This is a genomic window from Psychroflexus curvus (genome assembly GCF_020164585.1).
Taxonomy (GTDB): domain Bacteria; phylum Bacteroidota; class Bacteroidia; order Flavobacteriales; family Flavobacteriaceae; genus Psychroflexus; species Psychroflexus curvus.
Window position 1 is genome coordinate 346,030 of the sequence record NZ_JAIQZF010000003.1, and the last position, 57,671, is coordinate 403,700.

Consider the following 57,671-nt stretch of genomic DNA (forward strand, 5'->3'; position numbering starts at 1 on the left):
TTACCATAAACACAATAACACATTGAGGTGTCATTACTGCGGGTACCATATCGCTATGCAAACCAAATGTATGGCCTGCAGCTCCACCGATGTAACGACCAAAGGTTTTGGGACAGAACAAATCGAAACTGAATTGAATTCGCTGTTTGAAGATAAAGTGATTAAACGTATGGATCTGGACACCACTAGGGGAAAGTATGCTTATGAAAAAATAATCTCTTCTTTTGAAAATAGAGAAATAGACATTTTGGTTGGAACTCAGATGCTGACCAAAGGTTTGGACTTTAGACATGTCAAGCTTGTAGGAGTCATGAATGCGGATAGTTTACTGAACTTTCCAGATTTTAGAGCACATGAAAGGAGTTTTCAATTGTTGGTCCAGGTAGCAGGGAGGGCTGGGAGAACAGCGGAACAAGGACAAGTTCTAATTCAAACTTATAATCCCTACCATAGAATTTTACAGCAGGTAACAACCAACAGCTATAATGAAATGTTTAAGGAACAATTGGATGAACGAAGGCATTTCAAATATCCCCCTTTGTTTAGAATGATAAAAATCAGCTTCAAATCCAGAGACTTGAATAAACTTAATGAAGCATCAGACTGGCTTGCCCTGTATTACAGACAAATTTTTACAACCAATGTGTTAGGACCAGAATTTCCAGGGATATCACGGATTAGAAATGAATATCACAAGAACATTCTGATCAAAATACCACAAGAGCAATCTTTAGCTAAAACCAAATCTTACGTAAAAAAAGGTGTAGATAAGTTTAAATCTATAGCTCAATTCAGGTCTATTAAAGTGGTAACAAATGTTGATCCCTATTAATATTCTCTTCATTAAATCATAATAACAGCTTATAGAGTTATATGCTTCTCTAATAGTTTGTATTTTTGAGACAAATCATGAAAAATGACTATCACGCAACTTACGTATGTGCTTGCAGTAGCTGAGTATAAGAATTTCACCAAAGCCTCAGAAAAGGTTTTTGTCACACAGCCTACTTTAAGCATGCAGGTTCAAAAGCTTGAAGAAGAATTGAACGTAAAGATTTTTGATAGAAGCAAAAAACCAATCAAATTAACTCCGGTAGGTGAGAAAATAATTGAACAGGCAAAAAATATTGTCAACGAAAGCGTACGAATTCAAGATATAGTCGATCAGCAAAAAGGCTTTGTGGGTGGCGAGTTTAAGTTGGGAATAATTCCAACAGTTATGCCGACTTTGCTCCCTATGTTTCTAAGAAATTTTGTCAAGAAGTATCCTAAAATCAATTTAAAGATCGAAGAACTTCATACAGAAGCTATCATAGAGAAACTTATCGATGGACATTTAGACGCAGGTATTGCTGCCACTCCACTGGAAAATGAAAAAATAAAGGAAAAACCTCTTTATTACGAGCCATTTATGGCCTATATTCCGGAACAACATAGATTATCAACTACCAGGGACATAACAGCCGAAGATTTAGATGTGGACGAAGTGCTCTTGCTGGAAGACGGACATTGTTTTAAAGACAATATCCTTAATCTGTGCAAGAGTGTACAAAATCTGCCTGATCAGCGTAAATTTTATCTGGAAAGCGGGAGCTTTGAAACCCTTATCAAATTATCTGATGAAGGCCTGGGAATGACTTTATTGCCTTATTTACATACTCTAGACTTAAAAGAAGGCAAGCTTAAAAATGTCAAATTTTTTAAAAAACCGTATCCTTCACGAGAGATAAGTTTGGTTCATCATAAGAATGAATTGAAATCCCATATCATCAAAGCTTTACAGGAGTCAATCAACTCCATCGTTAAAGCCGCAATTCAATTTCAGGATATTGAGATCATCAGCCCTTTAAATAAAATCAAAGGCAAATAAACAACTGAATACTAGCTGTTTGTGATTTTGTCTGTTTAGATTAAAAAAAAGTAATTATTACTCTGTTTGTTATAGTTTATCCTCTACATTTGCAAACTTTAACAAAACATATTACCGTTAGTTTATAGCAGGATTTAGTATTCTTCTTTTCTCACTGTAATTCAACACAGAGATTATTAAATTTTAAACAAACAGATGAAAAAGTTAATTAATTTATTCGATTTTAAACAAAAAGTAGATTACAAGAATGAAGTTTTGTCAGGCTTGACTGTTGCTTTAGCCTTAATTCCAGAAGCTGTGGCTTTTGCTCTTATTGCAGGTTTATCTCCGCTCACTGGATTATATGCTGCATTTGTTGTCGGACTTGTCACCTCTATATTTGGTGGTCGACCAGGTATGATTTCTGGTGCTACTGGTGCCATAGCTGTTGTGATAATCGCATTAGCTGTAAGTCATGGACCTGAATATATTTTTGCAACGGTTATTTTGGCCGGAATTATTCAGTTTTTGGCTGGTGTCTTAAAACTTGGTAAACTTATGCGACTGGTTCCACACCCCGTGATTTTTGGCTTTGTGAATGGTTTGGCTATTATTATTTTTATGTCCCAACTCGATCAATTTAAAGACGGTGATGGTAATTGGTTAACTGGCGATTCTCTATACATAATTTTAGGTTTGGTTCTACTAACCATGCTTATCATTTGGGGTTTACCCAAATTGACCAAAGTTATCCCTGCATCTTTAGTCGCCATTCTTGTGGTGTTTGGTGTGGTTATAGGTTTTGGTATCGACACTAAAACCGTTGGAGATATAGCTTCTATAAAAGGAGGTTTCCCACCATTTAATATTCCTGATATTGCTTACACTTGGGAAACTTTTATGTTGATTTTACCTTATGCAGCTATTGTTGCTGGTGTTGGTCTCATCGAAAGTTTATTGACTTTAAATATCGTAGATGAAATCACAGAAACACGTGGAAAAAGTAATAAAGAAGCCGTAGCTCAAGGTGCTGCAAATATCTTCTCTGGTTTCTTTTCTGGTATGGGTGGTTGTGCGATGTTAGGTCAGAGTTTGATCAACGTTTCAAATGGTGCTAGAGCAAGATTGTCTGGTATTGTGGCTGCTGTTTCGCTTTTGGCCTTTGTGTTATTTGGATCAGGTATAATAGAACAACTTCCGATGGCTGCTTTAACAGGACTTATGATTATGGTAGCTGTTGGAACCTTCGAATGGGCAAGTTTGAGAACATTCAATAAATTTCCAAAAGCAGACATTGTAGTGATGGTTCTGGTTGCAATTGTTACTGTGTTCTTACATAATCTAGCGCTTGCTGTTTTAGTTGGTGTTATTATTGCTGCACTGGTATTTGCGTGGGAAAACTCAAAACGAATTAGAGCCAGAAAATACGTCGATGATAAAGGTATCAAACACTATGAAATCTTTGGCCCTTTATTTTTTGGTTCAACTGAAGTATTTGATTCAAAATTTGATGTGGCAAATGATCCTGATGAAGTCATGATAGATTTTACTGAAAGTCGAGTTACTGATATGTCGGCAATAGAAGCTCTAAATAAACTGACCGAACGCTATCATAGGTATGGCAAAAAAGTCTACATCAGGAATTTGTCCAGTAGTAGCCATAAAAAACTTATCAAAGCTGATAAAGTGATCAATGTTAATATTGTTGGAGAGCCAAGAAAACCTAAGGTTGTTGAAAGTTAGATTTATTTAACCTTGCGAATCAAAAATATTTTTCAATAAATTTGTGGTTATTGAATTTTAATCACTACGAATTTTGGCTTCTTCTTAGGCTATATTGTGAATATATCCTTTAGAGCTTATTGAGTAACATATATTGTAAGATTGGATATTAACCTCTTTCCACCTAGCGCTGGCCTGACTTTGTCTGCAGACAGGCGTCACGCTCCTGCTTTGTGGCTATAAAGAATATATTCAGAAACAGAGAACTTTAAATAAAATAAGATTAAGCCGAATATTTAAATACCATAATTCAAACTAAGTTTGATAGGAGGGAATTTACAGAGTTTTAAACATTAAAAATCCCCATTAGAATTTCTCTAATGGGGATTTTTTTGTTGAAGAAAAAATCTTATCCATTCATGGACATTAAAAACTCTTCGTTAGATTTAGTGTCTTTTATTCTTTGATTTAGAAATTCAATAGCTTCTATAGGATTCATATCTGCTAAGTATTTTCTCATGATCCACATCTTCTGAATTTGATCATCACCGAGTAAAAGATCGTCTCGTCTTGTACTGGATGAAGTTAAATCGATAGCAGGGAAAATTCTTCTGTTGGCAATTTTTCTATCCAGTTGAAGCTCCATATTCCCCGTTCCTTTAAATTCCTCAAAGATAACTTCGTCCATTTTAGAACCTGTATCTGTCAATGCTGTTGCTATTATAGACAGTGAGCCACCGTGTTCGATATTACGGGCAGCACCAAAGAATCGTTTTGGCTTATGTAGTGCATTAGCATCTACACCACCACTTAACACTTTACCACTGGAAGGCTGAACTGTGTTGTAAGCTCTAGCCAGACGCGTGATAGAGTCTAATAAGATGACAACATCATGACCGCACTCTACCAGACGCTTGGCCTTTTCTATAACTAGGTTGGCAACGCGCACATGTTCATGAGCTTCTTTGTCGAATGTAGAAGCAACCACTTCACCTCTTACATTCCTTTGCATGTCTGTAACTTCTTCCGGACGCTCATCAATCAATAAAACGATTTGATAAACCTCAGGGTGGTTAGCCGCTATTGCATTGGCAATATCTTTTAACAACATGGTTTTCCCAGTTTTTGGCTGAGAAACAATCATACCTCTTTGTCCTTTTCCAATAGGTGAAAACAAATCGATGATTCTTGTAGAAAGTGTGCTTTGCTTTTCAGCTAATTTGAACTTTTCCTGAGGGAAAAGTGGGGTCAAATGCTCAAAAGAAACACGATCTCTAACGATTTTAGGATCTAATCCGTTTATTTTTTTTATTTTAATCAAAGGAAAATACTTCTCTCCTTCTTTTGGGGGTCTTACTTCACCAAGAACTGTATCACCAGTTTTCAAACCAAAAAGACGAATTTGTGACTGAGACAAATAAATATCATCCGGAGACGATAAATAATTATAATCTGAAGATCTTAAAAATCCATAGCCATCCTGCATTAAATCTAAAACGCCTTCACTTTCGATGATGGAATCAAACTCGAAGTCTGGATCTTTGTACTTATTACGGCTGTCTCTGTTTCCATTTTTGTCGCTAGACTTATTCTCATTCCTGGATTTAGGATGTTGTTGTTTTGGATTTTGAGATTTCTGAGCAGGAGGGTTTTTGGTGTTATCCTTAGTAGGATGGTTATGTTGAGGAACCTTCTTTTCTTTAGGTTCTTTATTCTGTTGTGTTTGCTTGGCTGCTGGCTTCTTTTCCTGAGCAGGCTTTTTATTCTGAGCAGACTTTGGAGAAGGTTTCGCTTGAGAATTATCTGTTTCATCAGGTTTTGGTTTAGCTTCTTCTTTTAAATTATCGCTAGACTCGAACGGGTTCTTAGGCGCTTTTTTAGGCTCTCCTTTTTGAACTCTTTTTCGAGGCTTTTTTGAAGCTTGATTTTCTTTACCAGAGTTCTTTTCTTTAGATGGTTCTGCCGATTTTTGTTTTTGAGGAGAATCAGTATCCGAAGAGTTTTCTTTAGGAGTAGAAGCTTGTCCTTCATTTTCTTTGCTAAGAATTTCTTTCATCTTTTCAGGATTAGCAGCTTGATAGTCCAAAATCTGGTAGATGAGGTCTAATTTTTTAAGACTTCTAAATTTTGGAACTTTCAATTCTTTTGCAATTTCTTGTAAGTCTGAAAGTTTTCTAGACTTTAGTTCAATAATTTCTAACATTGATATTTTTTGAAATTAAATAGTTTCGAGGGAGATTCGAATTTAAATTGATGATTTTTAAACGCTTAGGAAAGCGCAAGTCCGAAGACATTGCAATAATACAACTTTATTTTATTTATGAATATCAATTCTTAAATATTCTATTATTTTTGCTTTTCAATACTTAAGAAATGATACAAAGAATCCAAAGCTTTTACCTGGTTGTTGCTATTTTGCTCAATGGAGTGCTTAGTTTTTATTTTCCCTTGTGGCTAACTTCAGAAAATGTGGAAATTTATGCTTTATCTCAACCTGTAGCTATATCTTTGTTTTTATTATCTGTTCTTATTTCAATCATAAGTTTATTTTCATTTAAAAAAAGAAAACGTCAATTCGTTCTTGGACGAATTAATATCATATTGAACTTTGTTTTAGTAGGTGTTTTCGCGTATTGGACGCTAAATTTACCTGGAGAGATGGATATCTCGGAGAAGGGTATTGGGATGCTTCTTCCTATACTATCTATCGTTTTTATTGCTCTGGCCAACAAGGCTATCAAGAAGGACGAAGATCTTGTAAAATCTGTGGACCGATTGCGATAAACCTGAAATCTTAGTAATGTTAGTGCATGAAAACCCCGAGGAGCCACTCGGGGTTTTTTGCGTTTAAACTTTGAAGTTATTCACTGATATAAGTAGGACAGATGTACTTTATTTCAAAAGCGATGGTCTACTGCGCCGGATTTTCTTGAGAATGTTACGAACTAATATCTTCTGTATTGTTTTTTGTTAAATGAAGAAGACCTTAAATTTGAAAAATGGATACGATTAATCTTATACTTCTCGGAATCGTTATTGCCTCAAACAATCTCTCTTTTGCCTTTGGTTTGGGAGCTTTGGACATTAGTAAATATCACTTAAGAATAGTTCTGATTTTTACACTTGTGGAATTTACCATACCCCTCGTAGGCTTGTTTATGGGGCAATATGTAAGTTTATTTATAGAAAATTATGCCGATTTTATAGGAAGTTTGATTTTGGTTGGCCTTGGTGTATATGTCATTTTTTCTTTTTCAAAAACTAAAAAAGAAATAGAAAACACTCTGGAATATATCATTTCTATAAAAGGTTTAATATTGATTGCCTTAGGTCTTAGTTTAGATAACTTGTTGGTGGGTTTTAGTCTCGGCCTTGGGGAGGTGAATCCTCTGAAACTTGCAGGTTTTATTGGTTTTTTTTCTGGCTTGTTTTCCTTTATTGGACTTAAGACAGGTAAGTTTATCAAAAATAAAAGCGGAAATTATATCCAAGTATTTGCGGGTATAGTCCTGATTTTACTTGGAGTCATCAATTATTTTGGGATGCCGCTTTAATCACTTAAGGTTCAACTACAGGATGGGTTTTACTGCTGCCCTCTTTTTCCAAAATCAATTACCTCCAATTCTTTAATCTTGCCTTTATCCAAAACAAACTTCAGCATAGTTCTTTTTAGATGAAAACCATGAATTCCCACAGCTCCAGGATTCATGTGAAGCAAACCTAATCCTTTATCATTCATCACTTTTAAAATATGGGAATGCCCACTGATGAATAATTTCGGAGGATTTAATTTGATTTCATCTTTAACTTCTCTGCTGTACCTGTTGGGATAACCGCCAATATGCGTCATCCATACGTCTACACCTTCTAAAGTGAAACGCTGATTTAAGGGAAACTCGCTTCTCAACTCATGACCATCTATATTGCCATATACAGCTCTAAGGGGGGTGATAGCCTTTAAGGCGTCAGATACACTTTGGTCACCGATATCACCAGCATGCCAAATCTCATCTGCTTTGGAGGCCCAGTCCAAAATTCTGTCATCTATATAACTGTGGGTATCGCTTAAAAGCAAAATAGATTTTGCCATCTTTTTTTTTGAAGCAAGATAAATAAAGCTTTAGGTTTTGGTCTATTCTCTATCCTTATATTTGTGTTTTAAAACTTTTCTGTCTGTGAGATATTACCTTCAACTTTCTTATTTAGGAACCCATTACCATGGCTGGCAAAAACAACTGGATAAAGTGAGCGTCCAGTCTCAGATTAATCATGCCTTACAAACCGCTTTACAGGAAAGTGTGGATGTGGTGGGTGCAGGAAGAACAGATACTGGTGTGCATGCTTCGGGATATGTGGCTCATTTTGATTGTCATCAACGTATTACGGATTACAAAAAATGTATTTTCAAATTGAACAGCATACTGCCTCCAGATATTGCTGTTCATGACCTTAAAAAAGTAGCAGATGATTTTCACGCTCGTTTTGATGCGACTTCAAGAACCTATGAATATTCCATAGTCCAGTTTAAAGATCCATTTTCTTTGGGACGAAGTTATTTTGTGAAAAATGAATTGGATGTAGAAGCTATGCAAAAGGCTTCCAATCTCTTATTTAATCATAAAAATTTCAAATCTTTTTCTAAAGTTAAAACCGATGTTTATACATTTGACTGTGAAATAAAAAAAGCGATTTGGCACCAAAATGAACACCATCTTCTTTTTGAAATTTCAGCCAATCGATTTTTAAGAAATATGGTAAGAGCAATTGTTGGAACTTTGGTTGAAGTAGGATTGCATAAAATTTCAGTAGAGGCTTTCAACGAAATTATTATTGCTCAAGAAAGGTCCAAAGCTGGCAAATCTGTTCCTGCTCATGCTTTGGTTTTGAAAAAAATAGAGTATCCTGAACAAGGACTCGGGAATTAAAAACATGGAAAATAAAAGCGGTAACGCCTTCGATACGAAACTCTTTAAGAGACTCTTAAAGTATACCAATCCTTATAAAACGACTTTTTATTTTGTAGGTTTTGCAGCTATTGCCTTATCTGGTTTGGGTGTGCTTAGACCTTATTTACTGAAGTTAACTATAGACAAAGGGATTACTCAAAATGATGCAGATAGTCTTGTATTCTATGTAAGTTCAATGCTAGTTGTCCTCATTTTTGAAGTTATTTTCCAATTCAGTTTTATTTTTTATGCCAACTGGCTTGGTCAGGAAGTGATTCGGGACATTCGTGTGAAATTGTACAAACACATGATGAATTTCAAAAAGCAATATTTTGATAATTCTTCTGTCGGCAGACTTGTAACCAGAGCGGTAAGCGATATAGAAACCATAGCAAGTATTTTTAGTCAGGGCTTATTTATGATCATCAGCGACTTGCTAAAAATGCTTGTGGTTCTTGGATTTATGTTTTGGCAAAGCTGGCAACTGTCCTTACTTGTATTGGCCGTATTACCTTTCATTCTTTATGCAACACGTGTTTTTCAAAAGAAAATGAAAATTGCTTTTGAGGAGGTAAGGACTCAGGTCTCCAACCTGAATTCTTATGTTCAGGAGCATATCACTGGCATGAAAATCGTTCAAATATTCAATAGAGAAGAGGAGGAATATAAACGATTTAAGGACATCAACAAAAAACACAGAAAAGGCTGGATTAAAACCGTTTGGTATAACGCTATTTTCTTTCCAATTTCAGAAATGTCCACTTCTATTACCATTGGTTTAATTGTATGGTTTGGGGGATTACGTGTGGTGGAATCAGACACCTTGTCTTTGGGTATTATCGTAATGTTTATTGAGTTAGCACAAATGCTTTTCCGTCCCCTAAGGCAAATTGCAGACAAATTCAACTCATTACAAATGGGCATGGTTGCTGCCAATCGGGTCTTTAAAATTCTAGACACCGATTCTCAAATTGAAAATTCTGGAGCCATAGTTCCTGAGAAATTGAAAGGACACATCACTTTTGAAAATGTGAGATTCAGTTATATACCCGATGAAGAGATCCTAAAAGGAATTTCTTTTGAAGTTCAACCAGGAGAAACCGTTGCCATAGTTGGCGCTACTGGTGCAGGGAAAAGTACGGTCATCAATCTGCTGAGCCGCTTTTATGAAATTAATAGCGGTATTATTACTGTGGATGGAGAAGACCTCAGAGAGTATGAGCTTACGGCATTGCGGAGTCAAATTGCCGTTGTTCTGCAAGATGTTTTCCTGTTTGCGGATAGTATTCTGAATAATATCACACTTAATAAAGAAGGGATTACTGAGGAACAGGTTATCGCTGCTGCCAAAGAAATAGGAGTACATGATTTTATATCTACTTTACCAAATTCTTATCACTACAATGTAAAAGAAAGAGGAGTGATGTTATCTTCTGGTCAACGTCAATTAATTGCTTTTTTAAGAGCTTATGTTTCTAAGCCAAGTGTTTTGGTTTTGGATGAAGCGACTTCTTCGGTAGATAGTTATAGCGAACAACTAATACAGGATGCAACTGATAAATTGACCAAAGACAGAACTTCAATAGTGATCGCCCACAGATTGGCAACCATAAAAAATGCTGATAAAATTATAGTTATGGATCTGGGTAAAATTGTGGAAACGGGAACACATTCAGAATTGCTGAAAAGGGAAAGTGGCTATTACAAAAATCTCTACGAAGCTCAGTTTCAACATGAAGAAGTGGACTAGCTTAAGTCTTCTTTTATTTGTTCAGTCAGTTTTTCCAGGTCATCAAAAAAATTGAATTCACCATTTTTGAGATAAGAAAGTTGCCCTGTTTCTTCACTTACAACCAAAGCAACGGCATCTGTTTTTTCACTTATTCCAACAGCAGCACGGTGTCTTAGACCAAATCTTAAGGGGATATCTCTATCATTGCTCACTGGCAAAATTACCCGAGTAGCTGTTATTCTTCCATCTTCAATGACTATTGCTCCATCGTGAAGCGTACTGTTTTTGAAAAAGATGGACTCGATGATTGGTCTATTCACTTTGATGTCCATATCATCACCGGTATTTTTTATAAACTCTAGTTTAGTGTTTCTTTTGATGACAATTAAAGCACCAGTTTTGGTTGTTCCCAATTTTCTGCAGGCTTCAACGATGATGTCAACATAATTTTGAGTCTGATTTTCTCTTTTGGAAAAATTTAGCTGTAACCAGTTGTTTTTACTGCTAAAGTTGGTTGAGCCTATCATCAGTAAGAATTTCCTGATTTCTTGTTGGAAAACGACGATGAGCGCAAACATCCCAACGCCTATAAACTCCCCCAGAACACTACTCAGCATCTCCATCTGAAGTAACTGAGTAAGTTTCCAAATCAAGTACACAATGACGATACCTATGAAAATATTGATGGCAGCAGACCCTTTTACAAGTTTGTAGACATAATATAAAAGCACAGAAACCAGAAGAATATCAAGGATATCTAAAAATCTAAACTCTAAAAAATCTAAACCTATCATGTTTTAATGTTCTGTCAATTTTTGGTGTAAGGTAACGCATTGTTTGGCTTCAAGCACATCGTGGACTCTCAAGATAGAACTGCCGTTCATTAAAGCTGCCATATTCAGTGCTGTTGTTCCATTCAGGGCGTTTTGGGCGTCTATAGACAAACTTTTATAAATCATGGATTTGCGAGAAACGCCAGTGAGTATTGGCAAAGCGAGGTTTTTTAAAGCTTTCAAATGATTTAATAATTCAAAATTTTGTGGGGTATTTTTAGCAAAACCAAATCCCGGATCAATTATTAAGTCATTAATACCTTTTTTTCTTGCTTCTGAAATTCTTTCAGAAAAATAAAAAACAACCTCTTTTACGAGGTTATCGTAATCCGTCAACTCTTTCATAGTTTGCGGAGTTCCCCTCATGTGCATCATGATGTAAGGTACCTGATAGGACGCAACTAAATCCAACATCTTATCATCTAGTTTTCCAGCAGAAATATCGTTGATGATATGTGCCCCCTGGTCTAAACTTTCTTTAGCAACCTGACTTCTGAAGGTGTCTATAGATATAATAAGCTCAGGAAATTCTTTTGTGACTTGTTGCAATACTGAAGCTTGTCTGCGCACTTCTTCCTCTTCACTGATGTCATCGGCGCCAGGTCTTGAGCTGTAAGCTCCGATGTCCAGAATATCCATTCCGTCCTGAATATTTTTCTCCACCTGCTCAAGGGCCTCTTTATTTGTTTTGAATTTGCCTCCGTCATAAAAAGAGTCTGGTGTCAAATTGAGCACCCCCATAACTTTAGGTGCTGATAAATCGAGTAAGTATCCTTTGCAGTTAATGGTCATATCGACAAATTTATAATTTTAAAAGGTTCGTCAACTTATTTTCTTAACTCCTTTTGGTTTTCTTTTAGATTTTATATTAAATTATAGTCCTAAACTCTTAAATTATGAACGATTAAACCCCAGACCTTCAAACTTTACTCGAAGATTATTCTACACTAATAGGTATACTGCTCTTTCTACTTGTCGTGGATGCTGTTTTGAAACTCATAACCTTATGGCAATCTGCAAGACGTAAGCAACTGGCTTGGTTTATCTTTTTGGCACTGATTAATTCTTTGGGTATTCTTCCTGTGATTTATTTAATTATCAATATAAATAAAGATAAGTTTAAGCGTTAGTTACTACTGTATTTTTTTCGTCTCCAGTAATAGAAAACACCCCCAAAAATCAAAATGGATACAACGGGTACTGCTAAATTAAAAATCTGCCAGGTCAATTTTTCATGTTCCAGGGCCTCCAAATTCATTTCATCTAGATCGATGGATTTGTTTCTGATGTTTACTAAGTCTTCGTCACCCAAAAGATAGTTTACTGTATTCAGTAAAAAAGTTTTATTTCCATAGGTCAATCCTGTATATCTGTCAAAACCTAGTTCCAGGGGTTTTCCAGATTGCAGCTGATTTTTAATCACATCCCCGTCAGAAATAAAAACCTGTTGCGTTCTCGGGCTTTTCTCTAAAGAATTCGAAAGCTGAAAAGGTTTTAATTTTGCCCGGTAAGCAGATGTGAACTCACCTTCTACGAGGACTGCTAACGGAAATTGGCCATTTTTATAAAGCCTGGGATCTGGTTCCTGGGTAATGTCATTCAGATTTATTTCTGAAGGAACCCCAACTACTCTTGAAAGTTCTGAGCTTTCCAGCAGGATAGTTTGATTCAAACTGGACGATAAAGTATCAATAGGGTTTGCAAATTCAAATTTAACAGGATTAAGATTTGAAGTAATTGGGTGCTTTTGTCCAACGCCCCCAAGAGGATCATAAAACCACGGAAAACGTGTAAGTTGCGTAGAATTACCACTTCCCGACGCTAACACAATAGGAGCAGAGTACAAATCATTTACCAGTTGCGGATTGATTCGAATGCCATATCTAAAAAATAAAGTATGTAAATTTAAATCTCTAGGCAAAGCTATTGCTGATTTAGAAGCTTTGTATAGGCTATCTTTTTCTACATTCACATGTTCTGTAAGCCAAAGTGCTTTACCGCCGTTCATGATATATTGATCCAGGGCATAGACTTTCTCCTCGCTAAAAACTTCAGACGGTTTAGCGTCGATTATCAGATCATAAGTTTTTAGCAGATCCAAAGTCCGCTCTGGAGATTTTTTGACAGAGTCAAGTGTAAATGGAGCTATCAGATAATACGCTTTCAGCGTGGTCAGAAAATCTGAAATGTATCTGTCTTCCAATTCGCCCTGACCTTTTATGATGGCGATTTTTTTATGGCGCTTTCTTGTTAACTTAGTAGTGGCATTCGCAAAAGCATATTCCAGATTTTCAATGGATTTCTGAATTAACTCAGAGTTGCTTTGTGTAAGAGTCTTCTGAATGAGTTGAATGGAGGATTGTTGGTTTTTGAAATTAGCTAAAGCCCAGGGGAATATAAGGCGCTCGGTCATTTTTCCATTTTCTCGAATATTTAGAGTCTCTGGGGGCATGCCTTGTTCATAAAAACGATTGGCTACTTCCAAGGCTTCCAGATCACTATCCAAAGGGTTTACAAACTCAAATTTGATATTTGAATTATAAGCCTGTAGTTCTTCCAGCATGTAGCGAGTCTCCGTCTGAAGTCTTTTGAACTCTGAAGGCAAATCACCTGTAAGATAAACTTGAATGACTAATGGATTTTCGATAGAGTCGATCAGTTCCAAAGTTGAATCTGATAAGGTATACCTCTCGTCTGAAGTAAAATCCAAACGAAAAAAATAAAGAGAAGCCAACAAATTGACAAGCACCAATGCAACTACAATACCTGAGATTTTTTTCATTTTGAAGCAGACTTTAGGTGATAATGCGTAAGTGCTAAAAATAAAAAGGTGATACTTAGGAAATAAATCAGGTTTCTGCTGTCCAGAATCCCTCTGGATATGCTTTTATAGTGATAACTTATTCCGAAGTAATCCAAAGCATAAAGTTGTGAGTCACCAATAGGTATTGAACTTAAACCATTAAATCCAAAGTATAAAAACAGACTGATCACCGTTCCCAAAATAAAAGCAACAATTTGATTATTACTCAGGGAAGAAGCGAAAATTCCAATAGAGGTGAAACACGAAATAAATAAAATAACTCCTAAGTAAGAACTGAATATCACCCCGTAATCCACAACTACATTTTCTGCAGCTAGTTCAGTTAAGCTTATTAAATAAAATAAAGTAGGTGCAAGGGCAATCATACTCAAGCAAAGACAGCCAAAAAATTTACCAAGAATCAATTGATTAAGACTGATAGGCTTAGTTAATAAAAGCTCCATTGTACCTTGTTTTTTCTCTTCTGAAAAGCTCCGCATACAGATGGCAGGAATCAAAAACGCAAATACCCAGGGCAATGCTTCAAAAAAAGGAATGAGATTGACGTAACCTGAATCAAAAATATTGAAAGTCCCAGGAATGATCCAGATTAAACTTCCAATAGAAATCAAAAAGAGGCCTACCACGATAAAACCAATGGAAGTTGAAAAAAAACTATTGAATTCTTTACTGAAAATCGCTAGCATATCAATTTAATTCTACAAGTTTATCTAGGCTCCAGGCTTCAGCTTTTTGAGAAAATCCAATTTTGGTGGCTTTCCAAACTTCAGCAAATAAAGCGGAATGTCTATAGGAATTCAAATGCGTTTCAGATTCCCAATAACTGTAAGTAAAAAATAAAGTCTTATCCTTTTGGTCTTGATAAAGTTCCAAACGTTGACAACCATCAAACTGTCGAATTTTATCTCTATTTTTTTGAAATAAATCCTGAAAGCTTTTTACAGCATCAGGTTCAAATTTCATTTTGACTATCCTTACGAGCATTCTATGAAAATTTAACGGTGAGTGTGTCCAAATATTTTAAGCCGAACAGGCTAGAAGCACATCCTACACTTAAGGGATTACTCTTATAAATGGCAAGTTCTAAAAAATCTGATGAATTGAACAAAGCTATTTTCTTTCCCTCCATCTCTCTGTTTCCTTTTGGTATGTTGAAGTTTATAGCTTCGGAATAATTGGAATGCACTTTCTTGAAGTGTGTAGATCTAGCAGAAATAAGAACCTTTCTTCCTTTGGCTACAGACTTAAAAAGTTTTTTGCTGATGTTGGAAACCACATTTCCAAAGTTATCAATGTAAATAATATGACCAATGATCTGGTCTTCGGCTTGATTCACACTTGGTTTTACATGAGTCAGTTCATTCATGCTCGCCATAGATTTACCGATAACATCTAAATCCCCGCCTCTGCAAATGTGAGCTGCCACACTGATAAATACATCGAGAATTTTAGACCTTCTTTCAAAATTATCATGAATGTTTATTTCTACAATTTTATCAGGCTTTATTTCTGAAGAAATCAATGAAAGAATACCATTATCTGCACAAATAAAGTAATGACCATCTAGATAAATAGCAAGATGTTTGTTTTCTGGAGTCAATTCAGAATCTACTCCTATGATATGAATCGAATTTTTTGGAAAATTATGGTAAGCATTTTTGATGATGTAGGCAGCTTCGGTATAATTGAAAGGCGAAATTTCATGAGAAACATCCACGATTTGTGCCTGATCCAGCTCGCTGAACAAGGCCCCTTTAACAGCGGCCACAGAGTGATCTTTCAGTCCGAAATCTGTAGTAAGAGTAATGATGGGCATTTAATAGACAGTTAATAATTGTAAGCTAAATTTCGTCAAAAAAATGCGTAAATTTGCTATGCGAATTTATTATTTTTAACCAAAAATCGGCACTTTTGAATGAACTTATTTTAGAACTCTCAGAAATTAATCCAAGAGAATTTTTTGGACACCATAATGTGAATATTGAACTTGTAAAGAAATATTATCCACAACTTAAGCTTGTAGCGAGAGGAAATAAAATAAAAGTTTTTGGTGATGACGAGGGACTGGAAGAATTTGAACAGCGTTTTCAGATGCTGTTAGATCATTTTTCTAAATTCAATTCCTTAGATGAAAATGCAATCGAGAGAATTCTCACCAGCGAATCTAAAGCAGATTATGACTCTCCTGCTTCATCTGGAGACGTCTTAGTTCATGGGATAGGAGGAAGGCTTATAAAAGCACAAACCGCCAATCAGCGTAAACTAGTGGAATTGATGAATACCAACGATATGGTATTTGCTATAGGCCCTGCAGGAACTGGTAAGACGTATACCGGTGTTGCTCTGGCTGTAAAAGCACTAAAAAACAAACAAGTAAGAAGAATCATACTTACGCGTCCTGCTGTAGAAGCGGGAGAAAATCTGGGTTTTCTCCCAGGTGATTTAAGAGAGAAACTAGATCCTTACATGCAGCCACTTTACGATGCTTTACGGGATATGATCGCTCCAGAAAAATTGGAGAGCTACATCGAAAAGGGAACCATACAGATAGCTCCACTTGCATTTATGCGTGGAAGAACATTAGATAATGCCTTTGTGATACTGGATGAAGCTCAAAACACAACTCATCCACAGATGAAAATGTTTTTGACGAGAATGGGTAAAAATGCAAAGTTTATGATTACTGGAGATCCGGGGCAGGTGGATTTGCCTAAACGCGCCATTTCAGGTCTCAAAGAAGCGCTTTTGGTTCTAAAGGATATTAAAGGAATTGGTATGATTTATCTGGATGATAAAGATGTGATTCGCCACCGGCTCGTTAAAAAAGTAATTTCAGCTTACAAGGCTATAGAAAATCAAGATTAAATTATGAGTGCAACACTTTTATCAACTCAATTTCAACTTCCAGGTCAAGTCGATGTTTACAAAGGAAAAGTCAGAGAAGTTTATACGCTTTCAGGTAATAAAATTATCATCGTTGCAACAGACAGATTAAGCGCTTTTGATGTGGTCTTACCCCAGGGCATTCCTTATAAAGGTCAGATTCTTAATGAAATTGCTTCTGAAATGCTTAAGGCTACAGAAGATATTGTGCCAAACTGGCTGGAAGCGGTTCCAGATCCCAATGTGAGTGTTGGTGTGAAATGCCAGCCTTTTAAAGTGGAAATGGTGGTAAGGAATTATTTGGTAGGTCATGCTGCCAGAGAATATACAGCTGGTAAACGTGAGCTTTGCGGAGTGAAACTCAAAGAGGGCCTAAAATTGAACGATAAGTTTGATGCGCCTATAATAACTCCTACAACTAAAGCAGAACAAGGCGATCACGATCAGGATATTTCCAGAGAAGAAATCCTGAGCCAGGGAATTGTGAGTCAAGCTGATTATGAAGTTTTAGAGGATTATGCCCTTAAGTTATTTCATCGGGGAACTGAACTTGCTAATGACAGAGACCTGCTTTTAGTCGATACCAAATATGAATTTGGAAAGACTCCTGAAGGTAAAATTGTAGTTATCGATGAAATTCATACACCAGATTCATCTCGTTATTTTTACAAAAAAGGCTATGAAGAGCGACAAGCCAAAGGTGAAAAACAAAAGCAATTGTCCAAAGAATTTGTTAGAGAATGGCTGATGGATAAAGGTTTTCAGGGTAAAGAAGGACAAGAAATTCCTGAGCTTACACCAGAAGTTGTGAATTCCATAAGCGAAAGATATATCGAGCTTTACGAGAAAATCACAGGAAAAAGCTTTCAAAAAGCGGATGTGGATTCCATTGAAACCCGGATTTTGAGCAATATCGAAGCCTATTTGAAGTCCTAATTCCTTCTCATTTCAGCTCTTCGCATCGGCATGTTATCCACAATAGCAAAAACTTGCCGGGGGTAAACGAATTTAGTAAACTTTTGTTTTATGGTTTTGTCTAAACCAATTAAGTAAATTTCTGGAGTAGAGCTTGCAACGTACTTAGCTTTATTTTTTTCTACGAACTTTTTGCTTTGTTCTGTAGTGTTGAAAATTGCTTTCATTTCCCCGTCAATTTGAGTAAAAACAGCAAGTTTTCTTTCTTTTAATCCTTTTGAGCTTTTCTTTAGACTATCGATTTGATCATTTATTTCTGAAGTAAATTTTGAAGCACTGATAACGATAATTCGTCTATCGTTAAATTCTTGAGGAGCCTTTAGAAGGCTGAGTAATAAAATAAGAGAAGCTAATTTCATCATCCGTTTTGATTCTGATTTATAATCTCGGCAAGAAGTTTTTTGGCTCTTAGTAATCGTACTTTAACGTTAGTTATGGGTTGCTCTGTGCGTACAGCGATTTCTTTATAACTCATTTCTTTAAAAAAGCGCAATTCTATGACTTCCCTGTAGTGCGGTTGCAATTCTTTTATTTGTCGTAAAAGGTTACTCAGGTTTTGTTCATTTATAATTTTGTCTTCCACGGTTGGCTCTATGTCTGCAATTTGAGAGACTCCGCTTGTATCAATTTCAGACGTTTTCAGCTTTTGCTTACGAGTAAGATCGATATGAATATTCTTTGAAATGGTCAACAGCCAAGTCTTGAATTTAAAATTCTCCTCATAGGTTTCTATTCTATCAAAAGCTCTAGCAAATGTTTGTACAGTAATCTCTTCGGCTTCATAGGTGTCTTTCGTGCGTTTCAGTTGAAACCTGTAAACATCCTCCCAGAAATGACTCAACAAAGCCCTAAACGCTTTTTGGTCCGCCTTTTTTGCTTTATTGATAAGCTCTTTTAAGTCTAGTTTTACTGCCACGTTTGTTGTTTTTTAAGTCTGCTAATTAGGCCAAGTCCGAGTTGCAAAAGAAGTAAACACGCTTCTAAGATAGGCCATATAAATAAAACTGGTTTGGAGACTTTCAGAATCTTAGCATAAATCCTTATTAGAATGCTTCTAATAAGGATTGTCAGCACATAAACTCCGAAAGCAATATCTGAAAATTGACCAAAGACTAATATCAAAAAACTCACCCAAAACAAGGCATGAAAAAAATGATAAAGCCCCAAAAATAGCTGACTTGAAGATTTATAATGGTAGGCTGTAGAATAATGCCTTAACTTCTGCTTGCACCAGGTTTTCCAATTAGTTTTAGGTTGGCTAAGCACAAAACTATCGGCGTTAAGGCTTACAGTAATCTTTGATGAATCTTCAATATTTTGAATTAGCATATCATCATCACCAGAAATTAAATGCTTCTCATTATCAAAGTTTTCGTTATCAAAAAACAGTTGTTTAGTATACATCACATTTCTGCCTACACTCATATACGCCTTATTTTCAATAGCTTTGGATATATATAAGGAGGCAGTTTGTAAGGTTTCAAATTGTATGATAAAATTCAAAAAAGAAGAATAAGCGATATATGGTGAGTAACCTAGCACACAGGATTTTGAAGTTGATAGTCTAGAACTCATCGTTGAAATCCAATCCTTGCTGATAGGTCTGCAGTCAGCATCTGTTAATAATATGAGTTCATGCAGGGAAGCGTGGATTCCTGTTTTAAGCGCGTTTCGTTTAGAGTCTGAAACTTTAGTCTGAAGTTGAATTAACTTTAGATAAGCATATTTTTCTTGTAATTGCTTTACGACTTCTGAAGTAGAATCTGTTGAGCAATCATCAACGACGATAACTTCAAATTGAGGATAATTTTGATTTAAAATGAATTCTAGATGTTCTGAAAGGTTTCTAGCCTCATTTCTAGCACAAATAACCACACTAACAGGGGGCTGTGTTTTTTTTGAGTCCGATGAATAAGCCTTATGCTCAGAAAATAGATAAGCAGTTTTAAATTGCTGAATCAGTATATAAAGTGTTGAAATTAAAAAAAGAAGGAGAATGAATTTCAACCATTATAAATTTTAAGTGTTATTTGGTTTTATCTACACCGCTGCAGTCTGTCTGTTCGTCTGGCATTTTTCCACAAAAGCTACAGGATTCACCAGACTTGTTTAAAAAAGGACTTTGACTTGCACAAGTGCCAGCAAATTTTCCGTCTTTTTTACCCCAAATCTTTATAGCTATCCCAGCGACAGCTAAACCTAAAAGCACGATAGTTATAAGTAGTAGTTTCATGCTGCAAATTTAATAAAAGTCGAACTTATTCAAACTCAATTGGGGTTTTATCTTGATTTTTTAACGAAAACTTGAAATTTCAGGTTCAAAATACATTGACCTCAGTCTCTAAAGCAATATCAAATTTATTCTTGACCTTTTTTTGTACAAGTTTTGCTAGGTTTTCAATGTCTTTGCCACTTGCTGTTCCATAATTCACCAAAACCAAAGCTTGTTTAGTGTGAATGCCGGCATCTCCTTTTCGGTAGCCTTTCATACCAGTTTTTTCAATAAGCCAGCCAGCAGGTATCTTCATGGATTTTTCATCTATTTCATAGTAAGGCACATCGGGATAATCAGTTTGAACTGCCTTTAAGGTTTTGTAATCCACGATTGGGTTTTTAAAAAAACTACCGCTATTGCCAATTTCTTTGGGATTGGGAAGTTTGGATTCTCGTATACCAATTATGGCTTTAGACACTTCTTGGATTGTAGGCGAAGTGATTCCTCTAGCCTTGAGTTCGGTTTGGATAGACCCGTAATCTATATGCAGTTGATGGTTTTTCTTGGTCAGTTTAAAAACCACACTGGTAATAATATATTGATTCTTAAATTTTGATTTGAATATGGAATCTCTATAGCCAAATTGACAATCTTGTGTAAAAAATCTTTTTTCGGAAAGGGTTTGCCTATTGATGGTTTCACAGTATGCCATGGTATCTTTCAGTTCAACACCGTAAGCACCAATGTTTTGCACTGGAGAAGTGCCGACATTTCCAGGAATAAGCGATAAATTCTCCAGACCTCCGAAATTATGTTCAAGGCAATAAATAACGAAGTCATGCCAGTTTTCACCTGCATGCGCTTTTATAAGCACATAATCAGTATGGTCTTCCACAACCTCAATTCCTTTGAGATTTATATGAAGTACGGTTTTTTTAATGTTTTGGGTGAGAAGCATATTGCTGCCTCCACCCAAAACAAATAATTCTGAAGCATAAAAACGTTTTAATATTTCCAAAAGTTCTTCTTTACTTTGAACAGAAATAAACTGATGTGCTTTTACATCTATTCCAAAACTATTGTAAGGTTTTAAAGAAATATCTCTTTCAAGCTTCATTTATCTATTGTTATAAGCCTGCAATGCCATTTTCAGAATCGAAACTGCTTTCATTAGATTTTGTTTTTCTAAAACGTAAGCAATTCGTATTTGATTTAAACCTGTGCCTGGTGTTGAGTAGAAACCAGCTGCTGGAGCTACCATGACTGTTTCACCATTCACATCGAATTCTGATAGTAACCATTTCGCAAAATCCTCAGTATCTTCTACAGGAAGCTCGACAACACAGTAAAATGCACCTTTTGGTTTTGCAACTTTCACTCCATCTATAGCTTCCAGAGCTTCGATAAGTGTATCTCTACGCTCTTTATATTCCTCATTTACTTCCAAGAAATAATCATCGGTTGTCTCTAAGGCAGCTTCACTTGCAATTTGTGCAAAGGTAGGAGGGCTTAATCTTGCTTGGGCAAACTTCATTGCTGTAGCCATCAATTCTTTATTTCTTGAAACCATACATCCTATTCGGGCTCCACACATGCTGTAGCGTTTGGATACAGAATCTACCATAATAGCGTGTTCTTTTAGCTCTGGTAAACTCATTATAGAGTGATGTTTCACACCGTCATATACAAATTCTCTATAAACTTCATCAGCTACCAAAAACAAATCATGTTTTAGTGCTAAATCTGCTAATTTTTGAAGTTCGTCTTTAGTATAGAGATACCCAGTTGGATTGCCTGGATTGCAAATAATTATGGCTTTAGTCCGGTCTGTGATTTGTGCTTCAAATTCATTAATAGCAGGCAGGGCAAAATTGTTCTCAAAATGAGATTCCACAGGTTTTACAGTAACGCCAGAGGCTACAGCAAAACCGTTATAATTGGCATAAAAAGGTTCAGGGATAATAACTTCATCTCCTGGATCTGTGATGCTGCCCATGGTGAAAAGCAAAGCTTCAGACCCTCCTGTAGTCACAATAAGATCTTCAGGTTTGATGTCAATTCCATTTTTTACATAATACTTGGCAAGCTTTAATTTGTAAGAGTCAAACCCGGAAGATGGACTATAAGACAAAATATCCAAATCATTATTTTTAACCGCATCCAATGCTACTTGTGGCGTAGCAATGTCTGGTTGACCGATATTTAAGAAATATATTTTTTTCCCCTCATCTATTGCTTTATCAGCAAAAGGGGCTAATTTTCTTATTGGAGATTGAGGCATGTCAAGGCCTTTAAAGGATAACTTTGGCATAAATTCAATTTTTTTTACAAATGTGGTGATTTTAAATAGCAACTGCAAGATTCATAATCTTCAAAACCATTTAAAAAAGCTTTAAAGACTTGCTAAATTGACTTTTGAAGCGAAATTTTCAACTTATATTTAAACTGTATATGGTGAGGAGCAGAACATTCATTTTTTTCATTCTAATAATTTGGAATTTAAGTTCAGTTTATTCTCAGAATCAATTCAGATTTGACAAGGAAGAGAAAAGAGCTGTGACGTTAAGATTTGAATATATTAATAATCTGATTATTCTTCCAGCTTTATTGAATGGAGAATTCATTAATTTTTTAGTGGATACCGGAGTCAATAAAACCAAAGTTTTTGCTCAACCCAAAGATTCAACTTTTTTAGATAATTCAGAATTTATTTCATTGAGAAGTCTAGGCAGTTCAGAGCCGGTAAAAGGCTATAAAACTTTAGGGAATACCATCGATTTTGGCCCCATAAGTGGGCAGCAACAAGAAGTTTACTTCATAACAGATCCTCGGTTTGATTTAGCAAGTAAACTCGGTATAAATGTTCAAGGTATCATAGGCTATGAATTTTTTAAAGATTTCATATTCAGACTGAACTATAACCGTAAAAGTCTAAGAGTTTATCAACATGATAAATTCAATAGAAAGCTTGTGCAATTCGATAAAACCAATTTTCGTCTAATTCGAAAAAAACCTCATATTAAAGTCCCTGTGGAGTTTATGAATGGATCAACAAAAGAATTGGTTTTTTTGTTAGACACGGGGTCTAGCGATGCTTTTTGGGTGTTTGAAGACAAGGACTTAAAAGTTCCTGAAAATTCTTTTAGAGACTATGTAGGTTATGGGTTGGAGCTGGCAATAAAGGGAGAACGATCAAAATTTCAATCAGCCAAAATAGGTGAATATATACTAGAGCAACCTAGAGTTGCTTATATAGATTCTATTTCTGCTCAATTATTTACTGCGGATCGATTTAAAGACGGAATAATTGGGTCTGAAATTTTACGAAGATTTGTTTGGTTTTTTGATTACAAAAATCAAAATGTTTATTTGAGACCAAGCAGCAATTTTGACGACAACAGCAATTATGACCGCAGTGGTTTACTTTTGGTATATGTTGGCGAGGAAATCACTAAAACAAGAATACCAGTAACTGTAAAAGTTAATAAAAAAACGAATTATAATGCTCTAAACCCAGAAAACCAATTTGAGATTAGACTTCAAATTTCTAAAGTTCTTGAGGTAAATCAAATCCGACCTAATTCTCCTTCATCCAAAATTGATATACAAGTTGGTGATCGAATTTTAAAACTGAACGGAAAAACTGTCGATAAAATGTCATTAGAACAAATCAATACTTTACTGAGTAGTGAGGAAGGAAAACGTATCAAAATTCAGCTCAAAAGGGGGAAGGCTATTTTAAACAGAGAACTTTTTTTAAGTTCTCAACTCAACAAACTTCCAGATAACTAATCTTCTATTATTCCAGAAAATTCAATAGATAGGCTATTGTTTTTACTAGAAGTAAAAACGCTCAAAGTTTTAGGTGTAGGTCCTTTACAGCTAATGTCATAGGTAACTTTTATCACCCCTTTTTATTTGGGTTCGTATCTTCTCATGCCAGAAGAATCAATTTCAATACATGTATTTACACCGCGTTTGTTTAAGATTTTTACTGATGAATCTGAGGTATTGGTAAAAGAGAATTTCGCCATTGCTTTAGATTTGGAAGAGATTGTTCCAAAGTCATAACTTGTTGATTCAAAGCTTAAGCCTTATCGTTTTGTCCAAAAAACAATGTGGGTAAATTAAAAAATAGCAGGAATGTAAAGTTTTTCACTTCGTAAACCATCAATAAAAATTTCTACCTGAGAAATTCTCTACATATTCTAAATCTTAATTTTTTTAGTTTAGAGACTTATCAGTAATTTCGCCACTCTAAATAATTTTTAAACATGTCGAGCAAACTTGAATATAATTCAAAAGAATCTGAGCAAAAATGGTATTCCTATTGGGAAAAGCATGAATTTTTTCATTCTGAAATAGATGAAAGAGAAGCTTATTCAATAGTTATTCCTCCACCAAATGTCACTGGTGTATTGCATATGGGGCATATGCTGAATAATACCATTCAAGATGTTCTGGTAAGACGGGCAAGATTGCTTGGCAAAAATGCGTGTTGGGTTCCAGGGACGGATCATGCGTCGATCGCGACTGAAGCCAAGGTTGTCGCAAAACTTAAGGCTGAAGGCATTTCTAAATCAGACCTAAGTCGTGAGGAATTTTTGAAGTATGCCTGGGAATGGACCGATGATTACGGAGGCAGAATTTTGAATCAACTCAAAAAACTTGGCGCATCCTGTGATTGGCAAAGAACCAAATTCACTTTGGATGATGATATGTATGAATCTGTTATACAGTCGTTTATAGATTTGCATAACAAAGGGCTGATATATCGTGGATACCGTATGGTAAACTGGGATCCAGAAGCTCAAACCACCTTGTCTGATGAAGAAGTTATCTACGAAGAAAAACAAGGCAAACTTTATTATGTGTCTTACAGTTTAGAAAATTCTGAAGAAAAATTAACCATAGCTACCACCAGACCAGAAACCATTTTTGGTGATTCAGCTATCTGTATTAATCCAAACGATGAGCGTTTTACGCATCTAAAAGGTAAAAAAGTTAAAGTTCCCATTGTGGGAAGAAGTATCCCTATTATTGAAGATGACTATGTGGATATGGAGTTTGGGACAGGTTGTCTGAAGGTGACGCCAGCTCATGATGAAAATGATAAAGTTCTTGGAGAAAAGCATCAGTTAGAGGTGTACGATATTTTTAATCCTGATGCTACCTTAAATAGTTTTGGACTGAAGTACGAAGGCCAGGATCGTTTTGAAGCGAGGAAGAACTTCGTAAAAGATTTAGACACTCAGGGCTTTTTATTAAAAACTGAAGAGTACACCAACAAAGTTGGAACTTCAGAACGAACAAAAGCCATCATAGAACCCAGGCTTTCAGACCAGTGGTTTTTGAAGATGAAAGATCTAGCAGAGCCAGCGATTAAAGCTGTTCTGGAAAGTGATGCAATAAAACTACATCCCAAAAAGTTTGAAAATACTTACAAACACTGGATGGAAAATATCCGTGATTGGAATATTTCTCGTCAATTATGGTGGGGACATCAAATACCAGCTTTTTATTATGGAGATGGAGAAAATGATTATGTGGTTGCTAAAACAATAGAGGAAGCTCTAACGCTAGCAAAAGAAAAATCCGGTAAATCTTTGAGTTTAAAGGACCTTAGACAAGATGAAGACGTTTTGGATACTTGGTTTTCGTCATGGTTATGGCCTATGAGTGTTTTTGATGGCATCAGAAACCCGGATAATAAAGAGTTCAATTACTACTATCCAACCAATGATTTAGTGACTGGGCCAGATATTTTATTTTTCTGGGTGGCACGTATGATTATGGCAGGTTATGAATATACCGATCAGAAACCATTTGAAAATGTTTATCTCACAGGTTTAGTTAGAGATAAAAAAAGGCGAAAGATGTCCAAATCTTTAGGAAATTCTCCAGATGCCTTGGGACTTATAGAAAATTACAGTGCCGATGGTGTGCGAGTAGGGTTGCTTCTTAGCAATGCTGCAGGAAACGATTTGTTGTTTGATGAATCCCTTTGCCAACAAGGGAAGGGATTTAGCAATAAGGTTTGGAACGCTTTTAAACTTATTACTTCATGGGAAGTTGATGCTGAAATTAAGCAACCTGATTCTTCCAGGAAAGCTGTAGACTGGTATCAATCTGTTTTTCAAGAGAAACTTAGAGAGCTGGAAAATCATTATAGTAAATATAGAATTTCTGATGCTTTAATGACCAGTTATAAGTTGGTTTGGGATGATTTCTGTTCGTGGTTTTTAGAAATAATTAAACCGGCCTACCAGAAGCCGATTGACAAATCAACACTCGATTCGGCTATTGCAATTTTAGAAGATAATCTAAAAATATTACATCCTTTTATGCCGTTTGTGACAGAGGAAATCTGGCATCAAATCACTGAAAGAGAGCCAGCCGAAGCCCTAACAGTTTCTTCATGGCCGGCACAGAAAAAGTATGATTCCGTGCTTATTTCTGAATTTGATTTTGCTTCTGAAGTTATTTCTGGAATTAGAACTATTAGGAAGGAAAAAAATATTTCCTTTAAAAATCAAATTGATTTGGTTGTTTTAAACAATGAATCTGTTTCTGATTTGCTTGACACTGTAATTCTAAAAATGGGAAATATTCAGAGCCTGACTTATACTGATTCTCCAGTTGAAGGCAGCCTTACATTTAGAGTTAAGTCCAATGAATATTTCATACCTGTGGAAGGTGCTATAGATGTGGAAGCTGAAAAAGAGAAATTGAAAGAAGAATTGAAGTATTATGAAGGGTTTTTGAAATCTGTTGAGAAAAAACTTTCCAACGAACGCTTCATGAACAATGCTCCAGAACAAGTTGTGAATGTTGAGAAACAAAAAAAGGACGATGCTATAGCACAAATACAGACGATTACAAAGAGTTTAAAAAACCTTTAAAACAACACAGTTTAGATTATTCTAAAAGAGATCAGTTGATATCAATTGGTCTCTTTTTTATTTTATTTGAAATTCGTCACCAAGATAGCGTTTTGCCAATTTGATGTACTTGATTTTGGACTCTCTTTCAGAAAACTTCTTGACTTGAAACATTGCGTTTGCCTTAAACGCATTGACTAGTTGTTCACCGTCTACGGGGTTTTGAGTTACCTTAAGATCAGATTCATTTTTAGCATGTTTGTAGTAAGCATAAAAATATAGGAGAACATCTTGAGGGAATTTTCGATGGGTTCCACTTACCTTAATGTAGGCAAGTTCAAATAAATGATCTAAATCTTCTTCAGAATAACTTTTTAGATCCATCTTATTCCACTTTAGAAATGATAGATTTACCGCCTTTTACCTTTTCATTTATTTCCACTAATACTTCTGCATCAAGGGGTAAAAATATATCTACTCGAGAACCGAATTTTATAAAACCAGAATCACTTCCCTGTACAGCAGTTTCTCCTTCTTTTGCATAATTAACAATTCTCCTGGCAACAGCACCAGCGATTTGTCTGTAAAGAAGGTTTCCAAATTTTTTAGTTTTTACAACTACTGTTGTTCTCTCGTTTTCTTCACTTGATTTGGGGTGCCAGGCCACAAGAAATTTACCTGGATGGTATTTGCTATAAAGGATTTTTCCGCCTACTGGGTGACGCGTTACATGCACGTTTAAGGGAGACATGAAAATAGAGACCTGCAAGCGTTCTTCATTTACAAATTCTGGTTCAAATACTTTTTCAATAGCTACCACTTTTCCATCGACAGGAGCCAAAATATGATTTTCGTTTTTATCTATTTCTCGTTTTGGATTTCTGAAAAATTGAGCAACTAAATAGAACATAATGATTGTCACGACAAACACTAAAGTGATAATCCACTGTTGATTTTTATCTATCAAAAAATTTGTCAAAAGATTAATGACGATTAAACCAATTAAACTTGAAACTAGAATTTTATAGCCTTCTTTATGAAACATAATCTAAGAGTAAAATAAATATGAAAACAAATGTACTAGAAAAAAGCATACTATCCATTCTGTCAAAGATGCCGCCATGCCCGGGCATGATCTTACCACTGTCTTTCACGTCTGCTTTTCTTTTGAATTTGGACTGAACTAAATCTCCAAGCGTGCCAAATATACTCACAATAATTGCGAGAATAATCCAGGCCCACCAGGATAATAAATCGATGTAAGTATAAATGAAATAGCTTATGATGATTGAAGCAATGGCGCCTCCCAAAAAGCCCTCAATTGTTTTTTTTGGTGAAATTCTTTCAAATAATTTATGCTTTCCAAAATTTTTACCAACCAGGTAAGCAAAAGAGTCATTCGTCCATATCAATACAAAAGTTCCAACTAATACATATTCGTAATTTTCCTTGTAAACAGGAATCATGGTTAAGAAAATGATAGAAGGAACAATATAAAAAAGAGTCAGCAAATGTTTTCTCCCATCAAAAAGAGGAATGTCATGAAACGTATACAAATCTTTTAAAAGGAATAGTTTCACTACCAAAGTCATTGCCATATAAGTAATAAGAAGAGGAAGGTAAACTTCAGTAAAATTAAAGTAGTAGAGCAATACAACTAGAGAAACATAAGAGATGATGTTTCTAAATCTTAAAAGAGTCTGAAATTCTCGCAAGCAAATAAAACCAACTACGGTAAAGAAAAGGAGTAAAAGGTAATGACTTAAAAAAGCAGTAGAAACTATTATGGTGATATATAAAGCACCAGTAATGCTTCTTTTAAAAATTTCCGACATTTGTTATAAATCTTCTAAGAGAAGCAAATATAAATTTTTTGGGGTACTTCCATAGCTCATAAAATCAGAATCTTTATTTTCATCAAATGATTTGATAGTGGTGATGTTTGTAGGGAATTTTCCACCCTGTCGTTTGTTGATTTGTTGTAAGCCTTCACCTATAGTTTTAATAAGTTGGCTTGTTTTAGCAACAATTACAAAATTTACAGGTAAATCTGAGTGTTTTTTATCCCCCATTTGACTGGAGCTAACTAAAATAGCCCCCGTATTTGAAATCAAAAACTCACAACTAGAAAGAAAAAAGCATGCATTTAAATTCTTGGTAAAAGTGAGTTGGGTGTGTGCAAAATCTTCACATAATTTACTTTCACTACAATATACTTCTGAATTAGACCAATTGTTCTCTTTAAGAATTTCTGAAAAATTAAGTCTCAGTTCATTTTCATTTTCACAGTATAAAAATTTACCTCCATTCTTTTTAAAATTATGAACAAACTCTTCATCAACAGGAGTTTCTGGTTTAGGCATGAATTTCCCTATTTCGTTACCGTACTCGTCGGTCACTTCATTAGTATCTATACCTAAAAGGCGTTTTAAAAAGTTCATAAAAATTGCTCTAATTTCATTCGAATTTACACTTTATAAATTTAATATAAAAACCTGAGATTGATAAAATCAAAATCAGGTTTATTATTAATATAAATTTAATATCTTAAGAATTACTTTCTATCTTATCATCCTTTTTCGAGTCACCTTCCTTAGAATCCTTAGGGCCTTCCTCGTTTTTGGTTTCTTCGGCTGAAGATTTATTTTTATTCCTTTCCTCAGCTTTCTTTTTATAGGAATTGATCATTTCAGGTTTTTTGAAAGGACGTTCCCCGAAGATTTCAACTAGATTGTCTTTAAAAATAACTTCTTTCTCTAGAAGTAATTCAGCAAGTTTAGTCAATTTATCTTTATTTTCTGTAAGAATATTAATTGCTCTTAAATACTGCTCTTCAATAAGTTTTGATATTTCTTCATCTATTAATTCAGATGTTCTATCACTGTAAGGTTTTGTAAAATTATAATCAGACTGACCAGAGGAATCATAATAGGTTAGATTTCCAATTTTATCATTAAGTCCATAGATAGTAACCATAGCTTTTGCTTGCTTTGTTACCTTTTCTAAATCACTAAGGGCTCCCGTTGAAATCTTATCAAAAATTACTTTTTCTGCGGCACGACCACCCATTGTAGCGCACATTTCATCAAGGATTTGCTCTGTTCTTACAATTTGTCTTTCTTCTGGTAAATACCATGCTGCTCCAAGAGATTGCCCTCGAGGAACTATAGTTACCTTTACAAGTGGTGCCGCATATTCCAGCATCCAGCTTACTGTAGCATGACCTGCTTCGTGAAAAGCTATTGTTTTCTTTTCCTCAACGGTCATTATTTTATTTTTCTTTTCCAAACCACCCACAATCCTGTCTATAGCATCTAGAAAATCTTGCTTACCTACAGCTTTACTGTCGTTCCTGGCAGCAATAAGGGCAGCTTCGTTACAAAGATTGGCAATATCTGCACCAGAAAATCCGGGCGTCTGTTTGGCTAGAAATTCTACATCTAGTTCATCGGCTATTTTTTTAAGTGGTTTTAGATGCACCTCAAAAATCTCTTCACGTTCTCTGATATCTGGTAAGTCTACATGAATTTGTCTATCAAATCTTCCAGCTCTCATCAAAGCCTTGTCCAGAACATCAGCCCGGTTGGTCGCGGCAATCACAATAACATTTGTATTGGTTCCAAAACCATCCATCTCTGTTAAAAGTTGATTTAAAGTATTCTCACGTTCATCATTAGAACCAGACATATTACCTTTTCCTCTCGATCTACCTATGGCATCAATTTCATCAATAAATATGATCGACGGCGATTTGTCTTTAGCCTGTTTGAATAAATCTCTAACTCTTGAAGCTCCTACACCTACAAACATTTCCACGAAATCTGAGCCAGATAAAGAGAAGAACGGTACGCCAGCCTCACCAGCAACAGCTTTTGCTAACAAAGTCTTACCTGTTCCAGGAGGCCCTACAAGCAATGCCCCTTTTGGTATTTTACCACCAAGATTTGTGTATTTATCAGGATGCTTAAGGAAGTCGACAATTTCCTGCACTTCATCTTTAGCGCCTTCTAAGCCAGCGACATCTTTGAATGAGGTTTTAACATCCTTTTTTTCATCAAATAACTTAGCCTTAGACTTTCCTATGTTGAAGATTTGACCGCCTGGACCACCGCCTCCGCCTTTGCTCATTCGCTTCATGATGAATATCCAGATTCCTACAATCAAAATTATTGGAAGAAGACCTATCAATATTTCGCTGAAATAATTTGACCTCGTATCGTAATAAATACGGGTGTCTAAATTTTGAGCGTCTTTAATTTTTTCTATTTTATTTTCGAAATTTTGTAAATCCCCAAATTCGAATGAATAATCAGGGCTATCAGAAGATGCAAAGACTTGATCGTTATTAGTCCCTTTATGCTCTGGTCTTGATTTTGCTTCTGGATACAAGAAGACTTCAGCGACTCTTGAGTTTTTGATGATATTTACTTTCTCAACATCACCATTCTGTAAAAATTGTTCAAACTGCGCTAAACTGGTTTTTTTAGGTTCACTAAAACCACTTCCTCCAAAAAATTGAACACCAAAAAATATTAGGATAATACCTATATAAATCCAATAAGAATTGAACTTTGGCTTTTTCGGATCTTTATCTACCTTTTTTTTCTGTGTTGCTTTATTCGCCATTCTCTTTTTACCTTATTTTAATAATTAGACTCAATAGACGTTATTTTGGCGTCTCCCCATAAACTCTCAATGTCGTAATACTCTCGTATTTGTGTTTGGAAAATATGTACAACCACATCTACATAATCCATCAACACCCATTGTGAATTTTCAAGGCCTTCTACATGCCAGGGCTTGTCTTGAAGTGCTTTGCTAACCACTTTTCTGACAGAGCTTTCGATGGCGTCTACCTGAGTATTTGAGTTACCTGAACACACTATGAAATAATCACATACCGTATTTTCAATAGATCTTAAATCTATAATTTCAATCTGATTACCTTTAACGTCTTCAATTCCTTGAATTATATATGTAATTAATTGGTCTATTTGCTCTTTCTTTGTACTCATTAAAAATTTTAATTTTAACGCGAAAATAGGTTTTTAATCCCTTTTTTTACGTCAGTTAACAAAAGATTATTCGATATCTAAGCTCTCTATGAAAGTAGTCAAAGTTGATGCCACAAGTTCTACCAATAGTTTCCTTAAGGAGTTCGTGAAAATCAATACTGAAAAAAAAACATATTGCGTGGTTGCGCATCATCAAGTTGATGGTAAGGGTCAGCGGGGAACAGGCTGGGAGAGTGAGGCTGGTAAAAACCTCACCTTTAGCGTGTATTTGCCGGGTTTGAAATCTATTCATAAAGAAGCTTTCAAACTGAGTGCTTTGGTTGCTTTAGGACTCAAAAATGTGTTAACCACTTATGACATGCCAAAACTTTTCATCAAATGGCCAAACGACATACTGTCACGTCAGTTTAAAATAGGAGGGATTCTTATTGAAAATATGATGACTCAAAATCAAGAAGGAGCAAGTGTTGTTGGGGTAGGGTTGAATGTAAATCAAGAATCGTTTCCAAATTTACCAAGCGCATCTTCAATGAGAATATTGAGTGGCAAATCCTTTAGTCTTGATAATTTATTGGAAGATATTTTAACTGAGTTTGAACAAATCCCAGATCTTTTTAACCGAAGCAGCTATAAGGAAGTGATGTCATCTTATTATGATTCTTTGTTTCGGTACAATAAGGTCAGTGTTTTTCAATTTCCAGATAATAGCCTGGCTCAAGGTTTGTTAAGAGGGGTGGATAATCATGGGAGGTTGATTGTTGAATTTGAGGAAGACAGGCTGGAATCTTTCGATATAAAAGAAATTCAAATTAAATACTGAAAAAATTGATTTTGATGATATATTTATGATTGAAATATCTATATTTGCAATTCGAAAATTTCAAGTCAACTGTAAATAATTAATCATTATATGTTAGTAGTTAAAGTAAAAGATGGTGAAAAAATTGAAAGAGCTCTTAAACGTTTAAAACGTAAGTTTAGAGACACAAAAGTTCTTCAAACACTTCGTGATAAAAAACAATTCACGAAAAAATCTGTTGAAAAAAGACAAAACCTCAAAAAAGCTCAGTACATCCAGTCTTTGAGAGAGAAAGATAATATGTAAGAGTTTTTAGTTTTTTATACACACCTTGTGATATGCGTATCACAGGGTATTTTTGTTTAGGCTAAGACTTCAAAATCTACAACATAACCTTCGTTGTTCCTTACATTGAATACCACACCATTTTCAAACATTAGGTATTGCCCCTTAATGCCTTTCAGTTTACCTTTAAAGGTATTGTTCTTTTCTAAATTTAGGCTTTTTAATTTTTTGGGATATTCTATTACAGGGAAATTGATGTTAAACTCTTCGCTTGAAGACAGGTAATAGTCTTTGGCTTCATCTGGAATAAACTCTTTGATTTTTTCTCTTTCTTCCACCAAATTTTTGTCTTCAATCTCATTTTTAAGCATGGTTCGCCAATTGGTTTTATCGGCCACATGTTTTTTTAAAGCTATTTCAGTTATTCCAGCCAAGTAGCGGTTAGGAGTTTCCAAAATGGCGATGGCTTCGTGAGCACCTTGATCTATCCAGCGGGTTGGAATTTGACTTTTGCGAGTTACTCCAACTTTTACATTGCTAGAATTAGCCAAATAAACGATGTGAGGCTGCAACTGAACTTTCTTTTCGTATTCTAAATCTCTGTCTTCTTCATCCAAATGTGCTTTGCTTAATTCTGGATGCATAATCCAGTCTCCCGCATTTGGTATATTTTGGAAACAATCGTAGCAAAATCCCTGTCTAAATATTTTTTTATTTTTCCCGCAATTAAGACATTGATATTCTACAAAATAAAGAGCTATTTCCTTATCTAGAAGTTGATTAAGATGAACCACATCCTCTTTAAATACTAAAAAATAGTCAACCTCTTCATTATTCTCAGTTTTCATTTTTCTTAAGACTCCTCTATATTGCATTTTTTATTAAGTTTGATGAATTCTTTTGAACTTATAAAAGAAGAATTCAGTTTAAATTTTTCTCGTCTATGCCTATACCAATTGTAAATTCTATTGCTTCTTGGATTTTAAAGAAGCGCATTCATCACATGGAATTGTTTAAAAAGCATCCCATTGAAGTACAAAATGAATTGCTACTGGATTTAGTTTATAAAGCCCAAAATACGGAAATTGGAAAAACCTATGGCTTTAACGAGATAAAAAATTACGAGACTTTCAAAGAAAGAGTTCCTGTTCAAACTTATGAGGATTTTGAATCTACTTTTGAAAGGTGCAGGCAAGGAGAGGCTAACATTATATGGCCAACTCCTATTACGATGTTTGCTAAATCCAGCGGAACTACAGAAGCTAAAAGTAAATTCATTCCAGTAAGTCAGGAATCCTTGGAATCCTGTCATTATGCTGCCAGTAAAGATTTGCTGTGTATTTATTTAAACAATAATCCAGACTCTAAACTATTTACAGGAAAAAGCTTAAGGTTGGGAGGTAGTAAAGAAATTTATCAAGATAATGGAACTTCTTATGGTGATTTATCTGCTTTGCTTATTTACAATATGCCGTTCTGGGCCAGTTATAGCAGTACCCCCGGAAATGAAGTGTCTTTAATGAGTGACTGGGAAACCAAGATGCAGGCTATCGTTGATGAAACGATCAAGGAACGTGTAACCAGCTTGGCTGGTGTTCCTTCCTGGATGCTTGTACTGCTTAATGATGTTTTAAAAACCACTGGTAAATCTTCCATAAGTGAAGTTTGGCCAGATCTTGAAGTATATTTTCACGGAGGAGTCAGTTTTGAACCCTATCGAAATCAATATGAAAATATAATACCTAGCAACAAAATGAGGTATTATGAAATCTATAATGCTTCTGAAGGGTTTTTTGCAGCTCAGGATAATAACGACTCCAAAGATCTGCTCCTGATGCTGGATTATGGGATTTTCTTTGAATTTATTCCCATGTCGACTTATGGAACTCCACAGGAAAAGGTCATCAACCTGAATGAGGTTGAAATTGATAAAAATTATGCTATCGTAATTACGACCAATTCTGGTTTGTGGCGTTATAAAATTGGCGATACCATCAGGTTTACATCTTTAAGTCCACACAGAATCAGGGTGACAGGTAGGACAAAACACCATATCAATGCCTTTGGTGAGGAGCTTATTATTGAAAATGCTGAAGCTGCCGTGAATAAAACGGCCTGCGAACTCAATTGCGAGGTGATGGAATACACAGCAGCTCCTGTCTTTATGGAAGGGAATAAGAAAGGAGCGCATGAATGGATTTTAGAGTTCAAAACGCCCCCAGAAAATCTTTCTGATTTTCAAATCCGATTGGATAAAAATCTTCAGGAAATCAATAGTGATTATGAAGCCAAGCGTTATAATAACATGACTTTAGATTTATTGAAAATTCATCAAGCTAAGCCTAAGCTTTTTCAAAATTGGTTAAAGCAGCATAATAAATTAGGAGGTCAGCATAAAATCCCACGTTTATCGAATAATCGAGAACACTTGGAAGAATTATTGGCTCTAAACAGAAATTGAGCCTATCTTTGTTTTTGAAAACGTTTTTTAATGATTGATACCAAGAAACAAGCTTTATTTACAGCCTTTATTATTATAGGGGCTGCCCTTATCATTTACGACCTCACAGGCGAAAATGAAAACGTCTATCTTAAAGTGGGAGGTTTACTTTTGCTTATGATAGGACTATACAACTCTACGAAGCAATGGACAAAAGATAACCCAAAAGACGACCAAGATTCTTCAGAAAATGAGTAGGAAAAGCTTTCAAATTGGCGATAAAGTTGAACTTCTCGATGATAATGTCGCAGGAGTGGTAATAAAAGTTGAAAAGGAGGAAGTGACTTTTGAAACCTCAGATGGTTTTGAAATGAAAGTTCCCTATTCTCTTATTGTTAAAACTGAAGGTCAGTTGGATATAGATCTTCAGGATGATAATTTACTTCAAAAGCTAAAATCAGATTTGAATCCTAAACGAAAAGGGCCATCACAAAAGCCTAAGCGTCAACAGCCCGCCATGGAGGTGGATCTTCATATTCATAACCTGATTGACAAAACTTCGCAGCTTTCTAATTTTGAAATGCTCAATATTCAGCTGGAACACAGTCGTAAAAAAATCGAATTTGCCATAGAAAAACGAATCAAACGCATTGTCTTTATTCATGGTGTTGGGCAGGGCGTTTTGAAAGCTGAACTGCACACTCTTTTTAGACGTTACGATCAAATTGAATTTTACGATGCAGATTATCAAAAATATGGTCTTGGCGCTACTGAAATATATATCTACGACCAATAATCAATTTACACCTTGGATTTTAAACTGAATTTGAGTCGATCTGAATTAGATTTAATCTTAGATTTGCAAAAAAAAATATAACTCATGGAAAACGGAATATACGCACACTTTAATACAGAAAAAGGTAAAATTACAGTTCAACTCACCTTTGATAAAACCCCCGGAACGGTAGGTAATTTTATAGGACTTGCTGAAGGAAAAATCGAAAACTCAGCCAAAGATTTAGGAACTCCTTATTATGATGGATTGATTTTTCATAGAGTTATAGATAACTTCATGATACAGGGGGGAGATCCAAATGGAACCGGAACCGGAGGACCTGGTTATCAATTTGATGATGAGATCCATCCTGACTTAAAACACAACCAACCTGGAGTCTTATCTATGGCCAATGCTGGTGCAGGCACCAATGGCAGTCAGTTTTTTATCACTCACGAGCCAACTCCATGGCTTGACGGTAAACACACTGTATTTGGTTATGTTGTGGAAGGTCAGGATGTAGTTGACAGCATTGAAATGAAAGACAATCTAACTTCAGTAGAAATTGAACGCGTTGGTGATGAAGCTAAAGCTTTTGATGCTGTAAAGAGTTTTGAGAAATTCAATTCTTCTAAAGCAGAAAGAGAAGCTGAGTTAAAAGCTGAAGCGGCTAAAAAACTTGACGAAATTTCAAAAGGTTTTAAAGAAACCAAAAGCGGCTTGCGTTACCAAATCATCAACGAAGGTTCTGGACCAAAACCTAACAAGGGTCAGACGGTTAGCGTTCACTACAAAGGAAGCCTGGTAGATGGAACGGTTTTCGATTCCTCTTATAAGAGAAAACAACCTATAGAATTTCCTGTTGGTGCAGGACATGTGATTGAAGGCTGGGATGAAGGACTTCTGTTACTTAACCAAGGGACAAAAGCTCAATTTGTGATTCCTCCTCACCTGGCTTACGGCGACAGAGAAGTGGGGGGTGTGATTCCAGCAAATTCTATTTTGGTATTTGACTTGGAACTGGTTGATATAAAGTAATCATTCTTAGTTCAGAATTTAAACTAATTAAATTTTAAGTCCTCAAAGGTTTTCAAAACCTGTGAGGACTATTTATACAACTCTATTACATACCATAATTAGGGGTGTTCTGCTTTAGCAATCACTCATATTCACTTTGATGGCGAGTCCGCCTTCAGAGGTTTCTTTGTATTTTGAAGTCATATCCTGAGCGGTATCCCACATGGTAGCAATGACTTTGTCCAGAGGAACTTTGGCTTTAGTGGCATCCGATTCCATGGCGATTTCAGCGGCATTGATGGCTTTAATAGCACCCATAGCATTTCTTTCGATACATGGAATCTGTACCAAACCTGCGATGGGATCGCAGGTGAGTCCGAGATGGTGTTCCATGGCGATTTCGCTGGCCATAAGTACCTGCTCTGGCGTGCCGCCCATTACCTCAGTCAGCGCCCCTGCAGCCATAGCCGAGGAAACACCGATTTCTGCCTGACAGCCGCCCATAGCAGCTGAGATAGTCGCCCCTTTTTTGAATAAGCTTCCTATTTCACCGGCAACCAGCATAAATTGCTTTAAATCTTCAAAAGTCGCCTTATGATTTTCGATGACCATATAATACATCATCACCGCCGGTAATGTTCCTGAGCTTCCGTTGGTTGGAGCGGTAACTACTCGACCTAGTGAAGCATTGACTTCATTAACCGATATGGCAAAGCAGCTTACCCACTGCAAAATTTGTCTAAACTTTACTTCTTTGGTTCTGATGGTCTCCAGCCATTCTTGAGGTGTATCGTAAGTTTCAAATCTGTGCTCAAGAAGATTCTTGTTCATTTTTGCCGCTCTTCTGTTAACATTGAGTCCGCCAGGTAAAGTGCCTTCAGTATGACAACCGATGTACATCGATTCCAGCATGGTTTCCCATATTTTCTCTAATCCAGAATGAATTTCAAGTTCATTTCTGAGCGATTTTTCATTTTCGAGAACAATTTCAGAAATGATTTTTTGTTCTTTTTTACAATGCTCAATCAATTCCAAAGCAGAATTGATTTGAAATGGGAAGCTTTTGAGTTCTTCTTGTTTTTGCTTCGCATTTTCGCGATCTTCTTTAACGACAAACCCACCACCGATAGAATAAAATGTAGATTCTACAGATTGACCGTTTTCTAAAACTCCTACATAGGTAATTCCATTAGGGTGGAATTCTTTGAAGTCCTTTTCAAAAATCACATCTTTATGAAAATCAAAATCGATAAAACGGGAATCCTCCAGATTTAGCCGACCTTCATTTTTGACACGATCAATTTCTACATCTATGTGAGTAATGTCCATGGTAACAGGATCGTGACCACAAAGACCCAAAATGGCAGCAATGTCTGTCGCATGCCCTTTGCCTGTTAAAGACAAAGAACCGTAGAGATGGATTTTTATGGTTTTGATATTATCTAAATGCCCTTCTTCCTTCAATTCATCAATCCAGCGTTGAGATGCACGCCATGGACCTAGTGTATGAGAACTTGAGGGTCCAATGCCGATCTTCATCATATCGAAAACACTTATGCATTCAATTTTCTTCATTCGTTTTAAGCTTTGTTTATGAATTTACAAATATTCAAGTTTTTTTCGAGATTAAATTCATAATCTTTCAAAATGATAGGCTTTGACTAAAATACATTTAATGTGACACTCTGTCATAACCATTTTGATGGCATAAAGATTGACTTTTATGTTTCGAAATCAATTATTAAGAACACAAAAAAAACAATTATGGGTAAGATTATAGGTATAGATTTAGGAACAACCAACTCATGTGTCTCTGTTATGGAGGGAAATGAGCCAACGGTTATTCCTAATGCTGAAGGAAAAAGAACAACACCATCTGTTATAGCTTTTGTAGAAGGTGGTGAAATAAAAGTGGGTGACCCTGCAAAACGTCAGGCAGTAACCAATCCAGAAAAAACTATTTCTTCTATCAAAAGATTTATGGGAAATAAATTTTCTGAATCAACAAAAGAAGTAGATAGAGTTCCTTACAAAGTGGTAAAAGGTGAAAACGATACAGCTCGTGTTGATATTGATGGTAGAATGTACACCCCTCAAGAGCTTTCTGCAATGATTCTTCAGAAAATGAAGAAAACTGCTGAGGACTATTTAGGTAGTGAGGTAACTGAAGCGGTAATTACGGTTCCTGCTTATTTTAACGACTCACAAAGACAAGCCACAAAAGAAGCCGGAGAAATTGCTGGTCTGAAAGTAAGCAGAATTATAAACGAACCTACAGCAGCAGCTTTGGCTTACGGTTTGGATAAGAAAGATACAGATCAAAAAATTGCTGTATTTGACTTCGGTGGAGGTACACACGATGTATCTATCCTAGAATTAGGAGATGGTGTATTTGAAGTATTAGCAACTGATGGTGATACTCACCTAGGTGGTGATGATGTGGATGAAGTAATCATCGATTGGTTAGCTGAAGAATTTATCAAAGATGAAGATATCGATCTTAGAAAAGATGCTATGGCACTTCAGAGATTGAAGGAAGCTGCAGAAAAAGCAAAAATCGAATTATCGTCTTCAAATTCAACAGAAATAAATTTACCATACGTTACTGCAACACAAAGCGGTCCTAAGCACTTGGTAAGAACATTTACAAGGTCAAAATTTGAACAATTAATTTCAGGTTTGGTCAAAAGAACTATCGCTCCATGCGAAAAAGCTTTAAAAGCAGCAGGATTAAATACTAGTGATATCGATGAAGTTATCCTGGTAGGTGGTTCAACTCGTATCCCGTCTGTACAGAAAGCTGTGGAAGACTTCTTCGGAAAAAAACCTAGTAAAGGTGTAAACCCTGATGAAGTTGTAGCTATTGGAGCAGGAATACAAGGTGGTGTATTGACAGGAGATGTAAAAGATGTGTTGTTACTGGATGTAACTCCATTGTCTCTCGGTATTGAAACTATGGGTGGTGTAATGACCAAACTTATAGAAGCTAATACTACAATTCCTTCGAAAAAATCTCAGGTGTTCTCCACAGCACAAGACAATCAGCCAAGTGTTGAAATTCATGTTTTACAAGGTGAAAGACCAATGGCTGCTGATAATAAAACGATTGGTAGATTCCATCTTGATGGTATACCACCAGCAAAACGTGGAGTTCCACAAATCGAAGTCACCTTTGACATTGATGCTAATGGTATCATTAAAGTAAGCGCTACAGACAAAGCTTCTGGAAAATCTCAGGATATCAGAATTGAAGCTTCTTCTGGATTGACTGAAGAGGAAATCAAGAAAATGAAACAAGAAGCTGAAGCAAATGCTGAAGCAGATAAAGAGGCTAAGGAAAAAGTAGATAAGCTGAATGAAGCTGATGCTATGATTTTCCAAACTGAAAGTCAAATGAAAGAATTTGGAGACAAAATTTCTGATGACAAGAAGAAGCCAATCGAAGATGCTTTAGAAGAACTTAAAGCGGCTTACGAAACTAAAGAGCTTGAGAAAATAACTCCTGCTTTAGACAAATTGAATGAAGCCTGGAAAACAGCTTCTGAAGAAATGTACAAAGCACAAGCTGAATCTCAGCAAGGTGGTGGTGAGCAACCAGGACCAGACGCCGGCGATTCAAAAGGAAGCGACGACAGCGATGTTGAAGACGTAGACTTCGAAGAAGTTAAGTAGACTGTGTTGTTCGTAATCAAAGTTTAGATTACCTAATAACTATTTAAAACCGCTCTTTTTAGAGCGGTTTTTTTATGCGATAAATTCATAGATCAGATAACCTAAGCCAAAGCAAATTAAAAAGAACAAACAGATTTTAGAAAACAACAAATAGCCTGAATTCAATGTTATCGGATTTTTTTTCTGTGTCATCAGTTTTAAATTGAACCAGGCTAACACAGGAGAAGCCAAAAATGATAAGCCTGCTGCAAAATCAACTAAAACGGTAAACGTACTTTTCAAATAATAAAGAATTCCAAGTGCTATCAACGGAATTACAACTATAAAGAAATGATAGTGATTTAATTCTTTACGACTATCACTATCCTTCTGTACCAATTTAGACATCACTCTAGGGAATGCATCTGTAACCGTTAAGGTAGTGCTGAACATCGTAACGAAAGCTATAAAAGCAATCAAAACTCGGCTCCATTCTCCCAAGGTTTGAGTGTACATTTCGATAAGCTGTCCGGAAAAAGCAACGCTGCCGGAGGCAAAAGGGATGTCGCTGCTATTCATCAGGAAAAGCCCCATCAGGAAGAACAAAATACCCAGAAAAGTAGCTGAGATATACCCCAAATTGAAATCAAAACCAGCTTGTTTAGAATTGGGTCGGTGTTGAGTTTGAATCGTTTTTTCCTGGGTCCAGATGGAATGCCATACAGACGCATCAATAGGAATAGGCATCCAGCCCATTAAGGCTATAACGAAACCAATGCCGCTAAGCGTCCATATCCCAGAGGATTTATTGAAGCTTATAGTAGAAAAATCAACTTGGAAAGCTGCAATAACGACCGAAAAAAGGGTGGAGATGGTTAAAAGACTGACGACGATTTTCATCAACATATCCAGTTTTTTGTATTTACCGATAAGTAAAATCAGAACACAAAAGATTAACAGAAAAAGGCTCCAGGTAAAATTAGACCAGCCAAATGCAAATAAATACTCGGCTAAACCAGCAGAAACTATTGTCACTGCAGCCTGAATAATAAACATGGTAGAGATGGTAATTAAAGCAAAAACTACAAGATATCTACGTCCAAGAGTTCTATAGCCGTCTATTAAATTTTTTCCAGTGGCCACTGCATACCTGGATCCAAACTCCATAAATGGATATTTGGTTAGGCAAGCAATTAAAATGGCGAAAATTAAAACCACACCATAGTCTGCCCCTGCACGTGTAGCCTGAACCAGATGTGAAACGCCAATAGCGGCACCAGCTAATAAAAAACCAGGTCCAATGTGTTTTAATAAACCTTTCAAATGCTAAGATTTTAGTTTCATTTTAAAGCTCAATCAGTAAAACAATCTTATTACTATTTTTTTGAATACGTAACAATTTCAATAGTAAAATTATAAATTGAATTTACTCTTAAGCAATACGGCTTATTTTAATTACTTTTGTAAACCAAACGAATTTCAACGATGAGCCAAAAATTGCTTCTTAATGCGAAGGAAATCAATATTATTCTTCAGCGCTTAGCTTGTCAACTTGTCGAAAATCATAAAAGCTTTGAGAATTCTGCACTCATCGGTATTCAGCCAAGAGGTAGTTTTCTTGCTAACAGGCTTTATGAAATTTTGAAAAAAGACTATGGATTAACGTCTCTGGCTTATGGAAAGTTAGACATTACCTTCTATCGAGATGATTTCAGACGCGGAGATAAAGTGTTGAAAGCCAATGAGACTGACATTGATTTTATTGTAGAAAATAAACATGTGGTTTTGATTGATGATGTGCTGTTTACCGGCAGAAGCATACGTTCTGCTTTAACGGCTTTACAATCTTTTGGGAGACCTTCCAAAATTGAACTACTTACGTTGATCGACAGACGATTTAGCAGGCATTTGCCTATTCAACCAGACTATAATGGTAGAAAAGTAGATGCTATCAACAATGAACATGTCAAGGTTTACTGGAAAGAAAACGATGGAGAAGATGCTATATACTTATTGAAAAACTAATTATAAATCATGAAAGAACTTAGTGTTTCAAATTTATTAGGAATCAAGTACCTTACTGCTGAAGACCTTCATCTTATTTTCGAAACTGCAGATCAGTTTAAGGAAGTCATCAACAGACCTATAAAAAAAGTTCCAAGTTTAAGGGACATCACCATTGCCAACCTTTTTTTTGAAAATAGTACCAGAACACGCTTGTCTTTTGAACTCGCGGAAAAGCGTCTGAGCGCAGATGTTATTAATTTTTCAGCGTCTTCATCATCAGTCATTAAGGGCGAAACACTTATAGATACCGTCAATAACATACTTGCTATGAAAGTGGATATGGTGGTGATGCGCCATCCCAATCCGGGAGCGGGAGTTTTTCTTTCCAAACATGTGAAGGCAAGTATTGTAAATGCCGGAGACGGGGCGCATGAGCATCCAACACAGGCTCTGCTCGATGTATTTTCAATTCGGGAAAAATACGGTGAGGTGGCAGGAAAGAAGATAGTTATCGTTGGAGATATTATGCATTCCAGAGTAGCTCTAAGCAATATTTTTACACTCAAAAAACTTGGTGCGGAAGTCAAAGTCTGTGGCCCAAATTCATTAATTCCAAAACATATCGAAAGTTTAGGGGTGAAAGTGGAACACAATCTTATAAAGGCTTTAGAATGGTGCGATATTGCAAATATGTTACGAGTTCAAAATGAACGAATGGAACATTCTTATTTCCCAAGTACAAGAGAATACGTTCAACAGTATGGGATTAATAAAACCTTACTGGATACTTTGAGTAAGCCTGTTACCATCATGCATCCTGGGCCAATCAATAGAGGAGTGGAGATCACAAGCGACGTTGCAGATTCAGAACACTCTATTATTCTGAATCAGGTAGAAAACGGAGTCGCTATTCGTATGGCTGTCATGTATTTATTGGCTTCAAAAATCAAAAATTATGAAAACTGAACAAAAAGACAATTATATTATTCTTAGCGATGAAAAAGATGATGTAGAGGATTTTGCAGACTTTCTTACACGCATTCAAAATCGATTCAAAGATCAGAACGTCGTTATAGATATTCAAAAGTATGGAAACCTCACTTTAGAGGAGCTTTTAAAGTTTTTGAAACTTTCTTTTACCCATAGAAAAGGCAAAAAATCTCTGGTTGTTGTAAATGATACAATCAATATTGACGCAGTTCCAGATGAAATTCATGTTGTTCCGACTTTTCAAGAGGCAGAAGATTTAATTGGTCTCGAAGAAATAGAAAGAGATTTGGGATTTTAATATGATGCAACTTACTATTTTAGGATGCCACTCTGCAACGCCAAGAGCCAATGCTCATCCTACATCTCAGGTTCTGGATATGAATGGTGAACTCATGCTTATAGATTGCGGGGAGGGAACGCAGGTCCGCTTGAGGAAGCACAAAATCAAATTTTCTCGGATCAGTCACATTTTTATTTCCCATCTACACGGCGATCATTATTTTGGACTCATTGGTTTGTTGTCTACCTTTAGCCTACTTAGCAGAACAGCCGAGCTTCATATTCATGCCCCGCAGGGTCTTGAAGAAATTATCAAGCTCCAACTCAGGATGAGTCATGCCTATACATCTTATCCACTGATTTTCCACCAATTGGATTCTTACAAACCGGAAATTATATTGGATAATGACAAACTGACTGTAGAGACTATTCCTTTAAAACACAGAGTTTACACCAACGGTTTTTTATTTAAGGCAAAACCTGGTGACCGAAGACTACTGATTGATAAAGTTCAGAATTTGGATATTGACAAAGCTTATTACAAAAGCATCGTTAAAGGAAAGGATGTTGAAACCAAAGACGGGCAACTCATAAAGAATGAAGAATTAACAGAGGATCCCAAGCCTGCTCCAAGCTATGCATTTTGCAGCGATACGGTCTTTAAACCGGATATTATTCCGCAGATTAGTGGAACAACCCTGCTTTATCACGAGTCTACATTTCTAGAAGAGCAAGAACATCTGTGTGATAAAACCAAACACTCGACAGCCAAACAAGCAGGTATAATTGCTCAAAAAGCAGGCGTAAAAAAATTGATTTTAGGTCACTTTTCGGCGCGCTATAAAAACCTATCCTCATTTGAAAATGAAGCAAAAATTGTTTTTGATAATGTTGAAAATGCTGAAACGGGTAAAATTTTCAGGTTCTAGTAGTCTCAATATTTTTACAAATCCATTGCTCCTGAACCTATAATTTTCTAATTTGCTAACATGGAAAACGAATTACACAATTACAGAAAATCTTACGAAAAAGCTAGCCTGATTCGCGAAAACTTAGATGAAAATCCAATTCAGCAGTTCAGAACCTGGTTTTATGATGTTGAAAAATTTGGAGGTTTAGATGAAGCCAATGCGATGACGGTATCTACTATCGGCAAAGACGGTTTCCCTAAAAGCCGAATTGTACTTTTGAAATCTTATAATGAATATGGTTTTGTTTTTTATACGAATTATGAAAGTGAAAAGGGGCAAGCTTTGCTGAACAATCCCCATACTTGCCTTTCATTTTTCTGGCCGAATACCGAAAGACAAGTCATTATAAAGGGTATTGCAGAAAAAGTTCCTGAAAATATTTCAGATAATTATTTCGCATCCAGACCCAAGGGAAGCCAACTCGGTGCTATGGTTTCCAATCAAAGCAATGTCATCGAAAATAGAAAAGTGCTTGAGGACGAACTCAAGGTATTGGAAAAAAAATATGCAGATGAAACGATACCTAGACCAAAAAATTGGGGAGGATTTTTGGTAAGACCGGAATCTATGGAATTTTGGCAGGGTAGGCCCAACAGACTTCATGACAGATTTATATTTACTAAATCAGATTCTAAAGAGGATTGGAAAATAGAACGTTTAGCCCCTTAATATGAAACGACTTATTTTTGTGAGACACGGAAAGTCTTCATTGGAAATTCCCTGTGGAGACAAAGACAGACCCTTGAAAGAGAGAGCGTACAAAGATATTGAACACGTGAGTACAGCTTTTAAGGCGCATTTAGATTTTCCGGTTGAGGTGTTTTCAAGTCCGGCAAAACGTGCAAAAACAACTGCTGAAGTATTCAAAGTCAAACTCGCTATTGAAGATCGACATTTTCATATAAGGCCTCAATTGTATACGTTTGATGCTGATGAGGTACTTGAATTCATAAAAGAACTCGATGACAGGCTTGATAATGTCATGTTGTTTGGTCACAATCCTGCTTACACAGAATTAGTCAGCAAACTCGGTAGTTTGCCAATAGATAATTTACCCACCTCTGGCTTGGTAAGCATTGGTTTTGAAATTGACTCCTGGAAGCAGATTTCGACAGGTGAAACCCAATTATACTTATTTCCAAAACATTTACGCTAATGCGCGACAATAAATACGATAACAGAGAATTGAGTTGGTTAAAATTTAACCAACGGGTATTGCAGGAAGCTGCAGACCCGAGTGTTCCATTGATTGAAAGGCTGAGATTTTTGGGGATTTTCTCAAATAATCTTGATGAATTTTTTAAGGTGCGCTATGCCACCGTAAAACGAATTGACCTGGCGGGTAAAGCTGGTAAAAAGGTTTTGGGTGGATTTAATGCTGGTAGATTGCTTAAAGAAATCACTCAAATCGTGATCAAGAAGCAAGCTGAAAGTTTAGATATACTGGCTTCTATACAGGACCAGCTCAAGGACCACGACATTTATGTTATCGACGAAAATGAAGTTACCTCAGAACAAGCCAAATTTTTAAAAGAATTTTTCCTTCAAAAGGTAAGTCCAGCATTGGTCACTATCATGTTGAATGATATCGATAAGGTTCCAAACCTTAAGGATTCTAAAGCTTATCTTGCTGTGAAGATGATTCAATTGGAAAAAGACAGACTTTCCAATCGTTATATTTTAATTGAAATTCCATCGAGTGTAGAGCGATTTGTGGAGATTCCTTCCGCAAATGGCAAGAAGTATATCATATTACTCGATGACTTAATTCGATATAATTTGGATGTCATTTTCAACATTTTCGATTATGATAGCATTTCTGCACACATGGTAAAGATTACAAGAGATGCGGAATTAGATCTCGAAGGGGATCTGAGTAAAAGCTATATTGAAAAATTGATGGATAGCGTAAAAGACAGGATTGAAGGTGACCCTGTACGCTTTGTTTATGACAAAGAGATAGAACAGGATACACTCGATTTTCTCCTGAAAAAAATGGAAATTGACACTACTGACAGTTTAATTCCTGGTGGAAAATACCATAACAGAAGGGATTATATGAGTTTTCCAGATCTCGGTGCTAAACACTTGATTTACGATAAGATAGAGCCTTTGCCGATTCCAGGACTCGAAATCCAAGGGAGTCTCCTGGAGAAAATTTCAAAGAAGGATTTTCTACAGCACGTTCCTTATCAAACGTTTTCTTACACGGTCAAGTTCTTAAGAGAAGCAGCTTTAGACCCTAAAGTGAAATCTATAAAAATTACAATTTATAGACTAGCTGCAGTGTCACATATTGCCAGTTCTCTTATAAATGCAGCGAAAAATGGAAAACGCGTTACGGTTTCTATAGAATTACAGGCAAGATTTGATGAGGCAAACAACATCAAGTATGCTGAAAAAATGGAACGTGAAGGGGTGAAGCTTATTTTTGGGGTCACAGGGCTTAAAGTGCATTGTAAAACTTGCGTAATTGAACGTTTAGAAAATCAGAAAATCAAATATTACGGTTTCGTAAGCACTGGAAACTTTAATGAAAATACAGCTAAAATTTACACTGATTATACCTTGTTTACTGCACATCAGGGCATTTTAAAAGATATTGATAAAGTTTTTGAGTTCTTCGAAGTGAATTACAAGATCAAGAGATACAAACACCTGATTGTTTCACCACATTACACACGTTCAAAATTTACGGAACTAATCGATCAAGAAATTGAAAATCACAAAGAAGGTAAGAAATCAGGGATATTCCTGAAAATGAACAGTTTGTCAGATTATGGGATGATTGATAAACTCTACGAAGCCAGTAGAGCAGGCATTAAAATAAAATTGATCGTAAGAGGTATAAATTGCCTTATTCCACAGGTAAAAGGGATGAGTGAGAATATAGAATCCATAAGTATTGTAGATAAATTTTTAGAACACCCACGACTTTATATTTTTCAAAATGATGAGCATCCAAAAGTTTTTATATCATCTGCAGATATGATGACCAGAAACATTGACCATCGGGTGGAAGTCACTTGTCCAATTTATGATGATGACTTGAAACAAGAATTAATAGAAACTTTTGATATTTGTTGGAAAGATAATGTAAAGGCAAGAGATTTTTCTTCAAACAAGGACAATGCCTATAGAAAAAAGGAGGGATCGGATTTTAGAAGTCAATTCGAACTTTATGATTATTACGAGAAAAAATTAAAAAAACACAGCTAATAAAATAATTCACTATGCTATCCATTAAAAAATTTGCTGCTATAGATATTGGCTCCAACGCTGTTCGTCTTCTTATTTCTACAATAACAGAACCCGATAATAAGCCAGTGACCTTTAAAAAGACCTCGCTTGTAAGAGTTCCTATCAGGCTAGGTCAAGACGTTTTTACCACCTCTTATATTTCTGATGAAAGCTTAGAGCGAATGGTAGATACCATGAAGGCTTTCAGTTTACTTATGAAATCCCATAAAATTGAAGCTTACAGAGCCTGCGCTACTTCTGCAATGAGAGATGCTCGAAATGGCCAAGCTGTGGCTGAGAAAATAGCTTCTGATTGTAAGATTGATATAGATATCATTGACGGCACCGATGAAGCATCGATAATTGCTGCTACAGATTTACACAGTTTGGTTGATAACAATAAAACCTACCTCTATGTAGATGTTGGTGGAGGAAGTACTGAGTTTACTTTGTTTTCTAATGGGAAGACTATTGAATCTAAATCCTTTAAACTTGGAACGGTAAGAATTTTGAATAACACGATTTCTGAAGACGTATGGACAGAAGCTGAACATTGGATAAAATCAGTGACAAAACCTTATTCGAGAATTGAAATGGTGGGTTCTGGTGGAAACATCAACAATATATTCAAGTCTAGTCATAAAAAGCTGGGAAAACCTCTGTCATTTTTTTACTTGAGTTCATATTACCAGTTGTTGAATTCACTCACTTATGAAGAGCGTATTTCTGAACTTAGTCTGAATGAAGACAGAGCGGATGTTATAATTCCAGCTACAAAAATTTACTTATCGGCTATGAAATGGAGCAGATCCAAATCTGTTCATGTTCCCAAAATAGGATTGGTAGATGGCATAATTAAGTCTTTGTATCAAAATTCTAAAGCCGATCACTTATAAATAAACTTGGCTAATTAATGTGCAAAATCACTTCTCCGGGGGATATGTTTCTAATACTTTACCAACAAGTATTTTGAAAAATTCTTCACGCTCTTCACCCTTCAGGTTTTCATCGAATCTGGCTTCAACAACACCCTGCCAAAAAAGATTGTTTGTTAATCCATCAGCGAATTCAATAGTTAAAGCGATGTTTCGTTTAACGCTCTGAGGTGAGATGCTTCCACTTACACCTCCAGAGTAACCGCCAATTCCAACGCCGAAATTGCTATTGGAAGTTTGATTGAAAACTTCGGCATAAAAATTTACTTTAAAATCCGGAATAATTTTTTTCTCAAAACCTTTGGCGGTTAATGTGTCTTCTATGGCGAAGTACACACGATCCTCATCCAGTCTTGCTAAACCAGAATTGTCTATGGCATAAAAGGCAAAACTTTCATAGTCATCAAATTCTACATCAGAAGCATAATCGGTAAATACCTTTGGTGAAGTACAGGAAAAAAGAATAACTGAAACAAGAAGTATGTTGAAACTGGCTTTCATTTTCTTTTAAATTTAAAAATTAGATTTTAATTGCAAATCTTTTTAGCTAAATATTAAAGGTCTTCTCTCATTTTTTGAACTTTTTCTTTAAGTTGATCCATATAATCCAGTAGCTGTTTCTGCACTTTTGGATCTTTTACACCGATAATTTGAGCTGCTAATATACCTGCGTTTTTTGCACCGTTGAGCGCTACCGTAGCCACCGGAACACCGCCAGGCATTTGTAATATAGAGAGAATAGAATCCCACCCATCAATCGAATTGCTGGATTTTACAGGAACACCAATAACGGGCAGTGGCGTAATGGAAGCCACCATTCCAGGCAGGTGTGCTGCGCCTCCTGCGCCGGCGATGATGACGTCAAATCCTCTATGATGTGCATTTTTCCCAAAATCCATCATGTATTCTGGAGTGCGATGTGCAGAAACAATATCTGTTTCCGTTTCGATATGAAATTCTTTCAAAATATCTACAGCATCCTGCATGACCGGAAGATCGCTTTTACTTCCCATGATAATAGCAACTTTATTCATAATTATGATGTTTTGGAAATGACTTTAATTTTAGATTTTACTTTTGTAGCAAGGATTCTGGCTTCACTCAATTCTGAATGGATAATATTCACATGCCCCATTTTTCTGAAGGGTCGTGTTTCTCGTTTTCCATAAATATGAGGTGTTACTCCAGGCATAGCCAGGATCTCATCAATGCCTTCATATATAACATCCCCAGTATGGTTTTCATCCCCAACCAAATTCACCATAACCGAATTGGTTTTGCTTTCTGTACTGCCCAGGGGTAAATCCATAATCGCCCTCAAATGTTGTTCAAATTGATTGGTGAAACTCCCTTCAATACTAAAATGTCCGCTATTGTGAGGTCTTGGAGCAACTTCGTTGACCAGAATTTCATTAGATTGGGTGACAAACATTTCAATAGCCAAGAGACCCACGTGCTCAAATTTACTGGAGACCAAATGTGCCAATTCTCTGGCTTTATTAGCCAGGTCCTCGTCTATTCTTGCAGGGCATAATACGTATTCAACCTGATTGGCTTCGGGATGAAATTCCATTTCTACCACTGGATAGGTTTTTATTTCTCCGGAAACACTCCTTGCTACGATAACAGCAATTTCTGTTTTGAAATCGACAAGATCTTCAGCGATGCATTCTACATCTGGAAGTTGACTTAGATGTTTTTCAGATTTTATGACACTTACCCCTTTGCCATCATAACCACCAGTGCTGCTTTTCCACACAAATGGCAGACTGATTTTTTTATCTGAAACCGCTTTCCTAAGACTTTTCAAATCGGGAAATATTTTGAAGTCAGCAGTAGGGATGTGGCTGGACGCGTAGAATTTCTTTTGAACAGCTTTATTCTGAATTTTTTGTAAGGTAGCTGCAGATGGATATACTTTTTTGCCTAAAGCTTCCAAATCTTCTAAAGCTTTCACACTCACGGATTCAATTTCAAAAGTAAGAAGGTCAACTTTTTTCCCAAAAGCCATAACCTTATCATAATCCATAAGGCTTCCCACTTCAAAATGATTACAAGCAAGCCTTGAGGGTGCTTCTGCATTGGCATCCATTACAAAAGTTTGAATATCAAATTTGCGTGTGTCGTAAAGCAGCATTTTACCCAACTGTCCGCCGCCTAAAATTCCGAGTTTAAAATCTGAAGAAAAATAATGTGTCATGCTACAAAAATAATAGATTTACATGCTGTTCTTGATAATTTCTGAAATAATTTCAATTTTCAGAGGTTAATAGTAAAGCATTTTCATTTTCGTTATACTTGTGTAAATATTCCTTTCATGAAACTTTTTGAGAATACGGTAAAGGTCAGGCTTTTTATTCTTTTTACTTCCGTTGTTGTGATTGGTGTTGTAGTGTGGAACATATCTGTGTTTTATGAAGGTGTAAAAGATGAAGAACGAGAAAAAATGAGAATTTGGTCTGCAGCTCAGGCTTCAGTGAATAGGGCAGGAGAGGAGCAGGATCTTGGCCTTGAGCTAGAGATTTTAAATACGATAAATGATATTCCGATGTTTATTGTCAACGCATCTGGTGGTTTTCAGGAAATCAATAATATTCCAGATCCTATAGCCAGTGATTCTTTAAGGCTGAGGATTTTTTTTAAATCTATAAAAAATCAAAATCAACCCATCATCATTGATTTAGGGGAATCCGGAAAACAGTATTTGTATTATGGAGACTCTTCCATTCTTACTAAAATAAAATACTATCCTTTTATCTTATTGCTCATCATTTTCCTATTGATAGCACTTATTTATCTGTATTATATCACCGCCAAAAACAGTGAAAAAAATAAACTTTGGGCGGGAATGGCCAAAGAAACAGCGCATCAAATAGGAACGCCGCTATCATCACTGGTTGGTTGGCTGGAAATATTGAGATCTGAAGAGGTCAATCCGGAATATATTTTAGAAATAGAAAAAGACATCGACAGGTTAAAAACTATAACCGAACGCTTTTCTAAAGTAGGTTCGAAACTCACACTCAAAGTTTCCAGTCTCAATAAGGCTGTAGAATATTCATTTAAGTATCTAAGCGATAGAAGTTCTAAACTGATTCAATTTTCCATTGAATTACCAGATAAAGAATTCCTTTGCGAATTAAATCCTGCTTTGTTGAGCTGGACCATAGAAAATTTAACTAAAAATGCAATAGATGCGATGAAAGGTCGCGGTAGCATAAAAATTTGTCTTTTTGAAGATAAGAATTTTTATAAAATTCATGTCTGTGATACTGGTAAAGGAATCCCTGGCTCCAAGTTTAAAACCATTTTCAAACCTGGTTATTCCACAAAAAAACGAGGTTGGGGTTTAGGACTTTCACTTTCCAAACGCATTATTGAAGATTACCATTCCGGGAAAATACGTGTCTTATCAAGTTCTGCAGAATCTGGAACTATTTTCGAGATCAAACTACCTAAATCTTAATCAGTAATTTTATCTTCATTTAAGGTTGTCCAGAGTAAATCTTTTAGCTGAACCAAGCCCTGATGCGTGATTGAAGAAATAAATACATGAGGAATATGACCGAAGGCATTCTCTATTTCCTGAGCTAATTCAGCTTCAAGTTCATCATCTAGTAAATCGGCTTTCGAAATAGCAATCACACGAGATTTATCAAGAAGCTCGGGATTGTATCTTCTCAATTCATCGAGAAGAATTTCATATTGCTCTTTAACGCTCGGCGCATCGGCAGGGATAAGAAATAATAGGGTAGAATTTCTTTCAATATGTCTTAAAAAGCGGTAGCCAAGGCCTTTCCCTTCGGCAGCGCCTTCTATGATTCCAGGAATATCGGCAACCACAAAGGTTTTATAATCCCTGTACTCAACAATCCCAAGGTTAGGTTTTAAAGTGGTAAACTCGTAGTTGGCAATTTTGGGTTTAGCTGCTGTTATTACCGACAATAAGGTAGATTTACCAGCATTAGGGAATCCCACAAGACCTACATCGGCGAGAAGCTTTAGTTCTAGGGTGATGTCAAGTTCTTCTCCTGGTATTCCAGGCTGAGCAAATCGCGGTGTTTGGTTGGTAGAACTTTTGAAGTGTGCGTTACCTTTTCCACCCATTCCACCTTCCACAACGACGTACTCTTCCTCGTGCTCTGTCATTTCTTTAATGACTTCGTTGGTGTTGGTATCTCTAATAACCGTACCTAGAGGGACTTCAATATATTGATCTTCGCCTTCAGCTCCAGTACTGGTCTGTTTACCGCCGTGTTCTCCGTGAGTAGCTTTAATGTGTCTTTTGAACTTTAAATGAAAAAGCGTCCAGAGGTCTTTATTAGCTATAAAAATGACATGACCGCCACGGCCACCATCTCCTCCGTCAGGTCCGCCCTTGGGAATGTATTTTTCCCTTCTTAGGTGTGCGGAACCCTTGCCTCCGTTTCCAGATTTCAAGTGGAGTTTTATGTAATCTACAAAGTTACCTTCTGTCATAGTCTTAAGCTAAATGCTCTGTTTTTATAAAGAATCAATCACTTTACTGATGCGATCTGTAATTTCCGAAATGGAACCTACACCATCTACACCATAGTATTTATTCTCTTTTTTGTAAAATTCTTTGAGGACTTCAGTTTCCTCGTAATATACTTTTATTCTGTTTCGAATCACCTCTTCGTTAGAGTCATCTTTTCTCCCGGAAGTTTTTCCTCGTTCTAAAAGACGTTCTACCAGGACTTCATCTGGCACTTCCAAAGCAATCATGGCATCGATTTGTGAATCCTTGGATTGCATCAGAACACTCAGCGATTCTGCCTGAGCTTTGGTTCTTGGGAAACCGTCAAAAATAAAACCTTTGCTGTCGAGATGCTCTTCAACTTTGGCTTTCAGCATTTTGATGGTGACTTCATCGGGAACCAACTCTCCTTTATCCATATAAGATTTGGCTAGTTGACCGAGTTCCGTTTGGTTTTTGATATTGTGTCTAAACAAATCTCCTGTTGAGATATGTTTAAGATCGTATTTTTCTTTAAGGTTTTCTGCTTGAGTTCCCTTTCCGGCTCCTGGAGGGCCAAATAGCACGATGTTAATCATTAAGATTTGATTTTAGTTGATATATTTCTGATATATTTCTTCCTAAGCCGTTGTAATCTAAACCATAGCCCACTATAAATTTATTGGGTATTTCAATGCCCACGTAATCTATAGGGAGTGTTTTTTTATAAGCTTCAGGTTTTAAAAATAAACTTGCAATCTTGTATGAAGCAACCCCTTCATTTTTCAATACGTCAACAATGTGCTCCAGCGTATTCCCAGTATCGACAATATCTTCAACAACTATAACATCCTTGCCTTTCAAATTTCCAGCACCTAGTAAAGTTGACACTTCTCCTGTAGAGGAAATCCCTTCATAGGAAGCTAATTTAGTAAAACTTATTTCGCAATCTCCTTCATAATACTTCATCAAATCGGATAAAAACATAAAAGCACCATTTAGAATTCCAAGAAAAACAGGTGTTTTAGTAGTGTAGTCAGCACAAATGCGTTCAGCGAGCTGTTTTACTGATTTCTGAAGTGTTTTTTGATCGAGATAGGGTTCAAATTCCAAATCGTGAAGTTTAACCATGCCATAAATTTTGTGAACTGCAAATATAAGAATTCAAAACCTATTAAGTGGAGTCCGTAAACCTAAATAAAAAACTCCCTTTTTCAGTGCTGAAAAAGGGAGTTTAGTACTTTAACACTACCTTTCAGGTTTTATCTGAATACATAGGTTTTTTCTTGTCCGTTAGGGCTTAGGAAGGTAATTAACATAGGCTCTTCTGAATCTTTATTGCCGATGATGGATTTTACATCGTCAATAGAATTCACCTCTTTTTCGTTAATTTTAGTAATAACCAGACCACTTATATCCGTTTTGGTAAAGCTATTAGGCAACATCTTATTGATAATAACTCCAGAAGCAGCTCCATATTTTTTTAATTCAGCCTTAGTAAGTTCTGAAACTTCTACCCCAATCTCCTTAATTTGATAAACTTTTAAAATGTCTAAGGTTACATCTGCTTGGCGTTCATCATTATTCCTTAAGTAAACGACCTTAACCGTTTCACCTGGATTTTTAGAATTCAGATATCCGGTCATATCCGCAAATTTTCTTATTTTAATATCATCTAGAAATGTGATGATGTCCCCTTTTTGCAGTCCGGCCTTTGAGGCTCCGCTTTCTGGTTCAACATTGCTAATGTAAAATCCCTGTGAGCTATCTACATTTAATTCTTTAGCGATTATACTATTAAGATCGCTACCTGTAACTCCTAAAATTGCCTTTCTTACGTTTCCAAATTCTAATAAATCTTCAACGATTTTTTTGGCGTTATTACTTGGGATTGCAAAAGAATAACCAACAAAGGAGCCGGTTTGAGAGGTGATGGCTGTATTTATTCCTATGAGTTCACCCCTCGTATTTACTAAAGCCCCACCGCTATTTCCGGGGTTTACAGCTGCATCGGTTTGTAAGAAGGACTGGAACTTGTTATCAGAACTTCCCAGATCTCGAGCCTTTGCACTCACAATACCCGCAGTTACGGTCGAGGTTAAATTGAAAGGGTTTCCAACTGCTAATACCCATTCACCAATTTCAACGTCATTGGAATCCCCAAAAGGTAAATAATCCAAATCTGTCGCATCAATTTTGAGTAAAGCGATGTCGTTATCTGGTGCTGTGCCTAAAATTTCGGCAACGTAGGTTTCATTGTTGTTCAGTGTCACCTGAACTTCTGAAGCCCCCTCTATCACATGATTATTGGTTACAATAAGTCCATCAGGACTAAGGATGACTCCAGAACCAGCACCTCTTATTGCTTTTCGAATTTCTCCACTACCGTAGTAATATTCAAAAGCGCTTCTGGCCTGCCGTGTTGTGGTAATGTTTTTGACGTGTACCACCGCATTAACGGTTTTCTTAGCCGCTTCAGTAAAATTCATTTCTGAATTTTCTCCTGTATAGGTTGCAAGCTGAGTAGATGCATCCTTGTTTTCTTTTTGCCACGGTATTTTGTAGTCCTGGGTTACAGGGTGGGACTCTTCAAAGAAAAACTTGTATCCCCCGATGCTTAAAACACTTGCGAATAATGCAATTGATAATAAGTGAACACTTTTCTTCATCGTCTACTAAAATTTATTATTAAAATTACTTTCATGTTTTCCATTTGAAACTGGATTTAACCGATTTTTAACCCCTGCACTTCCTTTTATATTTCGCTATATTTGCAAATTCTAAACCCTAATGATGGATTTACATTTCTATAAATATCAAGGCACAGGAAACGATTTTGTCTTAATAGATAACAGAAAGTCTAGTTTCAAAAACGATACCAAACTCATAAAAAAGATTTGCGACAGACGTTTTGGGGTTGGTTCAGATGGACTGATTCTTTTAGAGAATTCCACGATGGATTTATGCGATTTTAAAATGGTCTATTTTAATGCTGATGGTAACGAAAGCACTATGTGTGGTAATGGAGGCCGGTGCATTGTAGCTTTTGCAAAGCACTTAGGAGCTGTTGAGTCTGAAGCAACATTTGAAGCTGTTGATGGGTTGCATTCAGCAATTATTAAAGGGGATTCTGTCAATTTGAAAATGGCTGATGTTCCAACCGTGAATATGAGTAGAGACGCTTCATTTTTGGATACAGGTTCTCCACACCATGTAGCTTTTGTAGATGATGTTTATGATTTTGATGTATTTACGCAGGGAAGGCGAATTAGAAACTTACCCAATTATAAGGCTATAAAAGGGGCTAATGTGAATTTCATAAAGGTGATTGATGATGTTTTACACGTTAGAACTTACGAAAGAGGAGTAGAAGACGAAACTTTTTCCTGTGGAACTGGAGTAACTGCTGCGGCAATTACTGCAAAAATGTCTAATAAAATAGACCAATTACCCATAAAAGTAGTGACTAAAGGTGGTGATTTGGAAGTAGACTTTGAGATTGAAGGTCCAAACGCTGCAAAAAACATATGGTTGAAAGGTCCAGCAAAACTTGTTTTTGAAGGCGATTATTATGATTAAACTTAAAAGCAAACATGTATTGTTAAGAGCCTTGACTCCAGAAGATTTAGATTTTCTTGAGTTAGTAGAAAATGATGAACGTTTTTGGTATTTGAGCGATACTTTACAACCTTTTTCCAGAGTGGTTTTAAAAGAATACCTGGACCATTCTTATATGGATATTTACGAGGCAAAGCAAATGCGTTTAGTTTTAGCCTTACATAATAAGCAACCTATTGGCTTTATAGATCTTTACGATTTCGATCCAAAAAACAAGAGAGCTGGTTTAGGAATTCTTATACTGGAAAATTATCAATCCAGAGGTTATGGAACAGAGGCTTTGGAGCTCATGCTGGATTATGCCTTCGATGT

At 36.1% G+C, this 57,671-nt stretch carries 61 protein-coding genes (2 of these 61 only partly in view); 30 read left to right on the forward strand and 31 right to left on the reverse strand.

Features of this window, described 5'->3' with window-relative positions; genetic code table 11:
* From priA to LB450_RS06040, 3 genes are all read left to right on the forward strand, one after another.
* Positions 1-832, forward strand: partial view of a replication restart helicase PriA gene (gene priA, locus LB450_RS06030; RefSeq protein ID WP_224486956.1) — the final stretch only. 1,631 nt of this gene lie to the left of the window's left edge; 832 of the gene's 2,463 nt are visible here — the last part of the coding sequence; the start codon falls outside the window, past its left edge; its stop codon occupies positions 830-832.
* An 84-nt stretch (positions 833-916) separates the two neighbouring features.
* Positions 917-1,870, forward strand: coding sequence for a hydrogen peroxide-inducible genes activator (locus tag LB450_RS06035; RefSeq protein ID WP_224486957.1), 954 nt, complete (start codon positions 917-919; stop codon positions 1,868-1,870).
* A gap of 195 nt (positions 1,871-2,065) precedes the next feature.
* Complete coding sequence (locus LB450_RS06040; protein ID WP_224486958.1) at positions 2,066-3,592, forward strand: SulP family inorganic anion transporter; 1,527 nt, start codon at positions 2,066-2,068, stop codon at positions 3,590-3,592.
* Positions 3,593-3,980: 388 nt separating this feature from the next.
* Here the strand turns inward: LB450_RS06040 and rho are convergent, their stop codons facing one another.
* Positions 3,981-5,774 carry a transcription termination factor Rho gene (gene rho, locus LB450_RS06045; protein WP_224486959.1) on the reverse strand — a complete coding sequence of 598 codons (1,794 nt, stop codon included), beginning with the start codon at positions 5,772-5,774 and terminating at the stop codon, positions 3,981-3,983.
* A gap of 170 nt (positions 5,775-5,944) precedes the next feature.
* Between rho and LB450_RS06050 the strand changes: the two genes are divergently transcribed.
* Complete coding sequence (locus LB450_RS06050) at positions 5,945-6,355, forward strand: DUF4293 domain-containing protein (protein WP_224486960.1); 411 nt, start codon at positions 5,945-5,947, stop codon at positions 6,353-6,355.
* Between the two features lie 215 nt (positions 6,356-6,570).
* On the forward strand, positions 6,571-7,125 hold the full coding sequence (locus LB450_RS06055) for a manganese efflux pump MntP (protein WP_224486961.1): 555 nt from the start codon (positions 6,571-6,573) through the stop codon (positions 7,123-7,125).
* 29 nt (positions 7,126-7,154) lie between these two features.
* Here the strand turns inward: LB450_RS06055 and LB450_RS06060 are convergent, their stop codons facing one another.
* Entirely contained in the window at positions 7,155-7,661 is a 507-nt protein-coding gene (locus LB450_RS06060) for a metallophosphoesterase family protein (RefSeq protein WP_224486962.1), read from the reverse strand.
* Positions 7,662-7,746: 85 nt separating this feature from the next.
* On the opposite strand from LB450_RS06060, the gene truA reads away from it, so the two are divergent.
* The gene (truA, locus tag LB450_RS06065) at positions 7,747-8,496 is read left to right on the forward strand and encodes a tRNA pseudouridine(38-40) synthase TruA (protein ID WP_224486963.1); all 750 of its coding nucleotides are present in this window, start codon (positions 7,747-7,749) and stop codon (positions 8,494-8,496) included.
* 4 nt (positions 8,497-8,500) lie between these two features.
* On the forward strand, positions 8,501-10,267 hold the full coding sequence (locus LB450_RS06070; RefSeq protein ID WP_224486964.1) for an ABC transporter ATP-binding protein: 1,767 nt from the start codon (positions 8,501-8,503) through the stop codon (positions 10,265-10,267).
* On the opposite strand, the gene cdaA is transcribed toward LB450_RS06070, so the two are convergent.
* Entirely contained in the window at positions 10,264-11,043 is a 780-nt protein-coding gene (gene cdaA, locus LB450_RS06075; RefSeq protein WP_224486965.1) for a diadenylate cyclase CdaA, read from the reverse strand. The genes LB450_RS06070 and cdaA overlap by 4 nt on opposite strands.
* A 3-nt stretch (positions 11,044-11,046) precedes the next feature.
* On the reverse strand, positions 11,047-11,874 hold the full coding sequence (gene folP, locus LB450_RS06080) for a dihydropteroate synthase (RefSeq protein WP_224486966.1): 828 nt from the start codon (positions 11,872-11,874) through the stop codon (positions 11,047-11,049).
* A gap of 158 nt (positions 11,875-12,032) precedes the next feature.
* On the opposite strand from folP, the gene LB450_RS13900 reads away from it, so the two are divergent.
* Positions 12,033-12,212: a DUF5652 family protein gene (locus LB450_RS13900; protein ID WP_224487058.1), complete on the forward strand. Its 180-nt coding sequence runs from the start codon at positions 12,033-12,035 to the stop codon at positions 12,210-12,212.
* Here the strand turns inward: LB450_RS13900 and gldG are convergent.
* From gldG to LB450_RS06105, 4 genes are read right to left on the reverse strand one after another with little or no spacing between them, the layout of a single operon-like run.
* On the reverse strand, positions 12,209-13,864 hold the full coding sequence (gene gldG / locus LB450_RS06090) for a gliding motility-associated ABC transporter substrate-binding protein GldG (protein WP_224486967.1): 1,656 nt from the start codon (positions 13,862-13,864) through the stop codon (positions 12,209-12,211). The two genes, LB450_RS13900 and gldG, sit on opposite strands and share 4 nt — an antisense overlap.
* Entirely contained in the window at positions 13,861-14,592 is a 732-nt protein-coding gene (gene gldF, locus LB450_RS06095) for a gliding motility-associated ABC transporter permease subunit GldF (protein ID WP_224486968.1), read from the reverse strand. Before gldF ends, gldG begins: the two co-directional genes overlap by 4 nt.
* 1 nt (position 14,593) lies before the next feature.
* Positions 14,594-14,890: a putative quinol monooxygenase gene (locus tag LB450_RS06100; protein WP_224486969.1), complete on the reverse strand. Its 297-nt coding sequence runs from the start codon at positions 14,888-14,890 to the stop codon at positions 14,594-14,596.
* A 1-nt stretch (position 14,891) separates the two neighbouring features.
* Positions 14,892-15,722 (reverse strand): SAM hydrolase/SAM-dependent halogenase family protein, encoded by an 831-nt coding sequence (locus LB450_RS06105; protein WP_224486970.1) that lies wholly within the window; start codon positions 15,720-15,722, stop codon positions 14,892-14,894.
* A gap of 95 nt (positions 15,723-15,817) precedes the next feature.
* Between LB450_RS06105 and LB450_RS06110 the strand changes: the two genes are divergently transcribed.
* Both LB450_RS06110 and LB450_RS06115 read left to right on the forward strand, forming a co-directional pair.
* On the forward strand, positions 15,818-16,771 hold the full coding sequence (locus tag LB450_RS06110) for a PhoH family protein (RefSeq protein ID WP_224486971.1): 954 nt from the start codon (positions 15,818-15,820) through the stop codon (positions 16,769-16,771).
* Between the two features lie 3 nt (positions 16,772-16,774).
* Positions 16,775-17,725, forward strand: a complete 951-nt coding sequence (locus LB450_RS06115) for a phosphoribosylaminoimidazolesuccinocarboxamide synthase (RefSeq protein WP_224486972.1) — start codon at positions 16,775-16,777, stop codon at positions 17,723-17,725.
* On the opposite strand, the gene LB450_RS06120 is transcribed toward LB450_RS06115, so the two are convergent.
* The 6 genes from LB450_RS06120 to LB450_RS06145 form a co-directional block, all read right to left on the reverse strand.
* Positions 17,722-18,123: a DUF4174 domain-containing protein gene (locus tag LB450_RS06120; protein ID WP_224486973.1), complete on the reverse strand. Its 402-nt coding sequence runs from the start codon at positions 18,121-18,123 to the stop codon at positions 17,722-17,724. The two genes, LB450_RS06115 and LB450_RS06120, sit on opposite strands and share 4 nt — an antisense overlap.
* Positions 18,123-18,680 carry an RNA polymerase sigma factor gene (locus LB450_RS06125; RefSeq protein WP_224486974.1) on the reverse strand — a complete coding sequence of 186 codons (558 nt, stop codon included), beginning with the start codon at positions 18,678-18,680 and terminating at the stop codon, positions 18,123-18,125. Before LB450_RS06125 ends, LB450_RS06120 begins: the two co-directional genes overlap by 1 nt.
* Positions 18,671-19,771: a glycosyltransferase gene (locus tag LB450_RS06130; RefSeq protein ID WP_224486975.1), complete on the reverse strand. Its 1,101-nt coding sequence runs from the start codon at positions 19,769-19,771 to the stop codon at positions 18,671-18,673. Before LB450_RS06130 ends, LB450_RS06125 begins: the two co-directional genes overlap by 10 nt.
* Before the next feature lie 19 nt (positions 19,772-19,790).
* On the reverse strand, positions 19,791-19,997 hold the full coding sequence (locus LB450_RS06135) for a membrane or secreted protein (protein ID WP_224486976.1): 207 nt from the start codon (positions 19,995-19,997) through the stop codon (positions 19,791-19,793).
* An 85-nt stretch (positions 19,998-20,082) separates the two neighbouring features.
* Positions 20,083-21,096 (reverse strand): UDP-N-acetylmuramate dehydrogenase, encoded by a 1,014-nt coding sequence (gene murB, locus LB450_RS06140; protein ID WP_224486977.1) that lies wholly within the window; start codon positions 21,094-21,096, stop codon positions 20,083-20,085.
* Positions 21,097-22,290 (reverse strand): pyridoxal phosphate-dependent aminotransferase, encoded by a 1,194-nt coding sequence (locus tag LB450_RS06145; RefSeq protein WP_224486978.1) that lies wholly within the window; start codon positions 22,288-22,290, stop codon positions 21,097-21,099. It lies immediately after the preceding gene.
* A 104-nt stretch (positions 22,291-22,394) separates the two neighbouring features.
* On the opposite strand from LB450_RS06145, the gene LB450_RS06150 reads away from it, so the two are divergent.
* A complete protein-coding gene (locus LB450_RS06150; protein ID WP_224486979.1) occupies positions 22,395-23,771 on the forward strand; it encodes a pepsin/retropepsin-like aspartic protease family protein in 1,377 nt (458 codons plus the stop codon).
* A gap of 122 nt (positions 23,772-23,893) precedes the next feature.
* Here the strand turns inward: LB450_RS06150 and LB450_RS06155 are convergent, their stop codons facing one another.
* Positions 23,894-24,013, reverse strand: coding sequence for a hypothetical protein (locus tag LB450_RS06155; protein WP_262902660.1), 120 nt, complete (start codon positions 24,011-24,013; stop codon positions 23,894-23,896).
* Between the two features lie 240 nt (positions 24,014-24,253).
* On the opposite strand from LB450_RS06155, the gene LB450_RS06160 reads away from it, so the two are divergent.
* A complete protein-coding gene (locus tag LB450_RS06160; protein ID WP_224486980.1) occupies positions 24,254-26,881 on the forward strand; it encodes a valine--tRNA ligase in 2,628 nt (875 codons plus the stop codon).
* 57 nt (positions 26,882-26,938) lie between these two features.
* Here LB450_RS06160 and LB450_RS06165 read toward each other — a convergent pair whose 3' ends face one another.
* The 6 genes from LB450_RS06165 to rsfS all read right to left on the reverse strand — a co-directional run bounded on the left by LB450_RS06165 (position 26,939) and on the right by rsfS (position 31,875).
* Positions 26,939-27,244 (reverse strand): acyl-CoA-binding protein, encoded by a 306-nt coding sequence (locus tag LB450_RS06165; protein WP_224486981.1) that lies wholly within the window; start codon positions 27,242-27,244, stop codon positions 26,939-26,941.
* 1 nt (position 27,245) lies between these two features.
* Positions 27,246-27,905, reverse strand: coding sequence for a phosphatidylserine decarboxylase family protein (locus LB450_RS06170; RefSeq protein WP_224486982.1), 660 nt, complete (start codon positions 27,903-27,905; stop codon positions 27,246-27,248).
* Complete coding sequence (locus LB450_RS06175) at positions 27,895-28,695, reverse strand: phosphatidate cytidylyltransferase (protein WP_224486983.1); 801 nt, start codon at positions 28,693-28,695, stop codon at positions 27,895-27,897. Before LB450_RS06175 ends, LB450_RS06170 begins: the two co-directional genes overlap by 11 nt.
* Positions 28,696-28,698: 3 nt before the next feature.
* Positions 28,699-29,301, reverse strand: a complete 603-nt coding sequence (locus LB450_RS06180) for an LUD domain-containing protein (protein WP_224486984.1) — start codon at positions 29,299-29,301, stop codon at positions 28,699-28,701.
* Between the two features lie 106 nt (positions 29,302-29,407).
* Complete coding sequence (gene ftsH, locus LB450_RS06185; RefSeq protein WP_224486985.1) at positions 29,408-31,486, reverse strand: ATP-dependent zinc metalloprotease FtsH; 2,079 nt, start codon at positions 31,484-31,486, stop codon at positions 29,408-29,410.
* Positions 31,487-31,503: 17 nt separating this feature from the next.
* Positions 31,504-31,875 carry a ribosome silencing factor gene (gene rsfS / locus LB450_RS06190; RefSeq protein ID WP_224486986.1) on the reverse strand — a complete coding sequence of 124 codons (372 nt, stop codon included), beginning with the start codon at positions 31,873-31,875 and terminating at the stop codon, positions 31,504-31,506.
* A gap of 88 nt (positions 31,876-31,963) precedes the next feature.
* Here rsfS and LB450_RS06195 point away from each other — a divergent pair, with 88 nt between their 5' ends.
* Complete coding sequence (locus LB450_RS06195; protein WP_224486987.1) at positions 31,964-32,695, forward strand: biotin--[acetyl-CoA-carboxylase] ligase; 732 nt, start codon at positions 31,964-31,966, stop codon at positions 32,693-32,695.
* A gap of 90 nt (positions 32,696-32,785) precedes the next feature.
* Positions 32,786-32,980, forward strand: coding sequence for a 30S ribosomal protein S21 (gene rpsU, locus LB450_RS06200; RefSeq protein WP_003436964.1), 195 nt, complete (start codon positions 32,786-32,788; stop codon positions 32,978-32,980).
* Positions 32,981-33,036: 56 nt separating this feature from the next.
* Here rpsU and LB450_RS06205 read toward each other — a convergent pair whose 3' ends face one another.
* Complete coding sequence (locus LB450_RS06205; RefSeq protein WP_224486988.1) at positions 33,037-33,834, reverse strand: DUF2797 domain-containing protein; 798 nt, start codon at positions 33,832-33,834, stop codon at positions 33,037-33,039.
* A 68-nt stretch (positions 33,835-33,902) separates the two neighbouring features.
* Between LB450_RS06205 and LB450_RS06210 the strand changes: the two genes are divergently transcribed.
* From LB450_RS06210 to LB450_RS06225, 4 genes are all read left to right on the forward strand, one after another.
* Complete coding sequence (locus LB450_RS06210; protein WP_224486989.1) at positions 33,903-35,420, forward strand: GH3 auxin-responsive promoter family protein; 1,518 nt, start codon at positions 33,903-33,905, stop codon at positions 35,418-35,420.
* A 30-nt stretch (positions 35,421-35,450) separates the two neighbouring features.
* Complete coding sequence (locus LB450_RS06215) at positions 35,451-35,657, forward strand: hypothetical protein (protein WP_224486990.1); 207 nt, start codon at positions 35,451-35,453, stop codon at positions 35,655-35,657.
* Positions 35,650-36,195: a Smr/MutS family protein gene (locus LB450_RS06220; protein ID WP_224486991.1), complete on the forward strand. Its 546-nt coding sequence runs from the start codon at positions 35,650-35,652 to the stop codon at positions 36,193-36,195. The genes LB450_RS06215 and LB450_RS06220 overlap by 8 nt, the downstream gene beginning before the upstream one ends.
* An 84-nt stretch (positions 36,196-36,279) precedes the next feature.
* Complete coding sequence (locus LB450_RS06225; RefSeq protein ID WP_224486992.1) at positions 36,280-37,212, forward strand: peptidylprolyl isomerase; 933 nt, start codon at positions 36,280-36,282, stop codon at positions 37,210-37,212.
* Between the two features lie 114 nt (positions 37,213-37,326).
* Here LB450_RS06225 and LB450_RS06230 read toward each other — a convergent pair whose 3' ends face one another.
* Positions 37,327-38,766 (reverse strand): L-serine ammonia-lyase, encoded by a 1,440-nt coding sequence (locus LB450_RS06230; RefSeq protein WP_224486993.1) that lies wholly within the window; start codon positions 38,764-38,766, stop codon positions 37,327-37,329.
* Between the two features lie 189 nt (positions 38,767-38,955).
* On the opposite strand from LB450_RS06230, the gene dnaK reads away from it, so the two are divergent.
* The gene (gene dnaK, locus LB450_RS06235) at positions 38,956-40,863 is read left to right on the forward strand and encodes a molecular chaperone DnaK (RefSeq protein ID WP_224486994.1); all 1,908 of its coding nucleotides are present in this window, start codon (positions 38,956-38,958) and stop codon (positions 40,861-40,863) included.
* 72 nt (positions 40,864-40,935) lie between these two features.
* On the opposite strand, the gene LB450_RS06240 is transcribed toward dnaK, so the two are convergent.
* Positions 40,936-42,165, reverse strand: coding sequence for an Nramp family divalent metal transporter (locus tag LB450_RS06240; RefSeq protein WP_224486995.1), 1,230 nt, complete (start codon positions 42,163-42,165; stop codon positions 40,936-40,938).
* A 162-nt stretch (positions 42,166-42,327) separates the two neighbouring features.
* On the opposite strand from LB450_RS06240, the gene pyrR reads away from it, so the two are divergent.
* The 8 genes from pyrR to LB450_RS06280 are packed head-to-tail and all read left to right on the forward strand — an operon-like array spanning position 42,328 to position 49,225.
* Entirely contained in the window at positions 42,328-42,867 is a 540-nt protein-coding gene (gene pyrR / locus LB450_RS06245; protein WP_224486996.1) for a bifunctional pyr operon transcriptional regulator/uracil phosphoribosyltransferase PyrR, read from the forward strand.
* Positions 42,868-42,876: 9 nt separating this feature from the next.
* Entirely contained in the window at positions 42,877-43,815 is a 939-nt protein-coding gene (locus LB450_RS06250; RefSeq protein ID WP_224486997.1) for an aspartate carbamoyltransferase catalytic subunit, read from the forward strand.
* Positions 43,805-44,137, forward strand: coding sequence for a ribonuclease Z (locus LB450_RS06255; protein WP_224486998.1), 333 nt, complete (start codon positions 43,805-43,807; stop codon positions 44,135-44,137). Before LB450_RS06250 ends, LB450_RS06255 begins: the two co-directional genes overlap by 11 nt.
* 4 nt (positions 44,138-44,141) lie before the next feature.
* Complete coding sequence (locus LB450_RS06260; protein ID WP_224486999.1) at positions 44,142-45,047, forward strand: ribonuclease Z; 906 nt, start codon at positions 44,142-44,144, stop codon at positions 45,045-45,047.
* 60 nt (positions 45,048-45,107) lie between these two features.
* Positions 45,108-45,758, forward strand: a complete 651-nt coding sequence (pdxH, locus tag LB450_RS06265) for a pyridoxamine 5'-phosphate oxidase (protein WP_224487000.1) — start codon at positions 45,108-45,110, stop codon at positions 45,756-45,758.
* A 1-nt stretch (position 45,759) separates the two neighbouring features.
* Positions 45,760-46,245 (forward strand): SixA phosphatase family protein, encoded by a 486-nt coding sequence (locus tag LB450_RS06270; protein ID WP_224487001.1) that lies wholly within the window; start codon positions 45,760-45,762, stop codon positions 46,243-46,245.
* Positions 46,245-48,308, forward strand: coding sequence for a polyphosphate kinase 1 (gene ppk1 / locus LB450_RS06275; protein WP_224487002.1), 2,064 nt, complete (start codon positions 46,245-46,247; stop codon positions 48,306-48,308). The genes LB450_RS06270 and ppk1 overlap by 1 nt, the downstream gene beginning before the upstream one ends.
* Positions 48,309-48,322: 14 nt before the next feature.
* Positions 48,323-49,225, forward strand: a complete 903-nt coding sequence (locus LB450_RS06280) for a Ppx/GppA phosphatase family protein (RefSeq protein WP_224487003.1) — start codon at positions 48,323-48,325, stop codon at positions 49,223-49,225.
* A 27-nt stretch (positions 49,226-49,252) separates the two neighbouring features.
* Here the strand turns inward: LB450_RS06280 and LB450_RS06285 are convergent, their stop codons facing one another.
* Genes LB450_RS06285 through LB450_RS06295 form a run of 3 tightly spaced genes read right to left on the reverse strand, consistent with a single transcriptional unit; the run spans position 49,253 to position 51,464 of the window.
* Complete coding sequence (locus LB450_RS06285; protein WP_224487004.1) at positions 49,253-49,765, reverse strand: DUF4136 domain-containing protein; 513 nt, start codon at positions 49,763-49,765, stop codon at positions 49,253-49,255.
* A gap of 53 nt (positions 49,766-49,818) precedes the next feature.
* Positions 49,819-50,298, reverse strand: a complete 480-nt coding sequence (gene purE, locus LB450_RS06290) for a 5-(carboxyamino)imidazole ribonucleotide mutase (protein WP_224487005.1) — start codon at positions 50,296-50,298, stop codon at positions 49,819-49,821.
* 2 nt (positions 50,299-50,300) lie between these two features.
* On the reverse strand, positions 50,301-51,464 hold the full coding sequence (locus LB450_RS06295) for a 5-(carboxyamino)imidazole ribonucleotide synthase (protein WP_224487006.1): 1,164 nt from the start codon (positions 51,462-51,464) through the stop codon (positions 50,301-50,303).
* 117 nt (positions 51,465-51,581) lie between these two features.
* On the opposite strand from LB450_RS06295, the gene LB450_RS06300 reads away from it, so the two are divergent.
* Entirely contained in the window at positions 51,582-52,730 is a 1,149-nt protein-coding gene (locus LB450_RS06300) for a sensor histidine kinase (protein ID WP_224487007.1), read from the forward strand.
* Here the strand turns inward: LB450_RS06300 and obgE are convergent.
* The 4 genes from obgE to LB450_RS06315 all read right to left on the reverse strand — a co-directional run bounded on the left by obgE (position 52,727) and on the right by LB450_RS06315 (position 56,410).
* Complete coding sequence (obgE, locus tag LB450_RS06305) at positions 52,727-53,743, reverse strand: GTPase ObgE (protein ID WP_224487008.1); 1,017 nt, start codon at positions 53,741-53,743, stop codon at positions 52,727-52,729. The genes LB450_RS06300 and obgE overlap by 4 nt on opposite strands.
* A gap of 24 nt (positions 53,744-53,767) precedes the next feature.
* Positions 53,768-54,340 carry an adenylate kinase gene (locus tag LB450_RS13765; RefSeq protein WP_322962721.1) on the reverse strand — a complete coding sequence of 191 codons (573 nt, stop codon included), beginning with the start codon at positions 54,338-54,340 and terminating at the stop codon, positions 53,768-53,770.
* Positions 54,333-54,872: a hypoxanthine phosphoribosyltransferase gene (gene hpt / locus LB450_RS13770; protein WP_322962723.1), complete on the reverse strand. Its 540-nt coding sequence runs from the start codon at positions 54,870-54,872 to the stop codon at positions 54,333-54,335. Before hpt ends, LB450_RS13765 begins: the two co-directional genes overlap by 8 nt.
* Positions 54,873-55,003: 131 nt before the next feature.
* A complete protein-coding gene (locus LB450_RS06315; RefSeq protein WP_224487009.1) occupies positions 55,004-56,410 on the reverse strand; it encodes a trypsin-like peptidase domain-containing protein in 1,407 nt (468 codons plus the stop codon).
* Positions 56,411-56,534: 124 nt separating this feature from the next.
* Between LB450_RS06315 and dapF the strand changes: the two genes are divergently transcribed.
* Both dapF and LB450_RS06325 read left to right on the forward strand, forming a co-directional pair.
* Complete coding sequence (dapF, locus tag LB450_RS06320; protein ID WP_224487010.1) at positions 56,535-57,320, forward strand: diaminopimelate epimerase; 786 nt, start codon at positions 56,535-56,537, stop codon at positions 57,318-57,320.
* Positions 57,313-57,671, forward strand: the 5' portion of a protein-coding gene (locus tag LB450_RS06325) for a GNAT family N-acetyltransferase (protein WP_224487011.1). The gene runs 169 nt beyond the window's last position; 359 of the gene's 528 nt are visible here — the first part of the coding sequence; the start codon lies at positions 57,313-57,315; its stop codon lies beyond the right edge, outside the window. Before dapF ends, LB450_RS06325 begins: the two co-directional genes overlap by 8 nt.

Bases quoted from the DNA above. Each gene is read 5' to 3' on its own strand.
- LB450_RS06035 (WP_224486957.1), top strand. From the start codon at position 917: ATGACTATCACGCAACTTACGTATGTGCTTGCAGTAGCTGAGTATAAG.
- LB450_RS06040 (WP_224486958.1), top strand. From the start codon at position 2,066: ATGAAAAAGTTAATTAATTTATTCGATTTTAAACAAAAAGTAGATTAC.
- rho (WP_224486959.1), bottom strand. From the start codon at position 5,774: ATGTTAGAAATTATTGAACTAAAGTCTAGAAAACTTTCAGACTTACAA.
- LB450_RS06050 (WP_224486960.1), top strand. From the start codon at position 5,945: ATGATACAAAGAATCCAAAGCTTTTACCTGGTTGTTGCTATTTTGCTC.
- LB450_RS06055 (WP_224486961.1), top strand. From the start codon at position 6,571: ATGGATACGATTAATCTTATACTTCTCGGAATCGTTATTGCCTCAAAC.
- LB450_RS06060 (WP_224486962.1), bottom strand. From the start codon at position 7,661: ATGGCAAAATCTATTTTGCTTTTAAGCGATACCCACAGTTATATAGAT.
- LB450_RS06070 (WP_224486964.1), top strand. From the start codon at position 8,501: ATGGAAAATAAAAGCGGTAACGCCTTCGATACGAAACTCTTTAAGAGA.
- cdaA (WP_224486965.1), bottom strand. From the start codon at position 11,043: ATGATAGGTTTAGATTTTTTAGAGTTTAGATTTTTAGATATCCTTGAT.
- folP (WP_224486966.1), bottom strand. From the start codon at position 11,874: ATGACCATTAACTGCAAAGGATACTTACTCGATTTATCAGCACCTAAA.
- gldG (WP_224486967.1), bottom strand. From the start codon at position 13,864: ATGAAAAAAATCTCAGGTATTGTAGTTGCATTGGTGCTTGTCAATTTG.
- gldF (WP_224486968.1), bottom strand. From the start codon at position 14,592: ATGCTAGCGATTTTCAGTAAAGAATTCAATAGTTTTTTTTCAACTTCC.
- LB450_RS06100 (WP_224486969.1), bottom strand. From the start codon at position 14,890: ATGCTCGTAAGGATAGTCAAAATGAAATTTGAACCTGATGCTGTAAAA.
- LB450_RS06105 (WP_224486970.1), bottom strand. From the start codon at position 15,722: ATGCCCATCATTACTCTTACTACAGATTTCGGACTGAAAGATCACTCT.
- LB450_RS06115 (WP_224486972.1), top strand. From the start codon at position 16,775: ATGAGTGCAACACTTTTATCAACTCAATTTCAACTTCCAGGTCAAGTC.
- LB450_RS06120 (WP_224486973.1), bottom strand. From the start codon at position 18,123: ATGAAATTAGCTTCTCTTATTTTATTACTCAGCCTTCTAAAGGCTCCT.
- LB450_RS06135 (WP_224486976.1), bottom strand. From the start codon at position 19,997: ATGAAACTACTACTTATAACTATCGTGCTTTTAGGTTTAGCTGTCGCT.
- murB (WP_224486977.1), bottom strand. From the start codon at position 21,096: ATGAAGCTTGAAAGAGATATTTCTTTAAAACCTTACAATAGTTTTGGA.
- LB450_RS06145 (WP_224486978.1), bottom strand. From the start codon at position 22,290: ATGCCAAAGTTATCCTTTAAAGGCCTTGACATGCCTCAATCTCCAATA.
- LB450_RS06155 (WP_262902660.1), bottom strand. From the start codon at position 24,013: ATGGCGAAATTCTCTTTTACCAATACCTCAGATTCATCAGTAAAAATC.
- LB450_RS06160 (WP_224486980.1), top strand. From the start codon at position 24,254: ATGTCGAGCAAACTTGAATATAATTCAAAAGAATCTGAGCAAAAATGG.
- LB450_RS06165 (WP_224486981.1), bottom strand. From the start codon at position 27,244: ATGGATCTAAAAAGTTATTCTGAAGAAGATTTAGATCATTTATTTGAA.
- LB450_RS06170 (WP_224486982.1), bottom strand. From the start codon at position 27,905: ATGTTTCATAAAGAAGGCTATAAAATTCTAGTTTCAAGTTTAATTGGT.
- LB450_RS06175 (WP_224486983.1), bottom strand. From the start codon at position 28,695: ATGTCGGAAATTTTTAAAAGAAGCATTACTGGTGCTTTATATATCACC.
- LB450_RS06180 (WP_224486984.1), bottom strand. From the start codon at position 29,301: ATGAACTTTTTAAAACGCCTTTTAGGTATAGATACTAATGAAGTGACC.
- ftsH (WP_224486985.1), bottom strand. From the start codon at position 31,486: ATGGCGAATAAAGCAACACAGAAAAAAAAGGTAGATAAAGATCCGAAA.
- rsfS (WP_224486986.1), bottom strand. From the start codon at position 31,875: ATGAGTACAAAGAAAGAGCAAATAGACCAATTAATTACATATATAATT.
- LB450_RS06195 (WP_224486987.1), top strand. From the start codon at position 31,964: ATGAAAGTAGTCAAAGTTGATGCCACAAGTTCTACCAATAGTTTCCTT.
- rpsU (WP_003436964.1), top strand. From the start codon at position 32,786: ATGTTAGTAGTTAAAGTAAAAGATGGTGAAAAAATTGAAAGAGCTCTT.
- LB450_RS06205 (WP_224486988.1), bottom strand. From the start codon at position 33,834: ATGCAATATAGAGGAGTCTTAAGAAAAATGAAAACTGAGAATAATGAA.
- LB450_RS06210 (WP_224486989.1), top strand. From the start codon at position 33,903: ATGCCTATACCAATTGTAAATTCTATTGCTTCTTGGATTTTAAAGAAG.
- LB450_RS06215 (WP_224486990.1), top strand. From the start codon at position 35,451: ATGATTGATACCAAGAAACAAGCTTTATTTACAGCCTTTATTATTATA.
- LB450_RS06220 (WP_224486991.1), top strand. From the start codon at position 35,650: ATGAGTAGGAAAAGCTTTCAAATTGGCGATAAAGTTGAACTTCTCGAT.
- LB450_RS06225 (WP_224486992.1), top strand. From the start codon at position 36,280: ATGGAAAACGGAATATACGCACACTTTAATACAGAAAAAGGTAAAATT.
- LB450_RS06230 (WP_224486993.1), bottom strand. From the start codon at position 38,766: ATGAAGAAAATTGAATGCATAAGTGTTTTCGATATGATGAAGATCGGC.
- dnaK (WP_224486994.1), top strand. From the start codon at position 38,956: ATGGGTAAGATTATAGGTATAGATTTAGGAACAACCAACTCATGTGTC.
- pyrR (WP_224486996.1), top strand. From the start codon at position 42,328: ATGAGCCAAAAATTGCTTCTTAATGCGAAGGAAATCAATATTATTCTT.
- LB450_RS06250 (WP_224486997.1), top strand. From the start codon at position 42,877: ATGAAAGAACTTAGTGTTTCAAATTTATTAGGAATCAAGTACCTTACT.
- LB450_RS06255 (WP_224486998.1), top strand. From the start codon at position 43,805: ATGAAAACTGAACAAAAAGACAATTATATTATTCTTAGCGATGAAAAA.
- LB450_RS06260 (WP_224486999.1), top strand. From the start codon at position 44,142: ATGCAACTTACTATTTTAGGATGCCACTCTGCAACGCCAAGAGCCAAT.
- pdxH (WP_224487000.1), top strand. From the start codon at position 45,108: ATGGAAAACGAATTACACAATTACAGAAAATCTTACGAAAAAGCTAGC.
- LB450_RS06270 (WP_224487001.1), top strand. From the start codon at position 45,760: ATGAAACGACTTATTTTTGTGAGACACGGAAAGTCTTCATTGGAAATT.
- ppk1 (WP_224487002.1), top strand. From the start codon at position 46,245: ATGCGCGACAATAAATACGATAACAGAGAATTGAGTTGGTTAAAATTT.
- LB450_RS06280 (WP_224487003.1), top strand. From the start codon at position 48,323: ATGCTATCCATTAAAAAATTTGCTGCTATAGATATTGGCTCCAACGCT.
- LB450_RS06285 (WP_224487004.1), bottom strand. From the start codon at position 49,765: ATGAAAGCCAGTTTCAACATACTTCTTGTTTCAGTTATTCTTTTTTCC.
- purE (WP_224487005.1), bottom strand. From the start codon at position 50,298: ATGAATAAAGTTGCTATTATCATGGGAAGTAAAAGCGATCTTCCGGTC.
- LB450_RS06295 (WP_224487006.1), bottom strand. From the start codon at position 51,464: ATGACACATTATTTTTCTTCAGATTTTAAACTCGGAATTTTAGGCGGC.
- LB450_RS06300 (WP_224487007.1), top strand. From the start codon at position 51,582: ATGAAACTTTTTGAGAATACGGTAAAGGTCAGGCTTTTTATTCTTTTT.
- obgE (WP_224487008.1), bottom strand. From the start codon at position 53,743: ATGACAGAAGGTAACTTTGTAGATTACATAAAACTCCACTTGAAATCT.
- LB450_RS13765 (WP_322962721.1), bottom strand. From the start codon at position 54,340: ATGATTAACATCGTGCTATTTGGCCCTCCAGGAGCCGGAAAGGGAACT.
- hpt (WP_322962723.1), bottom strand. From the start codon at position 54,872: ATGGTTAAACTTCACGATTTGGAATTTGAACCCTATCTCGATCAAAAA.
- LB450_RS06315 (WP_224487009.1), bottom strand. From the start codon at position 56,410: ATGAAGAAAAGTGTTCACTTATTATCAATTGCATTATTCGCAAGTGTT.
- dapF (WP_224487010.1), top strand. From the start codon at position 56,535: ATGGATTTACATTTCTATAAATATCAAGGCACAGGAAACGATTTTGTC.